Genomic DNA, 57,125 nt, shown 5'->3' with positions numbered 1-57,125 from the left:
ATTTTCCAGTTGCCGGGAAAGCGGAAACGGTGCGCGGGGCCGGTTTTGATCGGGAAGCCCGCGCCCTGCTTCATAAACAGGTCCATCCACTTTTTCGCCGCGCCGAGGAAATCGTCCAGCGGTTCGATATGCTCGTTAAAAGTGGCGAAAATCATGCCGGCATACTGTTCGGTACGCAGCGAAACCAGCCCTAGCGCGCCTTTTTCTAGCTGGTCGGCATAGCTTTCCGGATGCGGTACGCCGCGCAGGCTGCCATCGAGCGCGTAGCCCCAACCGTGGTAGGGGCAAACGAAGCTGTTCGTTTTACCGCTGCGATGCTCGCAGACGGTGGCCGCACGATGGCGGCAGCGGTTAAGCAACGTGTGCACGTTGCCTTTGCGGTCGCGAACCACGATCACCGGCTGCGTGCCGATTTCCGTGGTCTTAAAGCTGCCCGTCTCCGGGATTTCGCTGGCATGCGCGACCCAGACCCAGGTTTTGCTGAAAATGCGGTCCAACTCCAGGCCGAACAGCGTTTCCGAGTTATACAGCGAGGTATGCACGCGGTCATGCTGGACCAGCGCGGCAATCTGTTCACGGCTCGGCGCGATGGGCGCGGCGGCATCGATATTTTTTACCTTAATGAGGTGGTCACACTGCATGTCCATTCTCCTGCACGTCTGCGACGGTCTGATGTTGATCCGGCACGGGGAGTAAATCTTCGGCGTGCCAGTGCGTTACGGGGCGGCTAAACAGGTTGCGGGTGGTAAAATGACGCATCACCATCTCCCCCGCCTCGCGCCGAAAGGTGACGTTCAGCTCGGCGGCGTTAAGGTGCGCCCCGCCGGCGTTAAAGGCTGAGGTCTGCAGCATCAGCCAGCGGCCGTGCAAATCGCCGCTGGCCGTGATGCTGAGCGCCTCGGAGCACAGGAAATGTGCATTCATGGCGAAATGTGCTGGCTGACGGACATAGCCCGCCATCATGCCGACGATGGCTTCGCGCCCCTGATGACGCCCCAGGCGGGCGGCGTAAGGTTCGCCAACGCCTTCCCAGCAGGCGTCAACGCTGAACAGTGCGCCAATAGCGTGAACGGTGTCGGCATCATCCAGCCGATCGCAAAGATGCATATACTGGCTAATGCACACCCGCGCGGCCTGCTGATCTTCAAGCTGCTGTAGGCGCAGCGCATCCTGAGAAGTCATCACGCGCTCCGTTAACCCTGAATGATCAGTTCGCGCCCGACGCGGGCTTCAATTTTGCAGTACTTCCACAGCTTGCTGCCGCTGTCGCCCACCGGCGTCGTGCGGAACAAATTGCAGACCGCAGCGACGTTCTCCAGCGCCTGCGCATCGGCCAGCACATAGGTTGTCCACGGGGCGGTCGTTGACGGGCCAACCATCAGTTGGTCGTCATCCATATTGCCGATAACCGAAATTCCCGGCGTCTCTTCCATCCCTTTCATCATCACGCCGAAGGCGGCCCATACCTGCTTGGCTTCTGCCGCGCTGGCGTCAAAGAAGTTCTGGTTTACGCCGATACAAAACAGCACGCGTAATTTGTTGGATTGGCTCATTTGTTGCTCCTTAATTAACAATCACAGGTAACCCGGCAGCGGTTTACCGCCGAAAAAGACCGTGCCCGCATTGAGATACGAGAGGTCGCCCATAAAGGCATGTTGGGTAATCACCATCGTGTCGCGGACGTAGCGCTGTAGCGGGCTGGTCATGGCGACCCCGCCCATTCCGTTGAGCGCCAGCGCCTGGCGCGCCACGTCGGCCGCAACGCGCGTCACGTGGGTGGAAGAAAGCCGTAGCGCGTTGACCTGTTCGCAGCTGGGATCGTCCCCGGCGAGCAGGCGTTGCCAGACATCATCAATGGCGTCATAAAACCAGGCGCGAGCAGCGCGCAGATCGGCTTCACAGCGGGCAATCTGCATCTGCGCCTGCGGGCGGTCGGCCAGACGCGGCGCACCGGTCACCGACTGCTGGCGATGGGCGATGGCATAAATTTCATTAAGCGCGGCGCGGGCCACGCCGAGCGACACAACGGAGAGCACCTGCGTCGCCAGCGACAGCACCGGGTAGCGGTACAGCGGCCCTTCCAGATTCAGCGTGCCGCCGTGAATAAAGGTCCACGCGTCCGGAACAAACGCGTCGTCAACCAGCAGGTCGTGACTGCCGGTTCCGGCGAGGCCGACGGTATCCCACACCGGGTCTATCTGGACGCTGGCGCGCGGCAGCACCGCCATGCGCGGCAGAGGCTGTTCGCCGTCCGGCAGAATCCCCACTCCCAGCACCGACGCCCCCATACTGCCGCTGGCAAAACTCCAGCGTCCGCTGACCCGGTAACCGCCGTCGACCTGACGCGCTTTCTGCGTCGGAAAAATGCCGCCCGCGAAGACCACGTCCGGGCCATCGCGATAGAGTTCCTGCAACGTTTCCACCGGCAGTGCGCCAAGGTAGAACGGGCTCATACCGAAACTGGCTACCCAGCCCGCCGAGCCGTCGGCGGTGGCTATCTGTTCAATCAATTCACAAAACTGCGCGGGCGTGCATTCGTCGCCGCCGTAGATTTTCGGCACCAGCGCCCGGTAAACGCCCACCTGTTTGAAGCGGGCAATGATGTCGTCAGAAATATGACGTTGATGCTCAAAATCGGCGCTGCGGGAAGCAACTTCGCTCAGCAGCGGGGCCAGCGTTTCATGGACGTGGGCGGCAGACATAGCGTTCTCCGGATAGTAGTCGCGGCCGTTCGCAGGACGAACGCAGCCGCAATGAGTCGAACTCACTGAGTCATCAGGGATAGCAAAACAGGGTAGTGATTAGTGACGTCGTCGGGCCATCAGCCACTCGGCGGCCTGTACCAGCAGCCCCTCGTCGCCTTTACGAGCGACCAGCTGTAGGGCGATTGGACGGTCGCGCAACGCGCCCATAGGCAGCGTCAACGCCGGGTGACCGCTGAGATTAAACGGACGAACTAAGCGGGTAAGATTCACCACGCTCAGCGGATCGTGGGCTTCGGCAAGCGTGGGCGGCAGTTCTGGCAGCGTCGCCAGCGCCAGCAGCGGCGTTTCGGCCAACCGCGCATCCACTTCCGCGCGAAAGCGCTGGCGGACAGTTTCCGCATCCTGCAACGCCTGTGCGCTGACCGATTCCCCCGCGCGGATCCGGCTGGCAACATCGGCAGAAACCTGACCGCTTGCCAGCAGCGGGCCGAGCGCGCGCCAGTTCTCGTGGTTAATCAGGGTCAGCCCGGCGCGATGAGCATCGTCGAGCAGCGTCAGTTCGGCGCTGCGCGGGTGGACCGCCAGCCGGCAAAGACCGGCAAGCAGTTCGCCGTCAATATCCGGCTGCGCGGCGGCGATAAAGGCGATGTCGGGTAACGCGGTCAGCGGCGCGCCAACGGTGACGTTAAGACGATTCAGCGCCTGGCGCAGAACGTCCGCTTCACGGGCAAAAAGGCCCACGCAGTCCAGCGAGCTCTCGGCGGGCATCACCCCCTGACGGCTCAACACGCCGTAACCGGGCTTCAGCCCGAGCACCCCGCAGCAGGCGGCGGGCATCCGTACCGATCCGCCGGTGTCGGTACCGAGGGCAAAATCCACCTCACCGGCGGCGACAACCGCCGCCGAGCCGCTGGACGAACCGCCGGGAATCAGCGCGGGGAAATGGGGATTCAGCGGCGTACCGCCCCAGGGGTTAATGCCGGTCACGCCGAACGCCAGCTCGTGTAGCGCGGTTTTTCCATCTAACACGCAGCCGCTGCGCAACAGCATGTCCACCACTCTGGCGTGCTGCCGGGCGACGGGCGCGTGGGCCAACGCCGGGCAACCGGCCTGGGTGCGGTGCCCCGCAACGTCCAGCGTATCTTTCACGGCAAAGCGCAGATCGCCTTTACCGAGGGTAAAACGTTCGACAAAACCCTTGCTCTCACAAACTGGCTGCATCATTGACACCTTGACCAGAAAAAATGAATCATATTCAGGCACGCCGTCATTGCGGTTTTTTTATCCTGATAAGCGTGTTTTCACTATGGAACATTTAGATGAATATTCAAGTAATATTTCACGTTATTTTTACTATGAAATAACAATGCATTAACCTTTTAATAATAAGGGTTACTTATGCAGTTTGATGAAATATAAAGCAATATTGGGCATTAGGGCGGGCGCTGCCGTCACGAAGCGATCGCGACGGCAGTGTGTAAATATTGTTTATTTACAGTTGGTTATAGATATTTTCTACGCAAGTCACAGTTTTGCGATCGCGAGGAGGAAGGGTCAGAGTTCGTTAAGATTATCCAGCACTTTCGCCAGTGACTGGTTCATTTTCTCCACCTGTCCAGGGCTCATGCCCTTAAAACCTTTATCGAATATTTTACCCACCAGCGGCATAGCTTCCGCCACTTTCTGCTGACCGGCTTCGGTTAGCATCACCATCGTTACCCGCGCATCGCTGGGGCTGCTGGCGGTAACCACCAGGCCGTCATCGCGCAGGCGGCCGACAATTTTGGTCACCGTGGGCATTTTAGCCAGCGCGTATTCGGCGATTTGCGAGATGCTCGCCTGGCCGTACTGGTGCGTGATCATCAGCACACGAAAGCGCGAGACGTCCAGCGCAACCTTCTTCAGGGCCAGTTCCACGGTTTGGGTGTAACGGGCGTACACGTTAACAATCCAGTAGAACGGAAACTCTTCACGATGAAACGCGGCGCCCATCGCGCCCTCGCCCGCTGTTTTTTTTAGATTACTCATGCGTTTCCTTACCCCAACATGTCGCAGATTTTTCGATTATACCCTGTGTCTTTCCGCCCGTCCCAGCGCGGTTGCGCCGTGGGCCTCCCCTTGATGAATATTGACGCGACAGAGATCGCATTATGATTCACAAATGCCACACACATAACAATTAAGTATCATTTATCACACACAAAATTGACACTTCCGGCGCGCGTTCTCTATACGTTAGCCAGCCTGTACGACCCATAATCATAATCACAATGTGGAGCTTTTCATGAACGATAGCCCTTCTCTGGAACCGACACCGTCTTCTGCGTCATCGCCGTTCAACGCGCGGCAGCAGGCGGTTATCAATAAGTTGTTCCGCCGCCTGATCGTGTTTTTGTTCGTGCTGTTTGTCTTTTCCTATCTCGACCGTATTAACATCGGTTTTGCCGGGCTGACCATGGGCAAAGACCTGGGGTTAACCAGCACAATGTTCGGGCTAGCCACCACGCTGTTTTATGTGATGTACGTGGTATGCGGAATCCCGAGTAACGTCATGCTGACGATCGTCGGCGCGCGCCGCTGGATAGCCATCCTGATGATTATCTGGGGGATTGCCTCCACCGCCACGCTGTTCGCGACCGGGCCTAACAGCCTGTACGCTCTACGAATGCTGGTGGGGATCGCCGAAGCCGGGTTTTTGCCCGGCCTGCTGTATTACCTGACCTATTGGTTCCCTGCCCATTATCGTGCCCGCGCCAATGCGCTGTTTATGATTGCCATGCCGGTCACCATGGCACTCGGTTCGCTCGCGTCCGGGTACATTCTCAATATGGACGGCCTGCTCAATCTGAAAGGCTGGCAGTGGTTGTTCCTGCTTGAGGGCTTCCCGTCCGTTCTGCTTGGTCTGGTGGTCTGGTTCTGGCTTGACGACAGCCCGGCGAAGGCGAAATGGCTGACCGACGACGATAAGGCCTGCCTGCACGAGATGCTTGAAGCCGACCGGCTTAACGCTCTGCAAACCTAAAGCGCCATCCAGGCGGCCTCTGTCGGGCAAAAAAGTGTGCTGCGCGAGCTGCTAACGCCAACCATTATTCTCTACACGCTGGCCTACTTCTGCCTGACCAATACGCTCAGCGCCCTCAGCGTCTGGACGCCGCTGATTCTGCGCAGCTTTAACGCAGAGAGCAGCAACGTCACCATCGGCCTGCTGAGCGCCATTCCTCAGGTCTGCACCATTGTCGGCATGATCTGGTGGAGCAAACGTTCCGATCGCCGCAACGAACGGAAGCTGCATACGCTGCTGCCGTATCTGTTTGCTGCGGCCGGCTGGGTGCTTACCGCCACCAGCGTCCATCCGTACTGGCAGTTTACCGGGATCGTCATGGCCTCGATGGGAGCCTTTGCGGCAATGGTTATCTTCTGGACGACGCCGGACCGCGCGCTGTCGCTGCGCGCCAGGGCACTCGGCATCGCAGTGATTAACGGCACCGGCATGACCGGCGCTGCGCTGGGGCCGCTGCTGATGGGCATAATGAAAGACGTGACCGGCAGCTTTAATGCCGGAATCTACATGGTTGCCGCCTTCCTGGTACTGGGCGCCGTCATTGTCGCCTTTATCCCGATGAAGGCGGCCCCACGCCAGACGGCGGGCGTCGGCGTAACCGCAGCATAAAAAGTAGGCCGGATAAGGCGTTTACGCCGCCATCCGGCCTACAACACTCACGATCAGAAGGCGTAGCTTGCGCCCACCTGCACCGTACGATCGCGGCCAATCCAGCAGTTAGTGCTGTCATAGCAGGTCAGCGTTTCTTTGTTGGTGAGGTTCTGCGCGCTGGCTTTCAGCATCAGGCCTGCCAGGCTGCTGTCCACCGCAGACATATCGTAAGACAGCGACATATCGTACTGCGTTGTTCCGCCCAATTTACCGGCCTTGTTATCCGGAGAGATTTCCATCGGCCCGGTATAACGCGCCCCTGCGCCGATCGTCAGCCCACGAACCAGGCTCTGGTCGAAGGTATAGTCCCCCCACAGGTTGAAGGCATTTTCCGGCACCTGCGTCGGACGTTTTCCTGGGTAGGTCTCATCCTCGGTGTTGATGGCGTGGGTGTAAGCGTAGTTGGCGATCAGGTTAATATTGTCGGATGGACGACTGATAACCGACAGTTCGGCCCCTTTGGATTCAATTTCTCCGGTCTGGCGGTACACCCAGCTCGGGTCTGCGCTCAGTACATTTTTCTGCCGGATGTTAAACACCGACGCGGTAAAGGTTGTGGCATAGTCTGCCAGCAGGTATTTCACGCCGCCCTCCACCTGCTTGCTGGTGGTCGGTTTCACCTGTTCAGCCGTCAGACCGTTGGCCGGTGATACCGGTTTGAAGCCCTCTGAGTAGCTGATAAAGGGCGACAGCCCGTTGTCAAACGCATACAGCATCCCCAGACGCTTGGTGACCCGATCCTGGGAGATCCACGCTTTCCCATCGTTATTCAGATAGTCGGTAGTCGCAGACTGGTAGTCGTCATAGCGCAGGCTGGCGAGAATATTCAGACCGCCCCAGGCCATCTGATCCTGCAGGTAGTAGCCCTTTTGGTTGTACGAAAGGCGATTTTTCTGCGCGGTATAAAGCCCCAGCGCCGATTCATTCACCTGACCAAAATCCGGGGTACGCATATCGATACCCGGAGTGGTCGATGCATAGCGATAGTGATAATGCGAATTCAGCTTCTGATAATCAAATCCGGCCAGCAGGTGGTGCTGCCAGTCGCCAAGCGTCAGCGTCCGCGTCATCTGGTTATCGATATTGAAGCTGTGCAGATCTTCGTTCGTGGTATAGGCAAAGCGGTTCAGCTCATAAACCGGATTCCCGGTATTCCCGGTGGAATAGACGCTCTGCTGATGACTGTCGATATCAAAGTAACGCGCCTTCTGCGCGATTCCCCAGCCGCTATCAAACTGGTGTTCAAAGCTGTAGCCCACCATCCACTGGCGCTGTTTGAAGCCGTTCCAATCGTCGCCGGCAAAATCGCGTTTATTGGCGTAACTGGAGCGTAAATAGGACAGCGGCATCGGGTTAGATGGCGTCAGGCTCGGCGTATTTTGCGCCAGCGCATCCAGCGTCAGGCGGGTTTTATCGCTCGGTTGCCAGGTCACGCTGGGGGCCAGCAGATAATCTTCATAGCGAGTGGTGTGCGCCTGGTCGTCACCCTCGGTCGCTTTGCCCAGCAGGCGATAGCTCCAGTCGCTGTCAGCAAGACGGCCGGTCGAGTCCAGATAACCCTCTTTAAGGTTGCGAGTACCGGTATTGAAACCCACTTCCGTGCGCGGCGTGGTCTGCGGCTTTTTCCCCTGTATGTTCACTAGCCCGCCTGGCGAACCGCTGCCATAAAGCACAGAGGATGGCCCTTTAAGGATGTCGACGCTGTCAACCAGCAGCGGGTCAATCCGTGCTTTGGTATTCCCCGTGACGTTATAGGGCAACTGGAGTCCGTTATAGAATTCGTTATCGACGTTGAAGCCGCGAATCTTGTATTCGCTCATATAGGTCGTGCTGCCGCGTGACTCGGTCGCGACGCCGGGAGCATAACGCAAAATCTCATTCAGCGAAGTGGCGTGGCGCAGGCTGATTTCATGCTGGCTGAGGGTGTTGATCACCTGCGGCGTTTTACTTTCCGCAACCGCCGATTTGGTGGCGCTGTTGGTCCAGCCAGGCAGGTCGCTCCCCTCGCCGGAAGCGGTGACCACCATCGTGGTTTCATTTTTATCAGCATAGGCCTGCGGCGCAAGGGCGAGCGCGATCATTCCAGAAAGCGCGCAGAGACGAAAAACGGCGTGATTCATTATCGTTATGTCCAAACAAAACAAAGAACGATAATTATTATCATCCGCATTTGATATTCAACACTAAAATAAGAAGGGATTTAGAAATGTGATTTGGATTGGATTTTTACGCCAGCAAGAAACGGCCCCTTGCGGGGCCGTCGGGGACATTATTCGCGGCGAATCAGGCGGAATACCGCCAGCACAACGATGGCGCCAACCACGGCAACCAGGAAGCTGTGCAGGTTAAAGCCAGTCACGCTACCACCAATACCGAATGTGGTAGCCAACCAGCCGCCCACAACCGCACCAACGATCCCAAGGATACAGGTGAGGATAAAGCCACCCCCATCACGCCCCGGCATAATCAGTTTGGCAATAACACCGGCAATCAGACCAAAAATAATCCAGGTAATAATACCCATTTTCCCACCTCTCCTGTTTCCATTAACAGCCATAAAAGCGCCGACATTCTGCGCCGCTAATGTTTCAAGTATAGGTAATTGTTCTTAAAAAACCTGGCCGGGCGATGATATTTTATGCGCATGGATACGAAAATTGACGTAGGCACTGTCTTCAGCCCGCGGTATCGCGCAAATCTGTTGAGATGTTAAATATTTTCATTTAGAGGCTGAAGTTCTGTTTACCGCCGCCGATACCCCTTTAAGAGCCTGCCCTTCAGGAGCCATTTCAGGTGAGTGAGCATAACGCACAGTTTCTTAAACAAAATCCATTAGCCGTATTAAATATTCTGCGCGATCTTCAGCAAGCTAATGCCGCGCTGCGCGTGAGCTGGTCTTCGCGCCAGTTTATCAGCCGTATTCTTGATGCCAGCCAGAACCGGCTGGTGATTGATTTTGGCAGCAGTGAAGAAGACAACGATGCCGCCAGAACGGCAAGAAATCTCAGCATGGTGGCCGAAACCAACGGTGCGAAAATAGAATTCACCGTCGCGCAAATGCAGGTGGAAAACTATCAGGGGCTGCCGGCCTTCAGCATGCCGACACCGCCCGCGCTGTGGTTTATTCAGCGGCGCGAGTTTTTCCGCATCCCTGCGCCGCTGTATCCCGCCTACTACGGCGTCGCAAAGCTGCCGGACAAAAGTCCGCTGCGTTTTCGTTTGTTCGATTTATCGCTTGGTGGCATGGGCGCGCTGCTGGATGCACCGCCGCCGGAAAGCCTGATGCCCGGTATGACGCTGAAAGAAGTCGAGCTGGATATGGGACCCTGGGGACGTTTTCGCTGCGATGCGCAGCTGCTGGCGATCAGTGAACGCAAGCTGGTGGACAGTAAAAATGAAACCATCGTGACGCCGCGTCTGAGCTTCCGTTTTCTGCATATGAACCCGGTGCTCGAACGCTCGCTCCAGCGGATTATTTTCTCACTGGAGCGAGAGGCCCGCGAGCGGGCCAACAACGTCCGTTAACTACATGGCGTCCATCGCTTTCTGTACCTTCCAGATATAACGCGGTGCCTGCGGTGCCGGGTGGTTTTTCACGACGTGGTCAAAGAATTCATCCTTGTCCAGTTCGTTAATTTCGGCAATCGCCTTTTTCCTGTCCGATGAGAAGGTGCGCAGCAGCGCACCTGCGCCGTTGGCGTAAGACACCACCAGCGCATATTGCATCACTTCCGGGTCGTTAATTCCCGCCAGCGAACCGTGTTCCAGTATGCTCAAGTAGGCCGCGCCCATGGAAATATTGCGCTCCGGATTTTTCAGCTCGCTGGTCGACGGTTGGCCGCTCCAGCCCATATGACGATAAACATCCAGCCCGGAGGTGGACGCTTTAAGCTGCATCAGCCCTACCGCATTGGATTTACTGACCAACGTTGGGTTGCCGCCGGATTCCACGGCGATAATCGCGGTGATCAGACGCGGGCTGACGCCCCATGCCGCACCGGCTTTCTCGCTAATTGGCATCCACTGCATCGCTCGCTTCACCGGCACCTCAGGGTTCCAGGGTGGATTACGGTAATCCGATTTAGAGCTACATCCGGCGAGTAATACAATTAAAAAAGCAAACCATCTCAATTTCACGCATCTATCCTTTTAGCTGAACTTTGCTGCCGTTAATGACAACCATGGGCTCAGGCGGCATGATACTCGTTTCATACTCTGCAAGGAAATGCCATGTCTCAGTTTCATCTTATCGCCCCTTCCGGCTACTGTATTAACCAATCCGCCGCGCAGCGCGGGGTATCGCGATTAGAAGACGCTGGACATCAGGTGGTTCATCAGCAGGTCATCGCGCGGCGCGATCGTCGCTTCGCCGGTGATGAAAATGCGCGGCTGGCCGATATCAACAGCCTCGTTACGCTCGCGGGTAAAAACCGCATTGTGATGCCGGTACGCGGCGGCTACGGTGCCAGCCGTCTGCTGGACAACATCGACTGGCAGGGCTTAGCCAACCGCCAGAAACACGATCCGCTGCTGATCTGCGGGCACAGCGATTTTACGGCCATCCAGATGGGGCTGCTGGCCCACGGCAATGTGATCACCTTCAGCGGGCCGATGCTGGCAGGCAATTTCGGCGCAGAATCGCCAGAACCCTTCACCGAGACGCACTTCTGGCAGGCGTTAACCCGCCCGGAGTATTGCATCGAGTGGGCGGGCGATGGCCCGAACTGCGATACTCAGGGCACCCTGTGGGGCGGCAACCTGGCAATGATGACCTCACTTATCGGCACCCCGTGGCTGCCGGACATCCGTGACGGTATTCTGGTGCTGGAAGATATTAACGAACATCCGTTCCGCGTCGAGCGCATGCTGTTACAGCTACTCTATGCCGGGATCCTGCCGCGCCAGCGAGCGCTGGTGTTGGGCAGTTTTAGCGGCGCGACGCCGAATGATTACGATGCCGGCTACGATCTTAACGCGATGTACGACTATCTGCGTTCCAGGCTGTCGATCCCGGTCATTACCGGCCTCGATTTTGGCCACGAACCGTGCACGGTGACGCTGGCGCTGGGTGCCCATGCGCAGTTGACGCATTCACTCGGGCGTTCCACGCTCACCGTCAGCGGACACCCGGTATTAACTGAATAAAAAACAATAATCACCGCTTATTAATCCAATGTTTGCGCCCTAAATATGGTAACGTTTTGTGACTAGCAAGCACGTTTAGGGGAGTACGTGAACATTGGACGCCACGGCAGTTATTAGTCTCTTTATTTTGGGTTCTGTCTTAGTAACCTGCAGTATTCTCTTAAGCTCATTTTCTTCCCGCCTCGGCATCCCGATTCTGGTTATCTTTTTAGCCATCGGCATGCTTGCCGGCGTTGACGGTATTGGCGGTATCCCGTTCGATAACTACCCTTTCGCGTATATGGTCAGCAACCTGGCGCTGGCGGTGATCCTGCTGGACGGCGGGATGCGCACCCAGGCCAGCTCGTTTCGCGTGGCGCTGGGTCCGGCGCTGTCGCTGGCGACCGTAGGGGTGCTGATCACTTCAGGCCTGACCGGCATGATGGCGGCCTGGCTGTTTAATCTGGATTTGATGGAAGGGCTGCTGATTGGCGCCATCGTCGGTTCAACCGATGCAGCGGCTGTGTTCTCGCTACTCGGTGGCAAAGGATTGAACGAGCGCGTGGGTTCGACGCTGGAAATTGAGTCCGGCAGCAATGACCCGATGGCGGTATTCCTGACCATCACCCTGATTGCCATGATCCAACAGCATGAAAGCGGCCTGAGCTGGATGTTCCTTGTGCATATTATCCAGCAGTTCGGCCTGGGAATTGTGATTGGTCTGGGCGGCGGCTACCTGTTGCTGCAAATGATCAACCGTATTGCCCTGCCCGCCGGGCTGTATCCGCTGCTCGCACTCAGCGGCGGGATCATGATTTTTGCCGTCACCACCTCACTCGACGGCAGCGGTATTCTGGCGGTGTACCTGTGCGGCTTCCTGCTGGGCAACCGGCCGATTCGTAACCGCTTCGGCATTCTGCAAAACTTTGATGGTCTGGCATGGTTGGCGCAAATCGGCATGTTCCTGGTTCTGGGGCTGCTGGTGACGCCGTCGGACCTGCTGCCCATTGCCGTTCCGGCGCTGCTGTTGTCTATCTGGATGATTTTTGTTGCCCGCCCGCTGTCGGTGTTCGCCGGGCTGCTACCGTTTCGCGGTTTTAACCTGCGCGAACGCACGTTCATCAGTTGGGTTGGCCTGCGCGGCGCGGTACCGATTATTCTCGCCGTGTTTCCGATGATGGCCGGGCTGGAAAACGCGCGGCTGTTCTTTAACGTTGCCTTCTTCGTGGTGCTGGTCTCGCTGCTGCTGCAGGGCACATCGCTGTCGTGGGCGGCGAAAAAAGCCAAAGTGGTGGTCCCGCCGGTCGGCTGGCCTATTTCACGCGTTGGGCTGGATATTCATCCGGAAAATCCGTGGGAACAGTTTGTGTATCAACTCAGCGCCGAAAAATGGTGCGTCGGCGCGGCGTTGCGCGACCTGCATATGCCGCCAGAAACGCGCATTGCCGCCCTGTTTCGCGATAACGTCCTGCTGCATCCGACCGGCAGCACCCGGCTGCGGGAAAATGACATTCTCTGCGTAATTGGCCGCGAACGCGATCTGCCGTCGCTGGGTAAAATGTTCAGCCAGTCGCCGCCGGTCGCGCTCGATCAAAGCTTCTTTGGCGACTTTATTCTCGAAGCCCAGGCGAAATTTGCCGACGTGGCGCTGATTTATGGCCTCGACGGCGGCGAAGCGTTTCGCGACAACCAGCAGTCGCTGGGCGAAATTGTCGAGCATCTGCTGGGGGCTGCACCGGTCGTCGGTGACCAGGTTGAGTTTGCCGGAATGGTGTGGACCGTGGCAGAGAAGGAAGAAAATCAGGTGCTGAAGGTGGGCGTGCGGGTAGCCGAGGAAGAATCCGAGTAGTGTGTTGTGCCGGAGGGCGCTGCGCTTATCCGGCCTGTCGTAAATCTGTAGACCCGGTAAGCAAAGCGCCACCGGGCTACACGGCAAATAGTTACACTGTCACAACAGGTACACGCGGTGCCAGCGCGCACATGAGCTCGTAACCAACGGTGCCCGCGCTGGCGGCCACGTCATCAATCTTAATCTCCTGCCCCCACAGTTCTACCGCAGTACCAATTCCCGCCTGCGGGCACGGGGTTAAATCCACCGCCAGCATATCCATTGAAATCGCGCCAACTGTTCCCGTGCGAATACCGTCCACCAGCACCGGTGTGCCGTTCGCCGCGATACGCGGGTAGCCGTCGGCATAGCCGCAGGCAACAATCCCGATACGCTGCTCGCGGCTCGCCCGATAGCGGCTGCCGTAGCCCACCGCATCGCCCGCCCTCAGGTTCTGCACGCCGATAATCTGGCTGCTCAACGTCATCACTGGCTTCAGGCCGGTGTTGGCAATATCCTGCCACTGGCCGGAAGGTGATGCTCCGTACAGTACGATGCCCGGTCGCACCCAGTCGAAATGGGTTTCCGGGTGCCACATTGTCGCCGCAGAGTTGGCAAGCGAGCGCGGGCAGTCCAGCCCTTCTGCCGCCTGTTCAATGAGACGCATCGGTGCGGCGACGCCGTCGGTGTTCTCCGCTTGCGCAAAGTGCGACATCAGCGTTATCGCCCCGACGTTGCTCATGCCACGCAGCTGCTGCCAGAGGCTGTTCACCCGCTCAGGCGCGAAGCCAAGGCGATTCATCCCACTGTTGATCTTCAGATAAACATCAATCGGCGCGTGCAGGCGCGCGTTTTGCAACGCTTTAATTTGCCAGTTGCTGTGCACGCTGGTGGTCAGCCGGTATTTATCAAACAACGGCAGTTCGTCGGCGTGGAAAAATCCTTCCAGCAACAGAATCGGCCCTTTCCAGCCGCGCTCGCGCAGCAAAATGGCTTCTTCAAGGTTGAGCATGGCAAAGCCGTCGGTTTCCCGTAGGGCGTTCCACACCCGGTCCAGGCCGTGGCCGTAGGCGTTGGCCTTGACCACCGACCAGACGCGAGCGCCGGCAGCGGCACGACGGGCAATGGCTAAGTTCTCTTTCAGCGCCTGCAGATCGATGCTGGCGAGCACGGGACGTGACATGCGTTCTCCTTAATGGTGCGCACCATGCAAGTGCTGTGGGCGAGCGGGTGTAAAGCCCGGCGAGTAGCGCGCAACGCTGAGATCATCATAGGGTATCGCTGGCATTCTGCCAGACATCAAATCGCTCAGCAGCTGCCCCGAGCCACAGGACATGGTCCAGCCCAGCGTGCCGTGTCCGGTATTCAGCCACAGGTTTTTAAACGCCGTTTTGCCCACAATCGGCGTACCGTCCGGGGTCATCGGGCGCAGCCCGGTCCAGAAGATGGCGTCTTCCACGCGTCCGCCGCGCGGGAACAGGTCGCCGACCACCATCTCCAGCGTCTCGCGACGTGGTGCCAGGAGTTCGGTGTTAAAACCAACGATCTCCGCCATGCCGCCCACGCGGATGCGGTTATCAAAACGGGTAATGGCAATTTTGTAGGTTTCATCGAGGATGGTTGACACCGGCGCCCCGCGCTCTTCGACGATGGGAATAGTCAACGAGTAGCCTTTGAGCGGGTAAACCGGAATATCCACCAGCCCTTTCAGCATGGCGGTTGAATAAGAACCAAAGGCCATCACGTAGGCATCGGCTTTGACCAGTTCATCGCCGCACTTCACGCCGACAATACGCTCGCCGTCTTTAATCAGGCTATCAACCGGGGTATTAAAGCGGAAGGTCACGCCCGCCTGTTCAGCCATTTTTGCCAGCCGTTGTGTAAACAGCTGGCAGTCGCCGGTTTCATCGTTTGGCAGACGCAGGCCGCCGGTGAGTTTATGCGCCACGTCGGCCAGCGCCGGTTCGACCTCAGCCAGACGAGATGCTTCCAGCAGCTGATACGGGACGCCAGCCTCTTCCAGCACGGCGATATCGCGGGTGGCGTTCTCATACTGTTGGGCGGTGCGGAACAGCTGCAGGGTGCCGCCCTGGCGACCTTCATAGGCAATACCGGTGGTTTCACGCAGGGTCTTCAGGCAGTCGCGGCTGTATTCCGCCAGCCGCACCATGCGACCTTTGTTTTCCATGTAGTGGCGCGTGTCGCAGTTACGCAGCATTTGCCACATCCACTTTAACTGAAAACCGGTGCCGTCGAGGCGAATGGCCAGCGGCGCATGGCGCTGGAACATCCATTTAATCGCCTTTAGCGGTACGCCCGGCGCAGCCCACGGTGCCGCATAGCCCGGCGAGATCTGCCCGGCGTTTGCCGCGCTGGTTTCCAGCGCTGGACCCGCTTCGCGGTCAATCACCGTCACCTGATGCCCCGCCTGACTTAAATACCAGGCGCTGGTCACGCCCACCACGCCACTTCCCAGTATGACAATGTGCATAGCCACTCCAGTCCAGAATGAGTAAAAGAACAATCTTCTAATTACAAATTGATAACCCAGATGAAAATATTATTCAACATATGCTTTTTTTATGGTGACTTACCTCACAGAGCGCCCATACAGCGGGCCAGCGGAGAAATTGACATCTCATGCTGCCCGCTATTTTTTGTCAGCATAAAATCCTGCAAAGAGGCAAAATTATCGCCAGTAAAATGAATAAATCATGAAGTTTAGAAAGGACGGTTGTTACAGAATTTCTGCGGTGTTCTATTCTTGAAGTGAGGCTCTCCGCACAGAGAGAGTCGCCAACAATGAGGGCGCGCTAATGGCTACAATTGACTCGATGAATAAGGATACCACTCGTCTGAGCGATGGACCCGACTGGACGTTTTCGCTGCTGGAAACCTACCTGGCGGAAATTGACCGGGTGGCCAAACTATACCGGCTGGACACCTATCCGCATCAGATTGAAGTCATTACCTCTGAGCAGATGATGGACGCCTACTCGAGCGTCGGCATGCCGATTAACTACCCGCACTGGTCGTTTGGCAAAAAATTTATTGAAACCGAGCGCCAGTATAAGCACGGGCAGCAGGGGCTGGCCTACGAAATCGTCATTAACTCTAACCCGTGTATCGCCTATCTGATGGAAGAGAACACCATCACCATGCAGGCGTTGGTTATGGCGCATGCCTGCTATGGCCACAACTCCTTCTTCAAAAACAACTATCTGTTCCGCAGCTGGACCGACGCCAGTTCGATAGTTGACTACCTGCTGTTTGCGCGCAAATACATCACCGAGTGCGAAGAGCGCTACGGGGTGGACGAGGTTGAGCGGCTGCTCGACTCGTGCCACGCGCTGATGAACTACGGCGTTGACCGCTACAAACGACCGTCAAAAATTTCGTTGCAGGAAGAAAAAGCACGGCAGAAAAGCCGCGAAGAGTATCTGCAAAGCCAGGTGAACACCCTGTGGCGTACGCTGCCAAAACGCGATGAGGAAAAAGCCGTTGAGTCCGCGCGCCGCTACCCCTCGGAGCCGCAGGAAAACCTGCTGTACTTTATGGAGAAAAATGCCCCGCTGCTGGAGCCGTGGCAGCGCGAGATCCTGCGCATTGTGCGCAAGGTCAGCCAGTATTTTTACCCGCAGAAACAAACGCAGGTGATGAACGAAGGCTGGGCGACGTTCTGGCACTACACCATCCTTAACCACCTGTACGATGAAGGTAAGGTGACCGAGCGCTTTATGCTGGAGTTCCTGCACAGCCATACCAACGTAGTCTTCCAGCCGCCTTACAATAGCCCGTGGTACAGCGGCATTAACCCCTACGCGCTCGGCTTTGCGATGTTCCAGGACATCAAGCGCATTTGCCAGAACCCGACCGAAGAGGATAAATACTGGTTCCCGGATATCGCCGGTTCCGACTGGCTGACGACCCTGCACTTTGCGATGCGGGATTTCAAGGATGAGAGCTTTATCAGCCAATTCCTGTCACCGAAAATCATGCGCGACTTCCGCCTGTTTACCGTGCTGGATGACGATCGTAATAACTATCTGGAAATTTCGGCCATTCACAATGAGGAAGGGTATCGGGAAATTCGCAACCAGCTGTCCTCCCAGTACAACCTCAGCAACCTGGAGCCCAACATTCAGGTATGGAACGTCGACCTGCGCGGTGACCGTTCGCTGACGCTGCGCTACGTGCCGCACAACCGCGCGCCGCTCGATAAAGGCCGTAAAGAGGTGCTGAAGCACGTGCATCGTCTGTGGGGGTTTGATGTGCATCTGGAGCAGCAGAACGCGGATGGTAGCGTGGAGCTGCTGGAGCGTTGCCCGCCGCGGCCAAACGCATTGTAGCCTCTATCGTAGCCCGGACGAGGCGCGAAGCGCTGACTCCGGGAAGGCTTTCCCTTTCTGTTGTAAGCCGGATAAGCAAAGCGCCATCCGGCCTACAGGGAACAAAATCAGCGCACTGACTAGCGACTATGGATAGCTAAATCACCCGGCAGCGTTTTCTGCATGCGGTGCCAGATCTCGCCGCTCTCGTGCCCATAGCGGCGCACCGTTTCGTACACCTTCTCATGCTCGCCCTTCTCGCACAGCTCAATCAGCTTATGGTAGAAGCCCAGCCCCAGCGCGCGCGCTTCCGGGCTGGAGAAATAGTGGCGACCCAGACGGGTATACAGCCCTTTCATCCCGTTAAGGATAAGCCCATAAATAGGGTTGCCGGAGGCAAAAGCCAGGCCGCGGAACACGCTATAGTCGAGCTCGGCAAAGGCGTCGGCATAATCTTCCACTTCACGCGTTTTTGCCAGCACTTCCAGCGCCTTATCAGGATGCTGACGGAAAGCGGTACGAATGTAGATGGTTGCAATATTGGTGCGAACGGACAGCAGATTATCAATCAGCTGCGGCACGCTGTCATGATCGAGGCGCGCCAGCGTCTCCAGAATATTGAGCCCGGACGTTTCCCAGAAGTTATTCACCTTCGTGGGCTTACCGTGCTGAATTGTTAACCAACCGTCTCGCGCCAGGCGTTGCAACACTTCACGTAAGGTGGTGCGGGTTACCCCAATTAATTCAGAGAGTTCGCGTTCAGCCGGAAGAATTGATCCTGGAGGAAAACGGTTATTCCAGATACTTTCGACGATGTATTCTTCAGCGAAACCCGCCGGGCTTTGCGCCTTAATGACCATAGTAAAAATTCCATTACACAGCGTTGCAATTACACTCATCATACCAGAGCCAACATAGCGCAGATAGCGGGACAACCTAATTAAAAAGGGATCGCCGTTTCATTTTTCACATTTCTTTTTAAGGACGGAAACGGCCCTTCCAGGGGGAATTCTGGCAGTTGCGCGCATTTAGTGGTAAAAAATGTCATCTTTTCAGGAGGAAGACGATTGTCATGGACATCTCTTACGGTCGCGCCTTGTGGCGCAACTTTTTAGGCCAGTCGCCTGACTGGTACAAGCTATTACTGCTGATTTTCCTGGTCATTAACCCGCTGGTCTTTTTAATCAATCCGTTTGTCGCCGGATGGCTGCTGGTTGGTGAGTTTATTTTCACGCTGGCGATGGCGCTGAAGTGCTATCCGTTAATACCCGGCGGCCTGCTGGCCATTGAAGCGGTGTTTGTCGGCATGACCTCGGCCGAGCATGTGCGAAATGAAGTCGCGGCCAACCTGGAAGTACTGCTGCTGCTGATCTTTATGGTTGCCGGCATCTACTTTATGAAGCAGCTGCTGCTGTTTATCTTTACCCGCCTGCTGCTGAGCATCCGCAGCAAGCGGCTGCTGTCGCTCGCGTTCTGCATGGCGGCTGCATTTCTGTCGGCTTTCCTCGATGCGTTGACCGTTGTGGCGGTGATCATCAGCGTGGCGGTCGGTTTTTACAGTATCTACCATCGGGTCGCCTCTTCTCGCCCGGACGATGACGATCTGCTCGACGACAGCCATATCGATAAACACAACCGCGAAGTGCTGGAGCAGTTCCGCGCTTTCCTGCGCAGCCTGATGATGCATGCGGGTGTGGGTACTGCACTCGGCGGTGTCATGACCATGGTCGGCGAGCCGCAAAACCTGATTATTGCTAAGGTGGCCGGCTGGCACTTTGGCGAATTCTTCCTGCGCATGTCACCGGTCACCGTTCCGGTATTTATCTGCGGGCTGATTACCTGCGTGCTGCTGGAGAAATTTAAAGCCTTTGGCTACGGCGCGGAGCTGCCAGAGCCGGTACGGAAAATCCTCCATGATTTTGACGTGCGCAGCAGCCAGCAGCGCAGCCGTCAGGAAACCCTGCGCCTGGTCGTGCAGGGGATTATCGGCGTCTGGCTGGTGCTGGCGCTGGCGCTGCACCTGGCGGAAGTCGGCCTGATTGGTCTGTCGGTGATTATCTTTGCCACCTCGTTTACCGGCATTACCGACGAGCACGCCATCGGCAAAGCCTTCACCGAAGCGCTGCCGTTCACCGCGCTGTTGACGGTATTTTTCGCGGTCGTGGCGGTCATCATTGACCAGCATTTGTTTGCACCTATTATCGACTTTGTGCTGCAAGCCTCACCTCACGCTCAGCGGTCGCTGTTCTATCTGTTTAACGGCCTGCTATCGTCGATTTCGGATAACGTATTCGTGGGCACCGTTTATATTAATGAAGCCAAAACGGCACTGGATAACGGCGCAATCGACCTACGCCAGTTTGAGCTGCTGGCTGTGGCAATTAATACCGGGACAAACCTGCCATCGGTGGCGACGCCAAACGGCCAGGCCGCGTTCCTGTTCCTGTTGACGTCAGCGCTGGCGCCGCTCATTCGCCTGTCCTATGGTCGAATGGTGTGGATGGCGCTGCCTTATACGCTGGTCCTGACGCTCGTGGGCCTGCTGTGCGTCGAGTTTACTCTCCAGCCCGTTATCGACTGGATGATGAATAAAGGAATGTTGGTGCTTCCCGCAATAACCCACTAATATAGCTGCGCTTCTCAATGCCCACGGTTTTCCGTGGGCATTGAACTGCCATTTACGAATAATTGCGTATAGCCAGATGGCAGGGCTAACGTTTTCGTTTACACTGCTTTTTCAAAGCACGTTCCAGGGAAATGATTATGTTGCGATATTTAAACCAGAGCTCACGTGGCCGCAGTGCCTGGTTATTGCTGGCGTTAACCGCTTTTGCGCTTGAGTTGGTGGCATTATGGTTTCAGCATGTGATGCTATTAAAACCATGCGTACTGTGCATTTATGAGCGCTGTGCGCTGTTCGGCGTCATGGGCGCCGGTCTGGTAGGGGCGATTGCGCCGAAAAGCCCGCTGCGCTACGTCGCGCTGCTGATTTGGCTGTATAGCGCCTTCCGCGGTCTGCAGTTGGCCTGGGAACACACCATGATTCAGCTGCACCCGTCGCCGTTTATGACCTGCGATTTTATGGCCCGCTTCCCAAGCTGGCTGCCGCTGGATAAATGGCTACCGCAGGTGTTTGTGGCATCCGGCGACTGCGCCGTGCGCCAGTGGGAGTTCTTATCACTGGAGATGCCTCAGTGGCTGGTCGGTATTTTCGCCGCTTACCTGCTCGTGGCGCTGCTGGTGCTGATTGCCCAGCCGTTTAAACCCAAAAGACGCGATCTTTTCGGCCGTTAATCCTGAACGCTGCCAGCAGCATCGCCTTTGCGGTTGGCAGCGTGTTTACCACATCCCCGTCAGTGATCCAATCCCGTAGCCAGCCGCTAAAAGTAGCCCCCAACCACAGAGATTAATCATCACTGCCAGCATTAAAAGTTTTATGGAATTACGCATGATTATCCCTCTACCAATACCGATAAGTTATCTATCGGCACGGAGAAGGAATGACGTAGCGTTTTTATTAGCAGAATAATAAAACAGAGGATTCGCGAATAAATCCGGCTTTAGTCAGCCCATTCCGGCTTATTTAAAATATGATCCTGCCAGTCGCGTACTTCCGATTCTTTGACCGCAATATGGCGCACCGAAATACGCTCGCCGTGCATCGCTGCTTTTGAACCGGTCAGCAGCGGGTGCCACGCTGGCAGCCCCTTTCCTTCTGCCAGCAAACGATAGGCACAGGTCATCGGCAGCCATTCAAAGGTGGGCAGATTGTCACGCGTGAGCTTAATACAGTCAGGCTCATACTCGAAACGACGTTCGTAGTTACGGCACTGGCAGGTTTTGATATTCAGCTGTTTGCAGGCGACGTTGGTGAAATAGATTTCATCGGTGTCTTCATCCATCAGCTTGTGCAGGCAGCACTGCCCGCAGCCATCGCACAGCGACTCCCATTCGGCGTCGGTCATTTCATCAAGGGTTTTGCTCTGCCAGAAAGGTAATTCGCTCATCGGGATGTCCACATCAAAAATCAGGTTGCACCTTATAACCAGTCTGGCACAGGGATGCAAGTTTTGCCGCCTAAAACAGGCGGCAAGCAGCCGTTACAATACGCGGGTGGCCAGCGACAGGCCGTTAAACAGCACCTCGAGCTCATCGCCCGCGTGCAGCGGGCCAACGCCTTCCGGCGTACCGGTGAGCACCACATCGCCCGGTTTCAGGGTAAAGAAACGGCTCATATAGGCAATCAGCGGCACGATTTTGTGAATCATATCGGCCGTGCTGCCCTGCTGACGCACTTCGCCGTTAATCTTCAGGCCCAGCGATGTATTCTGCGGATCGCCGGCGAAGTCAGCGACAGGAATGAAACCCGAGATCGGGCACGCGTTATCAAACCCTTTGGCCTTTTCCCACGGCTGCCCCGCTTTTTTCATTTTACCCTGAAGATCACGCAGCGTAAGGTCCAGCGCGACGCCGTAGCCCGCAATGGCCTGCTGGACGTGCTCCGGCGTAGCCTGGCGTAAGGTTGCGCCAATCAGCACCGCGAGCTCAACCTCATGGTGTACCGACCCAAGGCCCTGCGGCAAAATCAGCGGCTGGCGCAAATCGCACAGCGATGTTTCCGGTTTAATAAAGAGAACCGGCTCTTCCGGCGTCGCGCTGCCCATTTCCTGAATGTGTTTGGCGTAGTTACTGCCCACGCAAACAACTTTGCTCACCGGGTAATCCAGCAGAGCACCCTGCCAGTTATGATGCTGATACATGCTTTTCCCTTACTTGTTCGTCAACCAAGGACACACATCGGCCGCAGGCGCAGATTATTCGCCCTTATTTTGTGACTCAGCCAGATGCTGCTTTAACAGATTTTCAGGCGGCGGCGGGATCTGTAAATAATACCCCTGCTCTTTTAACGCCTGTTTTACCTTTTCCAGATCGGCATTGATCAGTTTCTTACGCCCATCCAGCGGCAGCAGCATTGCCAGCTGCGGCTGGCCGAAGCCCTTCATCAGTTCTTCAGGCACGCGAGAGAAATCGTCTTTTTTTTCGACATACAAATAGGTTTGATCACGTTTAGAACTACGATAAATCACACAAAACATACTTTATACTCGGAATTAGGACTGTGGTTACTTGCTTGAATATATTAGTGACTATAACATGACTGATAGTCTTCGGAATATCGCTGCGCATGACGCGGCGGTAAATAGCAAATTGAGTAAGGCCAGGATGTCAAACACGCCCATCGAACTTAAAGGCAGTAGCTTCACCTTATCTGTGGTCCATTTGCATGATGCAAGACCCGAGGTTATTCGTCAGGCGTTAGAAGACAAAGTCGCCCAGGCTCCGGCTTTTTTCCGTCACGCCCCGGTCGTGGTCAACGTCAGCAACCTTGAAGAGTTTACCCAATGGCGCGCAATCCAACAGGCAATCATGTCCGTTGGCCTGCGCATCGTGGGCGTCAGCGGCTGCAAGAACCCGCAGTTTAAAGCGGCCATTGACCAATCGGGTCTCCCTTTATTGACTGAAGGTAAAGAAAAAATCGCCCGCGCGATGCCCGTGGAGCAGCCTAAACCGGCAGAACCCGAGCCAATTGTTAGTCCGATCACAAAAACGCGAATGATTGATACCCCGGTACGTTCCGGTCAGCGCATTTATGCACCAAACTGTGATTTGATTGTGACAAGCCACGTCAGCGCGGGCGCAGAGCTTATCGCCGACGGGAACATTCACGTATATGGCATGATGCGTGGACGCGTTCTGGCAGGCGCCGGCGGAGACCGGGAAGCACAAGTATTTTGTACCCACCTGGCAGCGGAGCTGGTCTCCATTGCCGGGGAATATTGGCTGAGCGATCAGATCCCAGCCGAATTTTATGGCAAAGCGGCGCGCATGCGCTTAGGCGACGGCGCTTTGACTATTCAACCGTTAAATTAATCCCTTTTTAACAAGGAATTTCTATGGCACGCATTATTGTTGTGACTTCAGGTAAAGGGGGCGTGGGTAAGACCACCTCCAGCGCGGCCATCGCGACTGGTTTGGCGCAGAAGGGAAAGAAAACGGTCGTTATCGATTTTGATATCGGTCTGCGTAACCTTGACCTGATTATGGGCTGCGAACGTCGCGTAGTTTATGATTTCGTTAACGTTATTCAGGGTGATGCCACGCTGAATCAGGCATTAATCAAAGATAAACGTACCGATAATCTTTATATCCTGCCGGCGTCCCAGACGCGCGATAAAGATGCGTTGACCCGCGAAGGCGTCGAGAAAGTGCTCGACGAGCTGAAAAAGATGGAGTTCGACTTCGTGGTCTGCGACTCCCCTGCCGGTATCGAAACCGGCGCGCTGATGGCGCTGTACTTCGCTGACGAAGCTATCATTACCACCAACCCGGAAGTGTCCTCGGTACGTGACTCCGACCGCATTCTGGGCATTCTGGCGTCGAAATCCCGCCGCGCCGAAAATGGTGAAGAACCGATTAAAGAACACCTGCTGCTGACGCGCTACAATCCAGGCCGCGTAAGCAAAGGCGATATGCTGAGCATGGAAGATGTGCTGGAAATTCTGCGCATCAAACTGGTTGGCGTCATTCCGGAAGATCAGTCCGTACTGCGTGCATCAAACCAGGGCGAACCGGTTATCCTGGATACCGTGTCTGATGCAGGCAAAGCCTACGCCGACACCGTGGATCGTCTGTTGGGAGAAGAACGTCCTTTCCGCTTCATTGAAGAAGAGAAGAAAGGTTTCCTCAAACGCCTGTTCGGAGGATAACTCATGGCATTACTCGACTTTTTTCTCTCACGGAAAAAGAATACCGCCAACATTGCTAAAGAACGTCTGCAAATCATTGTCGCGGAACGCCGCCGCAGCGATGCAGAACCGCACTATCTGCCGCAGTTAAGGAAGGATATTCTGGAAGTGATTTGCAGGTACGTGCAGATTGACCCAGAAATGGTCACGGTGCAGTTAGAGCAAAAAGACGGGGATATTTCGATTCTGGAACTCAACGTCACGCTACCGGAAGCAGAAGAGTCAAAATCCTGACTTTCGGCGGTGTAAAAAAAGGCGCTAGTGATAGCGCTTTTTTTGTGTCTGCCATTTGAGGATAAGGCGTCGTGGAGACCTGATAAGCGCAGCGCCATCAGGCATGCCCCGAGCAGGTTGCCGGATGGCGGTCGTTAGCGCGGGTATTCCGCCAGCAGTTTATCTAACGCGCCAGAAAGCAGCTCACCTCGCCAGCCGGAAATCATTTCCGGGGCGGTAGTGCGCGGCTTCAGCTGCCAATGCCAGTTAAGCAACTGGTTAATCTGCCGACGTGAGGCCAGCATCTCCGCGCTGACGTCGTTCGCCTGCCCGACTTCCTGCACCAGCGCTTTGATCTCTTTAAACGCTTTACGGTAGCCCGGCATATCCATCAGGTTGAGCAACGGCTCCGGCAGCGCATCATCAGGCAGCGCCTGTGCCTTAGCAACCATGCTAATCAGCGCCTTACCGTGGAAGCGAATTTCGCTCCCCGATAGCCCAAGGCTGTCGAGCTCGCCGAGGCTGCCCGGCATATAGCGCGCCACGCTCCACAAATGCTCTTCACGAACCACAAAGTTCACCGCCATGTCACGATCGCGAGCTTTGCGCAAACGCCATTCGGCCAGCAGCTGCAGGCAGGCAAGCTGGCGGGTACGCAGCTGCCAGGCGTTGGTGATATCACGCCATGCGTCGCACGGGTCGGTCACTTCCTGGCGGCGCTGTTGCATCAGTTGGCACTCATCAAGCGCCCAGGCCAGACGCCCCGCCTGTTCGGTTTCCGCCATCAGCTTATGGGCGATAGGCAGCAAATACCAGACGTCCGCCGCCGCGTAGTCACACTGACGCGACGTCAGCGGACGTGCCAGCCAGTCGGTGCGCGATTCGCTTTTATCGAGCTCAACGCCGGAGTACTCCGCCACCATTGCCGCAAAGCCCCAGGACATCGGGCGACCGCAGAACGCGGCAAGCACCTGGGTATCAATCAGCGGCTGCGGCATCGCACCGAAGACATTCATAAAGACTTCTAAATCTTCACTACCGGCATGCAGGAACTTAGTAATGTTGCGATCCTGCATAATCGCCTGCAGCGGCGACCAGTCGGTGATATTCAGAGGATCAATCAGCGCCGTGCGCTCACCGTCGAAAAGCTGAATCAGGCCCAGCTGCGGATAATAGGTGCGGGTGCGGACAAACTCGGTATCCAGCGCGACGGAGGAGGTCTGACGCACCGCATCGCACAGAGTGCGGAGCGCGTCGTTGGTGGTGATCATCTGATAGTTCAAATCTTACTCTCTTAGATTGCGCCAAAAAAAACGCCAGCGGAGCTGGCGTCTGGCATCGTAACGCGTAACTTATGCCTTATTGTCTACTTTGGCACGCGCTTCGTCACGTAATTCTCGTCGCAAAATTTTTCCGACGTTCGATTTTGGCAATTCCTCACGGAATTCCACCAGCTTCGGTACTTTGTAGCCGGTCAGCTGGCGGCGGCAGAAGGTGATCAGCGCTTCTTCGGTCAGACTCGGGTCCTTTTTCACCACGAAAATCTTCACCGCTTCCCCACTGTTGCCTGACGGCACGCCGACCGCAGCCACCTCCAGAACGCCGGAGTGCTGCATCACCACGTCCTCAATTTCATTCGGGTAGACGTTAAATCCCGACACCAGAATCATATCTTTTTTACGGTCAACGATACGCAGGAAGCCTTCGTCATCCATCACCGCAATATCACCGGTATGCAGCCAGCCGTCTTTGATGATTTCAGCGGTTGCATCAGGACGCTGCCAGTAGCCTTCCATCACCTGCGGCCCCTTCACGCACAGTTCCCCCGGCTGGCCGGCGGGCACTTCGTTATCGTCATCATCCACCAGCTTCACGTCGGTAGACGGCACCGGCAGACCGATGCTGCCGCTGTGGTAATCGATATCGTGCGGGTTAACGCTCACCAGCGGCGCGCATTCGGTCAGGCCGTAGCCTTCCAGCAGATACTGGCCGGTCAGCTTCACCCAACGCTCGGCGACCGCGTGGTTTACCGGCATTCCGCCGCCGGCGGACAGATGCAGCGTGGAGAAGTCAAGCTGCTGGAACTCTTTGTTATTCAGCAGCGCATTGAACAAGGTGTTAACCCCGGTCATCGCGGTAAACGGATATTTCGCCAGCTCTTTCACCAGCCCGGGAATGTCGCGCGGGTTGGTGATGAGGATATTCTTGCCACCCAGCTCGATAAACAGCAGGCAGTTCATGGTCAGCGCGAAGATGTGATACAGCGGCAGCGCGGTGATCACCACCTCTTTGCCTTCATGCAGCAGCGGCCCGTAAGTGGCCTTTACCTGCTCGAGGTTAGCCAGCATGTTACGGTGCGTCAGCATCGCGCCCTTCGCCACGCCGGTGGTGCCGCCGGTATATTGCAGGAAAGCAATATCATCGGCCGTCACTTCGGGCTTAACGTACTGCAGCCGGTAGCCCGCGTGCAGCGCGCGGCGAAACGAAATCGCGTCCGGCAGATGGTACTTCGGCACCAGGCGCTTAATGTACTTGACCACGAAGTTCACCAGCGTGCCCTTAGCGGTCGACAGCTGATCGCCCATTCGGGTCAGGATCACATGCTTCACCTGGGTATTCTCAACCACTTTTTCCAGCGTATGGGCAAAGTTGGAGACAATCACGATGGCCTGTGCGCCGCTGTCGTTCAGCTGATGCTCCAGCTCGCGCGGGGTATACAGCGGGTTAACGTTTACGACAATCATCCCGGCGCGCAGAATGCCAAACAGCGCCACCGGATATTGCAGCAGGTTCGGCATCATCAGCGCGACGCGATCGCCCTGTTTGAGGCCCAGCCCCTGCTGGAGGTAAGCGGCAAAGGCGCGGCTGCGCTCTTCGAGCTTACGGAAGGTCATGACTTCGCCCATATTCACGAAGCCAGGCTGGTCGGCGAAGCGCGTCGCCGAATGTTCAAACAGTTCCACCAGGGATTGATAACGGTCAGGATTGATCTCTGCCGGGACATCGGCAGGATAACGGTTGAGCCAAACCTTTTTCAAAGCATCACCTCTAAAATACGTATTCGTCGTCATCGCAACCCCAAATGGTAAACTTTCGTTAACATAATATTAACTCAGCGTACCAGTTTAAGAATTAATCGGAATTAAGGTTGCGAAGCGCGTCACTCTTTATTTTTTTTATATCCATTACAACGAAGAAACAGCGGACTAGCCGCTGTTTCTTTTTTGACGGTTTGACCGCAAAAATTATTCCGTTACGACGTTACGTACTTCAGCCGGGCCGGGGTTATACCAGCCCCAACCGCCGTAGCCGTAGTTCCAGGGGTGCGGGCCAAAGACCCACGGGTCGATAGGCTGCGGCGGCATCACCACCTGCTGGGTCACGCGCCAGCGTTTATAGCCGGTGACCTGAACGTGAAGGAAATTGTACTTCGTGGTGCCCACTTTGCCCTCAACGGTGCCGACAATCGGCCCGACGACCGTCACCAGCTGGCTGCGGAAATCCACCGGGTCGAGGAAACCGTTAACGTCGGCGTAAATACGCCCACGCGAGGCTTCGCCCAGAATAGGCCGCGCGCCGCTATCCAGCGGTACCGTGGCGATTTCCAGGCGGGTATGGCCCTGCTGATTTTCAATCCCCACCACCGTACCGCCAAAGCGGGACTCCTGCCCGACGTACAGCTGTGGTGCCGCCATCACCCGAACCAGATCCTGCTGCGGCGTAGGGCTGCTGCCCTGTATGGCATCCGGCACGCTGACGCAACCGCTTAACGCTACGGCGATAAGCCCGGCAATGGCGCCACGAACGATGAATTTTTTACCTGCCATGATGCTGCTCCCGATCTCAATATTCACTTACTAAGATTCATTCGCGGCCAGGAAGTTTCTTCCACGCAACTTCATTACGCAAATAAACGGGTTCCGCTTTGTCTACGGCGACCGTTTTGCCCTGAGCCAGTCGCTGACAGGCAATCGGCAGCATATCTTCGGCCTCAGGCAGGTTAACTCCGCCGTCGCGCAGCGTCACGCTTGTTCCCTGCGCCATCTCAGGCCATGCGGCCCAGCCGGTGCCAACGGTGGCCCATTCGCCGCTCAGGGCGCTCAGGCGCTGCTGTACCGCTTCCGGCTTAAGCACCGCTTCGCTTGCTTCGCCGTGCCATACGCCCTGCTCATCACGCTGGTACTCAGCCCAGTACACTTCGCCCATGCGCGCATCGATAGCGGCCAGTACGCGGGTTGCGCCCTGTTTGCGCCACGCCCCCTGCGCCATTGTCGCCAGCGTGGATACGCCGATCATCGGCAGCTCGGCGCCCAGCGCCAGCCCCTGCGCAATACCAATGCCAATACGCACGCCGGTAAAGCTACCCGGCCCGCGGCCGAATGCCAGCGCGTCGAGGTCGGTAAGGCTCACGCCGCCTTCAGTGAGAATATCCTGCACGATCGGCAGAATACGTTGAGTGTGTTCACGAGGACAAAGCTCGAAGTGAGCACAGGTTTTACCATCATCCCACAGGGCAGCCGAACAGGCTTCCGTGGCAGTATCGATAGCCAGAATTCGCATGGTTAGTCGCGCTCTCGCAGTTACGGATCAACAAAATGGCGCGCATCTTATCACACTTTGCCACGCATTACCGCGTCGATGACAGCGCCAGGAATCGCACCGCCCGGCGAATATCGCGGGTGCGCGGGGCCGGCGGCAGGCTGGCGAGGAACGTTGCCCCATAAGGGCGCATCACCAGACGGTTATCGCAAATCACCAGCACGCCGCGATCGTCAACGTCGCGGATCAAGCGGCCCACGCCCTGCTTGAGGGTAATGACCGCATCAGGGAGCTGCACCTCCTCAAACGGATCGCCGCCACGCAGGCGACAGTCTTCCATTCGCGCCTTCAGCAGCGGATCGTCCGGCGAGGTAAACGGCAGCTTGTCGATAATCACCAGAGAAAGCGTATCGCCGCGCACATCAACCCCTTCCCAGAAGCTGCTGGTGGCAACCAGCAGGGCGTTCCCGGCGCTGACAAATTGTTGCAGCAACTGGCCTTTACTGGTTTCACCTTGTAACAACACCGGCAGGGTCATGGTGGCGCGGAACTGCTCGGCGAGATCGCGCATCATGGCGTGCGAGGTGCACAGCATAAAGCAGCGCCCGTCGTTGGCCTCAATCAGCGGCTTAAGCATCGCGGCCAGATGGCGCGCGGCGCCGGGCTGATTGGGCAGCGGCAGATTGCGCGGCACGCAGAGCAGCGCCTGGCTGGCGTAGTCGAACGGGCTTGGCAACAGCAGCGAGTGCGCCGCTTCAATGCCCAGTCGTTCGGTAAAATGGTGCAGATCGTCGTTCACCGACAGGGTGGCAGAGGTGAAAATCCAGCTGCCCGGCTTGGCCGCCATCACTTCTTTGAATTTATCCGCGACGGTCAGCGGCGTCAGCGCGAGGGTGAAGTGGCGGGAATTACATTCATACCAGTAGCTATAGCCGGGTGTGTTGATCTCTTTTAACCGCTTAAGCCGCGCACGGTAGAGCGTGGCTCGCTCAAAGGCGGCGTCGAGCAGCGCGGAGCGGCCGAGCGACAGCTTTGCGACGTCGTAACACAGCTCAAGCGCATCGTCGAGCAGCAGCAGCGCGCGCTGCACGGCGCTGTCCGCCAGCAGATCGCGCAGGTTTCCGCGATAGCCCGGGTCGCCCACCTGCAGGCGGAAATCCTGCGTCGCCTGCGCCAGGCGGTCGGCACATTTCTGTAGCTGCTGGGTATCTTTGAGTTCAGTGCGGTAGGCAATAACCACGTCTTTCGCGAGATCCAGCAGCTGGCGGCTGGAAAGCGACTGGCCGAAATACTGGCTGGCGATATCCGGCAACTGGTGGGCTTCATCGAAGATCATCACATCGGCCTCGGGGATCAGTTCACCAAAGCCGCTCTCTTTGACCACCATGTCGGCAAGAAACAGGTGATGGTTAACCACCACCACGTCAGCGTCCATGGCTTTTTTACGCGCCTTCACGACAAAACAGTCCTGATACTGCGGGCAATCGCTGCCCAGGCAGTTGTCATTGGTACTGGTGACCAACGGCCAGGCCTGGGAGTCTTCAGGGACGCTCACGCAGGTGCTGATATCGCCATCAAGCGTCTGGTTAGCCCAGCTACGCAGCAGGATCACATCGCTCAAGGTGTTAACAGGCAGGTCGCCACCCGCCAGCGCCTGCTGCTCCAGACGTTCGAGACACAGGTAGTTTGAGCGCCCTTTCAGCAGCGCCAGCTTACCGGTGAACGTCAGCGCCTTCGCCACGGTGGGCAGATCCCGACTGTAGAGCTGATCCTGTAACGCCTTGGAGCCAGTAGAAATAATGACTTTTTTACCCGCACGTAGCGCGGGCGCCAGGTAGGCGTAGGTTTTACCGGTACCCGTACCGGCTTCCACTACCAGCGGCTGACCTTCGTCAATCGCCTGAGCGACGGCGTGCGCCATCTGACGCTGCGGTTCACGCGGTTTAAACCCGGTTATCGCCTGCGCAAGCTGGCCGTCTGCTGCAAAATCGTCCGTCACGTTACCCCCTGGAAAAATTTCCAGTGATTATGTCAGGCCAATCGGGCTTACGCCAGCCGAAGTCGTGACGCGGCGGCGACAATGTGGCAGTCTTAGCGCGATGACGTGATGTGAATAAGGAAATGGAAATGACAATTGTACGTATCGATGCCGAAGCGCGCTGGTCTGATGTTGTGATCCACAACCAGACCCTCTACTACACCGGCGTACCGACAAACCTGGACGCTGATGCGTTTGAGCAGACGGCAAATACGCTGGCGCAGATTGACGCGGTGCTGGAAAAACAGGGCAGCAATAAGTCGCGCATTCTCGACGCCACCCTCTTCCTGGCGGACGGCGATGATTTTGCCGCCATGAATAAAGCATGGGATGCGTGGGTGGTTGCCGGTCACGCACCGGTGCGTTGCACCGTGCAGGCGAAGCTGATGAACCCGAAATATAAGGTTGAGATTAAGATTATCGCCGCGGTGTAGATCAGTATGCCGTGCCTCCCCGAATCGGTGAGGCACGGTATCTGCACGCCGCCATCCGGCAACGTGCGCCAAATGCCTGATGGCGCTACGCTTATCAGGCCTACAATCCCGGACACCACATCAGCTGCTCTTTCAACTGTAGCGTCTCCTGAGGCAAGCACTTCAGCACGTCACGATAGCTCGCCGACTGCTTTGGATACCCGCGCACCGTCTGCAACAGGACACGCAGCGCGCTGTCCCAGACAATCCCCTGCAAATCGCTGTATGGCCAGAGATCCGGTTCGCGGATAAACGGTACCAGGTAGTCAATTCCCTGCTTCACCCCGCGCCCGTCACGAATGTGGTTCCAGCGATCGAACTCAACGTGCTCGGCATAGCGGTTGAGCAGCAGGTGCGCCTCAAGGTTAAACAGCGAGTAGTGGAATGGAATGGTGCGCTCCAGTTCCATCGTCTGCTTGCCGTCCTGGTCAATCTGCGCCGCCATACGCTGGGTGATCCCCTGCTCAATAATCCTCGCCACCAGCCCTTTGTCACCGTAGAACAACGCATTCACCGCGCGCTGGGCGTCGTACCAGGTGCCGTGGTTGTTGTGCCAGACGTATTCAGAATGGCCGATTTCGCTGTAGTACATCCAGTGGTTAAAGTCGCGGAACCACTGGTGCAAACCGATAATATCGTCGGTATCCAGTACGCTGGCGCCGTTAATCAGCCCGATGGTGTCCACCACCATCCACAGCAGGCGGGTATCGATAAGCCCGGTGCCGCGCCCGGAAACAATCCCCGGAATGGCCTGGCCATAGTTCAGATGCGGGTTCATACGCGTATCCGCGTCAAGGAACCAGCAGCGTATCTGCTGCGCCGCAGCCTGCGCGTACTGACGCTGACCGGTGAAATACCACGCTAAACCTAAAGTCAGGCAGCGTTCACACATGCGGATAATTCGCGACGTGTCGGTATCGTTATTTTCACACTGCGGGTTAATGTGCCCGTCGCGGCGAATATACGGCAGCCCGTTGGGCCGCCGGGGATTGGGCCACCAGTAGGTGCCCAGACTGTAATAATCATGCGCATCGCCGCTCGCCGGGCGCAGCTTCTTATGCACCACGCTTTCCGGCGGCTCGCGCCGAAGCTGGTCCGCCTCGGCCACCAGCTTGCTCAGCGCCAGCTGCAGCGGCGAAAACGGCTGTTTCAGCCCCGCGCGGGCGTTTTCAAGGCAATTTTCATCAAGGGTGTACAGCTTCATCGCCACCTTATTGTTCCTCCAGGCATGCTATGCGCTGGCCGCTTTGTGCGTCGAACAAATGCACGCCGGAGAGCTTCGGCTGCAGCCAGATATTATCGCCCTCTTTCACCGCCAGGCGCTGCTTAAAGACCGAAGTAAAAGCGCCGCCGCCGGTGTCGCAGAACAGCTGCATGTCTGAGCCGGTGTTTTCCACCGCCGTGACCTTTGCCGCCAGCGCATCATCGCGCGCCTCGTGCACCACGTTGACCTGTTCCGGGCGAATCGCATACACCACCTGCTGGCCATGTTTGACCTGCATCCCCGTCGGCAGCGCCAGCAGCGAACCATCCTTCAGACGCAGGCTGGTGACGCTGCCATTGAGCACCACTTCGCCCGGCAGCTGGTTGATTTCAGGCGATCCGATAAAACCAGCAACGAACAGATTGGCCGGCTGGTCATACAGCTCCAGCGGCGTCCCGGCCTGTTCGATACGACCATCGCGCAGCACCACAATCATCTGGCCCATAGTCATGGCTTCAATCTGATCATGGGTCACGTATACCGAGGTGGTTTTCAGGCGTCGGTGCAGGTCACGAATCTCGCCGCGCACCTGGGTACGCAGCTTGGCATCCAGGTTAGAGAGCGGTTCATCAAACAGGAACACCTGCGGTTTACGCACGATAGCGCGCCCCATCGCCACGCGCTGACGCTGGCCGCCGGAAAGGTCCTTTGGCAGACGCTCCAACAGCGGTCCCAGCCCCAGCAGCGACGCGGCTTCGTTCACTTTGTCGTTAATTTCGCCTTTCGGCAAACGCGCCATTTTCAGGGCAAAGCCCATGTTTTCACGCACCGTCATCTGCGGATAGAGCGCGTAGCTCTGAAATACCATCGCAATATTGCGCAGTTTTGGCTCCACGTCAGTGACGTTCCGCTCGTTAATATGCACTTCGCCGCCGGAAATCTCTTCCAGACCGGCAATCATCCGCAGCAGCGTTGACTTGCCGCAGCCGCTCGGGCCCACCAGAACGCAAAACTCGCCGTCAGGAATAGTCAACGACACATCTTTAATGACGTGTGCCTCGCCGTATGATTTACGCACGTTATTCAGTACAACGGATCCCATCGGTAGCTCCTTATCCTTTGACCGCGCCGGACATAATCCCGCGGTTGAAATGTTTTTGCAGGCCCAGGTAGACGATGATGCTCGGCAGCATCGCTAACAGCGTAATGGCGATAAAAATGTTTGGCGTGATGCTCTCATCGGTACGCAGCGTGCCGAGGATCACCGGAATGGTGTTCAGGCTGTCCTGGTTCACCACAATGAGCGGCAATAAATACTGGTCCCAAATCATGATGAAGCCGAAGGTGACCACCGTGCCCAGCGCTGGCTTCACCAGCGGCAGGATGACGTGGAAGAAAATCTGCCACTCGTTGGCACCGTCAATCCGCGCCGCCTCTTCCAGCTCTTTCGGAATCGCCGACATAAATTCGGTCAGCACGAAGATGGAGAACGCCCAGCCGACCACCGGCAAGATCATCCCGAGGTAGCTGTTGTACAGCGAGGCGTCAATAAACGGCAGCCGCCAGTTAATGATCATGTACAGCGGAATGGCGATGACCTCTTCCGGCAGCATCATGGTCGAGAGAATGACCAGGCTCACCAGCGCCACGCCGCGAAACTTTTTACGCGCCAGCGCATAGGCGGCCAGCGCGCTCACCGACACCTGCAGGATGGTGCCGAAGAACACCACCAGGATGGAGTTCAGCAGATACTGCCAGACGCCAATGTCCTGCCAGGCAAAGATAAAGTTTTCCAGCGAGAACTGGTTCGGCCACGCCAGCAGCTCCCCCGGCTTCACCGGCGCGCCGCTGAACGCGGTCGCGACGATGCCCCAGAATGGTCCAACAAAAACAATCAACAGCAGCGCATAGATGCACCAGCGTCCTGCGGTATCCCAACGTTTACTTAACATCGCGGCTCCTTAGTAACGTGCGATACGTTTTTTCAGCGTCAGATGGCAGATGGTTAACACCACCGTGAAGGCGAACAGCAGGAATGACACCGCCGAGGCGTAGCCGTAGTCGAACTGTTCAAAGCCCAGCTTGTAGATATGGGTCATGATCATCTCCGTGGCGTTAGACGGCCCGCCGCCGGTGGTGGCATACACTTCGGCAAACACGCGGAAGCCACGAATGAACGAAAGCATCAGCACTACCGACAGCGCGGGGATCATGCCGGGCAGCGTGACGTAGCGCAGGCGGTTCCACCAGTTTGCGCCGTCGACGTTGGCGGCGTCGTACAGATCGCGGCTAATGCCTGCCAGCCCGGCGATGAAAATCACCATGTTGTAGGGCACCGCTTTCCAGATATGCAGCAACATAATCACCCCAAGCGCCTGATCGGAGCTGGCCAGAAACCCCTGGTCGGCCACGCCAAACCAGCTGAGAATATGGTTTACCACCCCATTCGGCGTTGGGTTGAACAAAATACGCCACATTTCGGCGACAATCGCCGCACTGGTTACCGCAGGCAGGAAGATGGCGGTACGGATGAAACGCAAATGGCGCGCCGGGCCTTCCAGCAGCATCGCGAGGAAGAACGCGAGAATTGCGGCCGCAAACATCGTCACTAATACGTACAGCAACGTGTTGACGACCGCCGCGTGCAGCTCCACGTCGGCAAAGGCACGGGTAAAGTTCGCGAACCCCACCCATTCGTCCGGCTGGTTAAAGTTGACCTTATAAAAGCTCATCACCAGACCCTGGATCATCGGGATAAACTTAAACCAGCTGAAGATCACCAGCGCCGGGGCGAGAAACAGCCAGGGTATCAGCGCCCGTTTGCGCTTTGCCGTCAGCCAGCCGGTCGCGTCAGGCGAAGCGGCTTGCTTTAGCGGCGAGGACTTCGTCTCATGCAGCGTCATCACTTACTCCTTTATTTAGCCAGCACATTTTGTTTCGCCAGCTCGGCATTGACCTTCTCGTCCGTCTTTTTCAGCTCTGCGGTAATATCGCTGTTACAGTCAGCAAAGATACGGTTGAAACCGTCGGCAGCGACCTGACGCACCGGCGTCCAGTTAGGGATTTGCGGTACGTAACGGCCCTGCTCGTTATACAGGCGGGCAAAAGTCTCCCAGCGGTCGTCCTGATAGACGTCCTTCACGTTGACATTCTGGTTCACCGGCAGGCGCACCACCGGAATATGCTGGCTGCCCTTGCCCATCCCGATCTCCTGCCCTTCCGGCGAGATCATGAATTCAATAAATTTGCGCGCCGCCTCTTTCTGCTGGCTGCTTTTCATCATAAAGACGGTGGTTCCTTCGGCGAGGGTCGCTTCGCCTTTCGGCCCGACAACCGGCACCACTTCGAATTTCTCCTTACCCGGGTCTTTATCAAACAGCGCAATATGGTACGGGCCGCTGAAGAACATCCCGCTCTGCCCGGAACGGAACGACGGGATCACGTCGGCAGTCGTCGCGTTAATCGCCCCCGGCTGAGTCACCTTCTCGCACATCATGGTGCGCATAAAGGTCATCGCCTGCGCGACCTCCGGCGTAGCCAGCGAGGCGCTGAACGTCCCGTTATGTTCTTTGACGAAATCACCGCCCGCCTGCCAGATAAAGCTGCTCATAAACCAGCTGGCGTAGCCGCGCGTGGTGGAGCCCGGCATGATAAAGCCGTAGGTATCGTTTTTACCGTTGCCGTCCGGATCCTGGGTGGTAAACGCTTTGGCCAGCGTCTGAATATCCTCCCAGCTTTTCGGCTGCGGCAGACCCAGCTTTTCACGCCAGTCCTTGCGCACAAACAGCGCGAAGGTTTGCGCCGAGGTCGGTACACCGTAGTACTTGCCATCGATATAACGGGTGCTGTTCCAGGCGGTAGGATAAAGCTGGTCGCCGCCGCTGATGGTTTTCGGGTCGATCTCATCAGCAATACCGAGCTGTATAAACTGGCCCAAAGAAGCCGCATCGTTGAAGATCAAATCAGGTAGGGCGTTGCCCGCCGCCGCACGCGCCAGGCGCTGCTCGAAGTCGGTCGTGGCATTGAAGTATTCAATTTTTATCCCGGTCTTCTTCTCGAACGTCTCGGCCTCCTGCTTATAGATATTCTTCGAATCGTTGCTGGCGCGGATCCAGACGTTAAGCGTCGTGGCGGCGTAGCTTTGGCTCACACCAAGACCCAGGGCGGAAAGCAGTAATAATGAACGTAATTTATTCGCAGACATGGTGGCATATCCTTTATTGTAGGGCACAACGGTAAATAAATTCGCACCGGCTGTTTATCATTTCCTGATAAGCAGCCGACATTAATACAACGGACGTAAACGTTATTTTCGAATATTAAATAGAAATGTATTTTCCAATACAACCACGCCAAAAAGAAATCCCATTTCAAAAACGCAAAAGTTGAATCAGATCACATGAAAAAGTGACAATAAAAGTGACTTAATTATTAAATCATTAAAAATCATAAAGATATAATTTTACGCATTTCATTGAAGGAATCAAAAAATGTAGAAAATGGCCAAAATATGTGATCCGCACTACATTAAATGCGCCATTTTTTATTCACACCGCTAAATATGATGAAAGTCACAAAAAAAATCACTTTGTCTTTTACACTGCACGCAATCCTATTTCAGAAATTATTTTGTTAATTAAAAAGCCTGCCTTTTGCGTTTTATTAAATACGCAATGGGGTAATTCTCTTGTTATCTTTTCTCATATTTGCAGAAGGGTTATCACTATGAGTTCAATACCACGTCAAGGACTATTAGGCATTGCCTTACTCTGTTCCGGGCTGAGCGCGTCGCTGTACGCCGCCGAACCGTACACGCTGGATGCTAAAGATCTGGCCTTCAGCCGTCAGCAGATCGCCGCCAAAGACCCGCTGTTCGTGCAGGCCGAAGGCGCGCTGTTGAAAAAGGCGGATCTGGCGCTAAAGCACCCGCTGTTTTCAGTTATGGATAAGTCGCTGGTCGCCGCCAGCGGCAACAAGCACGATTACTACAGCTTCCCGCCTTACTGGTGGCCGAACCCCGACACCCAAGACGGCTTGCCGTACATTCGCAAAGATGGGCAAACCAACCCCGATGCCAACAGCGACGCCACCGACAAAAACCGGCTGGTGAAGATGAGCAACGATGTCTCGACCCTGGCACTGGCCTGGTATTTCTCACATGACGACCGCTACGCACAAAAAGCGGCCGCGCAGATAAAATCCTGGTTCCTCGATCCTAAAACCTACATGACGCCCAATCTCCAGCATGCCCAGGCCATTCCCGGTATTAATACCGGGCGTGGCATTGGGATCATCGACAGCCGGGCGCTGGTTGAGGTGGTTGACGCCATCGCCATTCTGCAGCCGTCCGGTGTGCTCAGCGACAAAGAGATCGGCGAGCTGAAGACGTGGTTCGGTGATTTTTATCACTGGATGACCACCAGCCAGAACGGTTTTGAAGAAGAAAACTGGCACAACAACCACGGGACCTATTTCGATATGCAGGCCGCGACATTTGCGCTGTTCAGCGGCAACGCCGACGAAGCCAAAAAACGGCTGTACATCACCCAGCTACGCCGCATCGCCGGGCAGTTTGACATAGAAGGCCGCCAGATGGCCGAGCTGGAGCGCACGCGTCCCTGGCACTACAGCAACTTTAACCTTGACGCGTATAACCGTCTTGGTCGCCTGGGCGAAAAAGCGGGCGTCGATATCTGGAACTTTACCCTCGACGATCACAGCCTGCGCAAGGGCTACCAATACATCGCCGGCTTTATCAACAGCGACGCCGCCTGGCCGTGGAAAGATCTCGATAAAATGGATGACAAAAAAGCGCTGCGTAACCTTGCAAGCGCCGCTCACGCCTGGCCGGATGACGCACAGTTCCGTGAAAAAGCCCGGTGGCTGCGGGCAAAATATCCTGACGATATCACCACGCTGATTGCCCCGCTGCCAGCGTCGACAGAGGCCAGGGAAAACCAATAATGAAACAATTTTCTGGGCTATGGCCCGAGATTGCCAGACGTGCAGCCGGCAATAGCGGCCTGATTGAACGGCTCATTAAGGATGCACAACCGGCGCTCCACGCTGCGGTCTGTATTCCGCAAAGCGGGATCGCCACCTGGAATCTCTACTATTTTTGTCCGCACCACGGGGTGCGGCTGACCTGGCAGGCGGACTCACCGCACCATCATCGCTGCCCGGTGGACGGCGAAGTCTTCAGCGGCGAGCCGTGGGACGGCGCATGGTGGCGAGAAATGAACGGGCGCAACGCCAGCGCCTGTCAGCAGTTGGGGCTACTGTGGCAATTGACTGGCGAAACCGCCTACCGCGACAAAGTACGCACCCTTCTGATGGGCTACGCTGACGTTTATCCGGCCTATGAAGTGCATGGCGATATTCCGCACAACGGCCCGGGGAAAATGAACGCGCAAACTCTGTGCGAAGCCAACTGTATTCTCGATATGGCGCTGGGCTATGACTTTATTTGCCAGAGCCTTAGCGTGGCCGAACGCGAGCATATCAGCCGCCACCTCCTGCGCTGTGCGGCGACCTTTTTACAGGCGCATCGCAGTCCGCAAATCCATAATCATGAGGTGAAAATCAACGCCGCCCTCGGTGTACTGGGTTTTGTGCTGGAAGATGACAGCCTGCTGGAGTTTGCCGTTAACGCTCCCTACGGCCTTCGCTGGCAGCTCGAGCACGGCCTGCTGGCGGAAGGTCTGTGGTTTGAAGGTTCGGTACACTACCACTACTACGCGCTACAGGGCTTTTTTGCCTTTGAAAAACTGGCGCGCGGCAGCCGCTGGAGCCTGATTGACGGCCCGTGGTACCGGCAGATGCTCAGCTTCCCGCTGTCGCTGCTGCTCCCCGACGGTACCTTCCCACGCCTGAACGACTGCATTGCCGGTCAGGAGAAGCTGCACCACCGGGATCTGTACGAATTCGCGTGGTTTATCTGGCGCGATCCGCAGTACGCGGCGGTGCTGCAGTTTACCGATGTGCAGACGGATGAAATGGAAACGCTGCTCTGGCGCGCCCAACCGCTGCCAGAGGTCGCGGCCTCCCCCATCCCCGAGCATTCCCTGTTTGCCCCTGGTGCCGGTTTAACCCTCTGGCGTCGGCCGCAGCAACGGCAGGCGGTGCTGATAAAACACAGCCCGTGGGGCGGCGAACATGACCACTACGATCGCCTGAGCCTGCTGCTGTGGCACCGGGACGGCTGGCTACTACCGGATCTGGGCACCACCGGCTACGGGGCCCGAATGCACTATGACTACTACAAAAACAGCGCTACTCACAATACGCTAACGGTTAACCAGACCAATCAGCCGCCTGCCAACCCAACGGTACTGGGCCAGCATCAGGGTGACGACTATTTGTGGCTGGATTGCGAGGTGGACTGGGGGCAACCGCCGCCGACGCTTAACAGCCACACCCGCGTCGAGTGGGACGCCGAAGCCTGGCGCGAGGTACGCTTCCGCCGTCGTCTGCTGTGGCTGGACGATGTGCTGATCGACCTTTCGACGGTCGATAATCCGCATCGCCAGCAGCTTGACTGGACGCTGCATCTGGCGGCGCAGGCGCTTGACCAAAGCGGCACACCGCAGCCGTTCTCACTAGGCGGTCCGCTGCGAAACATGTCGTCGTCGACCGTCACGCCGCTGTATGGCTGCCAGCCGCGCCACTTTGCTCGCGAAGGCGATACCTTCGCCCTGTGGCTGGCCGGTGACGGAGAGCTGTGGCAAGGGCTGGCGCCGGATAACCCGGCGGTGAGCGACCTGAGCTATCTGGTTATGCGTAACCATCTGCCGCAGGCACAGTTTGTCTGTCTGTGGGATTTGGCTACCCGCTCACCGCTCACTGAAGTCAGCGTACACACCGCACGAGGCGCTACGCAGCTCACCTTCTGGCGAGGCGAGCGAGCGGCGCACGTCACGCTGCACGACGACCCTCAGCTGTTGCCGGATATCCAGCTTTAACCCGCCGCCTTCCGGCAACGGAAGGCGTATCTACCGCTTCTCAACGGTAATCAGGGTGACGAAAGGATGATACTGCCAGGGGATCGAGCCCCCCTGCTGGTACATTTTAGAAATGGTGCCGTCCAGATAGAGCATCTGCCGGACGTTGAGACGAGATTTTGCATAGCAGGCAAAATCGTAGAAATTGGTTTCGCGTTCGCTCAGCATAAATACCACCTTTCCCTGAGCGGTGATGCCGACGCCGTTGCGCAACTTGCGCGAACTGGCCGACGGCTTGAGTCGCCAGTTGATGATGCCATTTTCAATCAGCATCGGGCCGGACTGAACCGCGTAGTCCATGCCCTTCGTCGACTTTAGCTTATCGAGGCTGACAATCCCCGCCTGCTGACCACGCAGATAGAATACGCCCCCGGGCTTAATGAAAAAGTTGCCGCCGCCGGAAGCCCGGTTGAGGGCCGCTTTGCGCTCGCCGTTTTCAATGTACAACCCCAGCGGCGCATAGGCTTTATCGTAGATTCCGCCGTTCATCGCCATGTGCACCCGACCGTCGTCGTTAATCACATTAAGCAACCCACGCAGCGAACCGTAGGCCTTACCGTCGGGCTTAAGCCAGTACATCGCAATACGCTCGCGAGCAGCATCAACGGTATAGCTTTGCAGCGTCAGTTGAGGATCGGTTAGCGAGCAAGATTCTGCGGCCGCTGCTGTCAGCGGCGCTATCGCCAGCAGCAGCGTTAAACGGGATGCCATCGCTTACTCGTCTTCGTCCTCAAAGCGGGCGACGATGCGCTCACCGGTGTGGTTCGCACGCAGTTCATCGGCTACCAGCGCAATAGCCTGGCCGCTCGCCATACCTTGCGCCATCAGTTCCTGAATACGCTCGACGGCTTTCTGCTGCTGCTCATGGCTCAGTGAAGGTAATCCTGCAAACATTATTGACTCCTGCTACATTGTGGGCGCTTATTATTTCATGCTGCCCGATTCTTCGCCAGAGGCAGCGCAGACCTGGCTGGACAGAATAACCATGTTACACCCTTCTACGATGACGCTGCCGTGGCGACAGGACGCCGCGGAATTCTATTTTGCCCCGCTCAGCGCCTCTCCGTGGGCGATGATGCTGCACTCCGGCTACGCCGATCACCCGCACAGCCGCTATGACATCGTGGTCGCCGAACCCTGTGCCACGCTGGTAACCCACGGCGAAATAACCGTGGTAAACCACGATGGCAGCAGCCATACCTCAACGGCTGACCCGCTACATCTGTTGCAGCAGACGCTGGACGCGCGCGGTTTTGCTCGCGAGCCGTTAAGCGATTTACCCTTTACCGGCGGTGCCGTTGGGCTTTTCGGCTATGATTTGGGGCGACGGTTCGAAACGCTGCCGCAGCACGCCGAACGCGATATCACGCTGGCAGATATGGCGGTTGGCCTCTACGACTGGGCGCTGATTGTCGACCACCAGCGCGAGGTCGTCACCCTGCTCAGCTACGGCGATATCGATGCGCGTCTGGCATGGCTCCAACAGCAGGCAATGCCTGAGACCGAGCCCTTTGCTCTGACGTCGGCCTGGCACTCAAACATGAGCCGCCAGCAGTATGGCGAGAAGTTCCGCCAGGTGCAGGCCTATCTGCACAGCGGCGACTGCTACCAGGTCAACCTGGCGCAGCGCTTTCAGGCCCGCTATCGCGGCGACGAGTGGGCAGCATTTGTCCGCCTGAATCACGCCAACCGCGCGCCGTTCAGCGCATTTTTACGTTTTGCCGACAGCGCTATTTTAAGCCTGTCGCCGGAGCGTTTTATCCATCTGGAACAAGGGCAGATCCAGACCCGCCCGATTAAAGGCACCCTGCCGCGCCTCGACGATCCGCAGGCCGACGCCGCGCAGGCGCAGAAGCTGGCCGCATCGCCGAAGGACCGGGCAGAAAATCTGATGATTGTCGACCTGATGCGCAACGACATTGGCCGCGTGGCCACACCCGGTAGCGTACGCGTGCCGGAACTGTTTGTCGTCGAACCCTTCCCGGCGGTACACCACCTGGTGAGCACCATCACCGCCGAACTGCCCGCCGCGCTGCACGCCAGCGATCTGCTGCGCGCCGCTTTCCCCGGCGGCTCCATTACCGGTGCGCCGAAGGTGCGGGCAATGGAGATTATTGACGAGCTGGAGCCGCATCGTCGTAACGCCTGGTGCGGCAGCATCGGCTATCTCAGCGCCTGCGGCAATATGGACACCAGCATTACTATCCGTACCGTCACCGCTACCGGCGGCACGCTTTACTGCTCCGCTGGCGGCGGTCTGGTCGCCGACAGTAATGAAGATGCGGAATATCAGGAAACATTTGATAAAGTGAATCGTATCTTACATCAACTGGAGTCCTGAACATGGAAGAGCGTTCGCTGAATCTGGACGACTTTCTCTCCCGCTTTCAGCTGCTTCGCCCGCAGCCCAGCCGCGCGGCCTTAAACGCCCGCCAGGCGGCGGTGCTCGTGCCCATTGTGCGCCGTCCCGAGCCGGGTCTGCTGCTCACGCAGCGCTCAGCGCGTTTGCGCAAACACCCCGGACAGGTAGCGTTCCCCGGCGGCGCGGTAGACAGCAGCGACGCCTCGCTGATTGCCGCTGCCCTGCGTGAAGCACAGGAAGAAGTCGCCATTCCGCCAGAAAGCGTGGAAATTATCGGCATGCTGCCGCCGGTCGACAGCGTCACCGGTTTTCAGGTGACGCCGGTGCTTGGCGTGATCCCGCCGAATTTGCACTATCACGCCAGCGAAGATGAAGTGGCCTCCGTGTTCGAAATGCCGCTGGCCGAAGCGCTGCGTCTGGGCCGTTACCATCCGCTCGACATCCACCGTCGCGGCAATTCGCACCGCGTCTGGCTCTCCTGGTATCAGCACTATTTTGTCTGGGGCATGACCGCCGGCATCATTCGTGAGCTGGCGCTACAAGTGGGCCTGAAGCCCTGACTATACTTATCATAACCGCCGGTTTTCAGTATTAGTAAAATCACAGAGATTCATTAGTTAAATTCATGTGAATAGTTAAGCTGAACGCCGGGTTCCCTCATACACTATGCGCAGTTATTACATCGTTGCCGCAACAACGCGGCAACCCTGTCAGGAGTGTTAAAGTGATTAGTATATTCGACATGTTTAAGGTGGGGATTGGTCCCTCATCTTCCCATACTGTAGGGCCGATGAAGGCTGGCAAACAGTTCGTCGATGACCTGGTCGAAAAGGGACTGATTGATGACGTGACGCGCGTTGCCGTCGACGTCTACGGTTCACTGTCCCTCACCGGTAAGGGCCACCATACCGATATCGCGATTATTATGGGGCTGGCGGGTAACCAGCCGGACACCGTCGATATCGATGCGATCCCGGCGTTTATTCGTGACGTAGAAACCCGCGGCCGCCTGCTGCTGGCCAACGGGCGCGTGGAAGTTGATTTCCCGGCCGATGACGGCATGCGTTTTCGCAGCGAAAACCTCTCGCTGCATGAAAACGCCATGCGTATTCACGCCTGGGCCGGAGAAACTCTGGTTTACAGCAAAACCTACTACTCTATCGGCGGTGGCTTTATCGTCGATGAAGAACATTTCGGCAAAGAAGCCAGCGACGCGGTCAGCGTACCCTACCCGTTTGCTTCCGCCACGGAAATGCTCGGCTACTGCAAAGAAACCGGGCTGTCGCTCTCCGGTATGGTGATGCAAAACGAGCTGGCACTGCACAGCAAAAAAGAGATTGAAGACTATTTTGCCAACGTCTGGCAGACCATGCGCGCCTGTATCGACCGTGGCATGAACACCGAAGGCATCCTGCCTGGGCCGCTGCGCGTCCCGCGCCGTGCCTCTGCGCTGCGCCGCATGCTGGTGTCCAGCGATAAGCTCTCCCACGACCCGATGAACGTGGTTGACTGGGTGAATATGTTTGCGCTGGCGGTCAACGAAGAGAACGCCGCCGGTGGCCGCGTGGTTACCGCACCGACAAACGGGGCCTGTGGGATCGTACCGGCGGTACTGGCCTACTACGATCACTTTATCGAGTCGGTAAGTCCGGATATCTACATCCGCTATTTCCTTGCGGCGGGCGCTATTGGGGCGCTGTACAAGATGAACGCGTCTATTTCCGGTGCCGAAGTCGGCTGCCAGGGGGAAGTGGGCGTGGCCTGCTCAATGGCGGCGGCCGGCCTCGCGGAACTGCTGGGCGCGAGCCCGGAGCAGGTATGTATCGCGGCGGAAATCGGCATGGAGCACAACCTGGGGCTGACCTGTGACCCGGTGGCCGGTCAGGTGCAGGTGCCGTGCATTGAACGTAATGCGATCGCCTCGGTGAAAGCGATCAACGCCGCGCGGATGGCGATGCGTCGTACCAGCGAGCCGCGCGTGTCGCTCGATAAAGTCATTGAAACCATGTACGAGACCGGCAAAGACATGAATGCCAAATACCGCGAAACGTCGCGCGGCGGTCTGGCCATCAAAGTACAGTGTGACTAATCAGCCTTTTCACCCACCCCCTAATACGGGTGGGTGATTTATCTCCTTATTTTCCTCACAATTTTCGCTTCCCACTACACTTGCTGTGTCGGCACTGGTATTTTCATTATCAATACATCCGCACTGAGCATCGGAAATGCAGACAGCACAATGGATTATCAGGCAGTACCTCCGTAAGCGAATCGCGGTATGTATGGTGATCGCGGTCTGCGCCTTCGCGCTCACCCTGGGGACACGATTTATTTCGCAGCGTGGCGAAAATCAGAAACAGCTAGACCAGCTCACCGCGCATTCCGTTGAGCGATTGAATAAAATATTACAGCCGCTGCAATCTCGGCGCAGCGACATGCTTGCGCTGGTGGGCCAGCCCTGTCAGGCCATCCATTTGCCGTTGCGCAAGCTGGCCGTTGCGCTGCAAACCGTGCGCTCTATTGCGCTGGTAAAAGCCGGTAAGCTGTACTGTTCCAGCGCGCTGGGCGCACGTGACGTTGCGCTACACAGCCTCCAGCCACAGTTGCCCAGCCGTCTGCCGCTGCTGGCGCTGACGCTCGATCACTCCCTGATCGTGGGAACACCAATTCTGATTCAGTGGTACCCGGCCTCCGACGACGGTCAGGACGGCGTCATGGTCTCGATTAATATTGATTTGATCAGCAATATCATTCTTGAACCCTCGCCGCCGTTAATTAACCGTATCAGCCTGAACGTGGGCGATCTGAATTATCAGCACGGTCCCGGCATTAATAACGCGCTGTCGCCGGGTGACGACAAAATCTATACCCGTACATCCACCGCCTTCCCCTTTAGCATCAGTGCCTTGAGTCCGGGCCCCGCGCGGCTTGCGCTACGCAATCTGATCACCGATCTGCCGCTGGCAATTATTATGAGCGTGCTGTTTACATGGATCGCCTGGCTGGCAACCGCTGGGCGGCTGAGCTTCTCACGCGAGATCAACATGGGCATCGCCGGTAAAGAGTTCAGCCTCTACTGTCAACCGCAGATGGACGCCCGTATGCAGCGCTGCATCGGCGTTGAGATCCTGCTCCGCTGGCACAATCCCCGAGTGGGCTGGGTTGAGCCGGACGTGTTTATCCCGATTGCGGAAACGCAAAACCTGATTATTCCCCTTACCCGCTATGTCATTAGCGAAACGGCGAAAAAACTGCATTTGTTTCCCAACGACCGCGCGTTTCAGATAGGTATTAACGTCGCGGCTGCGCACTTTAAACATGGTCGGCTGCTGAAGGATTTACAGCAGCACTGGTTTAGCTATCAGCCGGTACAGCAGTTGACCATCGAGTTAACGGAACGCGATGCTCCGCATGATGTGAGCTATCCGCTACGCAGTGAACTGGGAAATCATCAGGTTAAGCTGGCAATTGACGATTTCGGAACCGGCAATAGCTCCCTCTCCTGGCTGGAGATGCTGCATCCTGACGTGCTGAAGATTGATAAAGCATTCACCGCAGCAATTGGCACCGATGCGGTGAACTCCGCGGTGACGGACATTATCATCGCGCTGGGGCAGCGCCTGAATATTGAGCTGATTGCAGAAGGGGTTGAGACGCAGGAGCAGGCGCTTTACCTGCAGCGCCACGGCGTGCATTTACTGCAGGGATATTTGTTCTCACCGCCAATGCCGCTGGCAGATTTCCCCCACTGGCTGGCTGAGAATGAAGCAGAAAAAGTCTAGCCGCAGGAGCAGGCAAAACCCCGGCGTCGGCGCTGATACGCCTCGGCCGGGTGAACACGGATTACGCGTCTTCGTCGTGCGGTGAAGACAGCTTCAGCACCCGCACCTGATCGATACGGTAGCCGTTGGCCTCGGTCACGGTGATTTGCAGCGGCGGCAGTTCAACCGTTTCGCCCACTGCCGGAATCTGCCCGTTGACGGCAATCACCAGCCCCGCCACGGTGGCGTAGTCGTGATCTTCGTCCACGAGGTTATCCAGGCCTAGCGTCTGCTGTAGCGCGTGCAAATCGGTAGTACCTTTCACCCGCCAGCCTTCGCCATCGGCCACGATTTCCGGCGTTTCATCGGCATCCGGGAATTCACCGGCAATCGCTTCCAGCACGTCCAGCGGCGTGACCAGCCCCTGCACGACGCCAAACTCGTTGGTCACCATCACAAAGCTACCGCGCGCCCGGCGCAGCACGCCCAGCAGGTTAATCGGGTCCAGCGTGTCCGGGACGATAATCGCCGGGTTGGCGGCAGCCAGCGCTAACACATCTTCACCGGCTTCCAGCGCCACCAGCAGCTCTTTGGCGCGCACAATACCGACAATTTCATCCAGTTCGCCCCGGCACACCGGGAACAAGCTGTGCGGCGACGACAGCAGCTGCTGACGGATTTCATCAGCGTTCAGATCGGCATCGACCCAGCTGATTTCGCCACGCGGCGTCATGATGCTGCGCAACGAACGCGAGGCCAGCGTCAGCACGCCGTTAATCATGTAGCGTTCTTCTTCCACGAAGGCCCCTTCCGGCACCGGCACGGTCGTCGTGTGGCCTTCTTCCTGCGCGGCGCTGACCGGTTTGCGGTTGCCCATCAGGCGCAGGATGGCGTCTGCCGTGCGCGCACGCAGCGGCAGCGTTGACTGATGACGGATAAAGTTACGGCGCGCAATCTGGTTAAACAGTTCAATGATGATCGAGAAGCCAATTGCCGCGTACAGGTAGCCTTTCGGAATATGGAAGCCAAAGCCTTCAGCCACCAGGCTCAAACCGATCATCAGCAGGAAGCTCAGACAGAGCACCACGACCGTAGGATGTTCGTTCACGAATCGCGTCAGCGGTTTAGACGCCAGCAGCATCACGCCCATGGCAATCACCACGGCGGCCATCATGACCGGAAGATCGTTCACCATGCCGACGGCGGTAATCACCGCATCCAGCGAGAACACGGCATCCAGCACCACAATCTGCAGCACCACCACCCAGAAGCTGGAGTAGCCCTTACCGTGGCCTGAGTCGTGCTGGCGGTTTTCCAGCCGCTCATGCAGCTCGGTGGTCGCTTTAAACAGCAGGAACAGGCCGCCGACCAGCATAATCAGGTCGCGTCCGGAGAAACTCTGCCCCCATACGCTAAACAGCGGCGCGGTCAGCGTGACCAGCCAGGAAATAACGGAAAGCAGCCCCAGACGCATCACCAACGCCAGCGACAGACCAATAAGGCGGGCTTTATCACGCTGCTTTGGCGGCAGTTTATCGGCCAGGATGGCGATAAACACCAGGTTATCAATACCGAGAACAATTTCCAGAACGACAAGCGTCAACAATCCGGCCCAAATTGACGGGTCCATCAACAGTTCCATAAACCACTCCAACGAGAGACGTGACGAGTCATCGCTATGTCATGTTTAAGCGAGACGATACCGGGCGATAAAAAAAGGTGGCGCAGAAGGCCGGGAGGTGTGCCGCAACGGCGGTCAATGGCGAAAAGACGTCGGTGACGATCCATACTACGGGCTGATGCCCTATACTCCTGTGTAATTAAACGGAAATACAACATAGCAAAAACAATGAGCATTTTGGCAAAGATTTACGCGTCTTTGCAAAATGTAAGACAATTTTTTGCACCACAAAATAATTGCTGTCCTTTAACTAAATTACGGATCTTCATCACATTAATTATTCTTTCACTGTCTAAAATAATTCTCGGTAGTTATTGGATTTTCTCTCTAACCCTTGTCTGAATCGATTCGGTTATGGCATCGGTTCAAAATGTATCAGCCCTACTGATACACACGATAATAAAGGAGGTAGCAAGTGACGATTGCTATTGTTATAGGCACACATGGTTGGGCAGCAGAACAACTGCTGAAAACGGCAGAGATGCTGTTGGGTGAGCAGGAGAATGTTGGCTGGATCGATTTCGTGCCTGGCGAGAATGCAGAAACGTTAATCGAAAAATACAACGCGCAGCTGGCAAAGCTTGATACCAGCAAAGGCGTGTTGTTCCTTGTTGATACCTGGGGCGGTAGCCCATTCAACGCGGCTAGCCGCATTGTTGTCGACAAAGAAAACTATGAAGTGATCGCCGGCGTCAACGTTCCGATGCTGGTTGAAACCTTTATGGCGCGTGACGATAACCCAAGTTTTGATGAGCTGGTTGCGCTGGCTGTTGAAACCGGTAGCGAAGGCGTGAAAGCGCTGAAAGCGAAACCGGTAGAAAAAGCCGCGCCCGTTGCCGCACCTGCTGCACCGAAAGCCGCTGCTCCAGCGAAACCGATGGGCCCGAACGATTACATGATTATCGGTCTGGCTCGTATTGATGACCGTCTGATTCACGGTCAGGTCGCCACCCGCTGGACCAAAGAGACTAACGTGAGCCGCATTATTGTCGTCAGCGATGAAGTCGCTGCCGATACCGTGCGCAAAACGCTGCTGACTCAAGTTGCTCCTCCTGGCGTAACGGCACACGTTGTCGATGTCGCCAAAATGATCCGCGTTTACAACAACCCGAAATACGCGGGTGAACGTGTGATGCTGCTGTTCACTAACCCGACTGACGTAGAACGTATTGTGGAAGGCGGCGTGAAGGTGACCTCCGTAAACGTCGGTGGTATGGCGTTCCGCCAGGGCAAAACCCAGGTGAATAACGCGGTATCCGTTGACGAGAAAGATATCGAGGCGTTTAACAAACTGAACGCACGCGGTATCGAGCTGGAAGTCCGTAAGGTTTCAACCGATCAGCGACTGAAAATGATGGATCTGATTGCTAAAGTGCCGAAATAAGCACTCTGGCAACTTTTTAGCTTTCACACTTAAGTTTGAATTAGCAATAGGAGAAGTACAATGGAGATTACCACTCTTCAGATTGTGCTGGTGTTCATCGTCGCATGTATTGCGGGTATGGAATCGATACTCGATGAATTTCAGTTCCACCGTCCGCTGGTCGCCTGTACGCTGATCGGTATCGTTCTCGGGGATATGAAAACCGGTATTATCATCGGTGGTACCCTGGAAATGATCGCACTAGGTTGGATGAACATCGGTGCGGCGGTTGCGCCAGATGCCGCTCTGGCATCTATTATTTCCACCATTCTGGTTATCGCCGGGCATCAAAGTATTGGTGCAGGTATCGCACTGGCGATTCCGCTGGCGGCAGCGGGCCAGGTACTGACCATCATCGTCCGTACCATCACCGTGGCATTCCAGCACGCAGCAGATAAAGCCGCTGAAAACGGTAACCTTACGGCGCTGTCATGGATCCACGTCTCTTCCCTGTTCCTGCAGGCGATGCGTATTGCTATCCCGGCCGTTATCGTTGCTATTTCCGTCGGTACCAGCGAAGTTCAGAGCATGCTGAACGCCATTCCGGAAGTTGTGACCAGCGGTCTGAACATCGCCGGTGGCATGATCGTGGTCGTCGGTTATGCGATGGTCATCAACATGATGCGCGCAGGCTACCTGATGCCGTTCTTCTACCTCGGCTTCGTCACTGCGGCGTTCACTGACTTCAACCTGGTTGCTTTGGGTGTGATTGGCGCCGTTATGGCCGTTCTCTACATCCAGCTTAGCCCGAAATATAACCGCGTCGCCGGTGCGCCAGCTCAGGCTGCAGGCAACAACGATCTTGATAACGAACTGGACTAACAGGTGAGCGACATGGTTGATATGACTAAAACTACCACTGAGAAAAAACTCACACCGAGTGACATTCGTGGCGTGTTCATTCGTTCTAACCTGTTTCAGGGTTCATGGAACTTCGAACGTATGCAGGCGCTGGGTTTCTGCTTCTCCATGGTTCCGGCGATTAAACGCCTGTACCCAGAGAACAACGATGCGCGCAAACAAGCCATCAAACGTCACCTGGAATTCTTCAACACCCATCCGTATGTCGCGGCGCCAGTGCTGGGCGTAACCCTAGCAATGGAAGAGCAGCGTGCGAACGGCGCAGAGATTGACGATGCGGCCATCAACGGCATCAAAGTTGGTCTGATGGGGCCGCTGGCGGGTGTCGGTGACCCGATCTTCTGGGGTACCGTTCGTCCGGTCTTCGCGGCGCTGGGTGCCGGTATCGCGATGAGCGGTAGCCTGCTTGGGCCACTGCTGTTCTTCATCCTGTTCAACCTGGTCCGTCTGGCAACCCGTTATTACGGCGTGGCTTACGGTTACCGTAAAGGTATCGATATCGTTAGCGATATGGGCGGTGGCTTCCTGCAGAAACTGACAGAGGGGGCGTCTATCCTCGGCCTGTTTGTCATGGGGGCATTGGTTAACAAATGGACGCACGTGAACATTCCGCTGGTGGTTTCAACCATCACCGGTCAGGATGGTCAAACCCGTGTGACTACCGTGCAGACTATCCTGGACCAGCTGATGCCGGGTCTGGTACCGCTGCTGCTGACCTTCGCCTGTATGTGGCTGCTGCGTAAGAAAGTCAATGCCCTGTGGATCATCGTTGGCTTCTTCGTCATCGGTATCGTGGGCTACGCTATCGGCCTGCTGGGTCTGTAATATCTGCTGTTCGCCGGGGGCCCTGTGCCCCCGGTTTTTTTATCTGGAGGCTTAATGACCGTAACGGACCTGATACTGGTACTTTTCATTCTTGCGCTGCTGGCATTCGCCATTTACGACCAGTTCATCATGCCTCGCCGTCATGGCGCTACCCTACTCTCCGTCCCGCTACTGCGCCCAGGCCGCGTAGACAGCGTGATATTCGTCGTGCTGATTGTCATTCTGGTTTATAACAACGTCACCCACCACGGCGCAATAATGACCACCTGGTTATTATGCGCGCTGGCGCTGATGGGGTTTTATCTGTTCTGGATCCGCAGCCCCAAAATTATTTTCAAAACGGAAGGCTTTTTCTTCGCCAATGCGTGGATTAAATACAGCCGCATCCAGAAAATGAATTTATCCGAGGATGGCGTACTGGTGATGCAATTAGAGCAGCGCCGTCTTCTTGTGCGGGTCAAAAATATTGATGACCTGGAAAAGATCTACAACCTTCTCATTAACAATCAATGAGTTAAAATATAGCCATCGCTATAACTGTGTTATATTCAAACAGTCGTAATATAGCGTTGGCTATGTTTATTCCGCCAAATGACTTCCTATTTTTTAACTTCTTGATTACGCAATAAATCTAAATGAAAATCGTTATCATTAAACGATAAAATATGCAATAGCAAGAGTTGTTTTATATTCTAAAAATATGTTAAGGTTGCGCCCGTCGTTGGGGAGTAGCTGATTTCCACTTGCTGGGAATGTACGTGTCAACATACTCGTTGCAAAACGTGGTGCGTACGGATTACGTCAGTAGTCAAGCGAGACCATAGACGCATTTACTGCTGATTACTGGGGGCAGGAATGTGTCGTATGGAAACTTCCCGGTCTGGACACGCTCATGAATTTAACCGCCACTATCCTCCTTGCCTTAGGCATGTCAATGGATGCATTCGCAGCATCAATTGGTAAAGGCGCAACCCTGCATAAACCTAAATTCTCTGAAGCCCTGCGCACCGGTCTTATTTTTGGTGTGATTGAAATGCTGACGCCGCTTATTGGCTGGGGGCTGGGCATGCTGGCCAGCCGCTTCGTCATGGAATGGAGCCACTGGGTCGCGTTTGTGCTGTTGGTATTCCTCGGTGGACGTATGATCGTCGAGGGCGTCCGTGGCGATGACGACGAAGAAGAAAAAGAAGCGCCGCGCCGTCACGGCTTCTGGCTACTGGTCACCACGGCCATCGCCACCAGCCTCGATGCAATGGCCGTCGGCGTAGGCCTGGCATTCCTTCAGGTCAACATCCTGGCGACCGCTTTCGCTATCGGCTGCGCCACCTTCCTGATGTCGACGCTGGGTATGATGGTAGGCCGTTTCATCGGCCCGCTGCTGGGTAAACGAGCCGAAATTCTTGGCGGGATTGTGCTGATCGCGATTGGCGCGCAGATCCTCTACGCCCACTTTATGGGTTAATCCGCCTCTCGCTGCCAGGCGTGGATGGCAAAATCCGTCTGGCAGTCAAACTGGCTGCGCTGCTTAAGTGCATCCCACACGTCCGGCTTCGCCCGCCACGCAAACGGCGTCATCTGTAATAGCGTAACCGCTTCACTGCCGGTCAACGCCATCGGATAGGCCAGCGCTTCATGGCTGTGCAGCGTAAAACCCTCAATCACTTCCGAATGCGGCGCATGCAGCTGCACTTCGCTGTAGATTAATCCCTTCAGTTCGACCAGATGACGTGGGCCGGGCGTCACGGTAATGACCCACCCTCCAGGCTTCACCACGCGCTTCAGTTCCAGCGGATTACACGGGGCATAAATGCGGATCACCGCGTCCATGCAGCCGTCGGCAAACGGCAGACGCTGGCTGGAGGCGACGCAGAAATTCACCTGCGGATAACGCTTCGCGCCGTAGCGAACCGCCGTTTTCGACACATCGAGCCCCCACGTTTCCTGCGCTTCAGCGGCGAACGCGTGGGTGTAGTAGCCTTCACCACAGCCGATATCCAGTACCTGCCGCGGCGCAATCATGCGTAGCTTATCGCAAACGGCATCGCGCAGCGGCTGATAGTGCCCGGCATCGAGAAACGCGCGTCGCGCCTGCATCATCTCAGCGCTGTCGCCCGGATCGCGGGAGCGCTTATGCTGGACCGGCAGGAGGTTGACGTAGCCCTCTTTCGCCCGGTCAAACTGGTGGTGCTGCGGGCAAAGGTAACTATTGCCGCTGCGCGTGAGCGGCGCGTGGCAGAGCGGACAACTGTAGGACATAGCAACTCCGGCTTGATAACAAAGGGCGAAGTGTACCGCTATTCTGGCAGCGGCGGAAGGTAAAGCGAGGGGGAAATCGCAGGGGGTATAAATGATAAAGCCCCGCAATTGCGAGGCTTTATGTCTGATAATGTTGCGCTTGCGCGCCGCAAGATCAGTGGTCGTCGAATCAGATAGCGGTTACGTTAACAGCCGCTGGGCCTTTCTGGCCGTCCTGAATTTCGAACTCAACGTTCTGACCTTCAGCCAGAGTTTTGAAGCCGTTACCCTGGATTGCAGAGAAGTGTACGAATACATCTTTGCTGCCGTCAGCCGGAGTAATGAAACCAAAACCTTTAGACTCGTTGAACCACTTAACTTGACCTTTAATCTTTGCCATTTGCAAAATTCCTTAGAGTGTTTTCTGCGCCCGCAGGCGTTTTCATAGATAAAACTGAGACATGACTGCATGAGGCACTAATATAAGGTTCGGCAGAGAAGCGGTATCAACGTCAACGTGTTTACTCAGAACTTCTTTACTGATAATGCCATACATAAACAGAACTGTACCTCGTTTAACCCAAAACGTGTTATCACATACAACGTAAATAATGGCAAGCCATTTTTAAACGCGAGTCGATCGGCCGCACAAATCCCAACAAATCATTTGCTCACCGGCGCTTTTCCACCGACAAGAATGCGCTGCAGGTCTTTGCCAGACAGCCTGATACGTGACCTAGCCTACGGTAACGTAAGACTTTTTTAACATAGACCAACTTTTATCCTGCGTCCAGATTTTGCCTACCGCTTCATAAAAAATTTATATCGTTAGATTATTTTCGCTATAACTTTCATGCCCGCCGGTTTACCGGCTAGTTATAAGGCGTTCTTCTGTTGCCGCCCCTTCTCAGGACGTACTGCTTAATTGCGCTAACTATATTGCACCAAAATAATGATCGTTTCGTGACATTGCTTCATGATTAGGCAATAAAAACGTTTCGCTATTATGATTTGCATTATGCAAGCCGGGATTGCCTGGTTATTAAGCGACGCTACAACATTAATACCATCGATAATAATGTTGAGTTAAATAGAAAACATCAATGAATGATAAATAACAACAACATAAGGTTAGATCTTCAGCAGGAGGAATATCGGTGAAGCGCGCTCAACCACGTTTGCGCAAAATCATGCCAACGGCGCGCAAAGGTGACGAACAGTGATGGGGGGATGGAGTACGCACCGCTTTGGTGCAGCGCGTTGCGGTCCGGCAGCCCATTGCAGGCTGCGCGGTGTCATCACGCAAAGTGTTTATCGCTCGGCAACCAGGCGAATAAAATCATCTTTGTCGTCTTCTTCTACTTCTTCAGCTTTTGGCGCGTCTTCTTCTTTCTTCTCGGGCTCGTTTGCTTCGCACAGACGACGCAGCAGCGCATTCTGGCGCTTTTGCTGATCGAGCAGCGATTCAAGGAGTTCGATTTGCTCGTTAGCGCGGGAGCTGGCGCGGTTCACAAAGAACCACAGAACCAGGCCGACTAACAGCAGCAGGAAGGATAACGCCAGAGATGCCAGATTTAATGCCCCAGAACTTACAAGATCACTCATTTTACCACCTCAAAAGGAACGATCTATTCTACCACTCACATTACGGAAGGAAATGCTGCCGGCAAAAATGTTTTACCAGGGTATAAACCGGTTAATGCTGCAAATTCCGCTGAAAAACTGAACGTCCTGATCGCACATCACGTTGATCATCTGTGTCCAGAGCAGCAGGCAGGCGGCAATCACGAGTATCAGTAATACCCACCGAAACTTTTTCACTCCACTCTCCGCATGAATTCTTATTCAGATGCAACCAAATTAGCATGCTAACCTTAAACCGCGGCTAACTGTAATGGCATCTCGTGCTTTTAGGAATCATAGACTTGTATCAATGCGTTATCACGTTACGGTAGTATTGATGATAGATATAATAGAAGAGGAATGTTTATGCGCTTGTTAATCAGAACCATCGTTTGCCTGGTCATTATCGCGATTGGGGTTCTTTTGAGCGGCTACGGCGTGCTGGCGGGAAGCCAGAAGACCGCCGGAGGGTTAGGACTACAGTGTAAGTATCTGACCGCAGAGGGATTTAGCACCGCATTTTATCTGCACGGTGACAACGGCGTTGTCGGCCGTCCGAGCTGCCCGCTGCTGCGCAAAAGCGTTAGCGTCGTCGATCAAGGCTAACGCCAGACGTAAAAAAACCGGCTATTTGCCTGATACCTGTCAGTTAAGCTAAATTCGTAGGTCGGATAAGCAAAGCACCCTCCGGCACACTGCGCTGATTGCCGGATGACAGCGTAAACGCCTTATCCGGCCTACCGTTCCAGCTTCTGAATTCAACGCCTTAACTGACCAGCATTAGGCTATTTGCCGGTTTTTTTTCATTTCACCATCAGAATGGGTAATCGTTATAACCCATTTGTTCGGAAATTTTACGCGCCGCAGTATGCAACATCTCGACATACTCATGCAGACGTTCTTCAGAGAAACGTAGCGTCGGGAACGAGATACTCAGCCCGGCGATGACCACGCCAAAACGGTCGAATACCGGCACACCGATACAGCGCAGCCCTTCTTCCTGCTCTTCGTTATCTTCACCGTAGCCCTGCTTGCGCACCTGCTCGAGCACGGTAATCAGCTCGTCGGTATTCGCAATCGTACGCTCGGTACTGCACTTATACTCCACGCCTTCAAGAATCTGACGCACTTCAGCCGTATCGCGCCAGGCCAGCAGCACTTTCCCGATTGCCGTACTGTACAGCGGGTTACGACGACCGACGCGGGAATACATACGCAGGTTATACATGGAGTCGATTTTGTGAATGTAGACAATGCTGTCTTCATCCAGCGCGCCCAGGTGGATGGTCTCTTTCGTCAGACGAGAGAGTTCACGCATCTGGATGTCGGCACTGCGGATCAGGTCGACGTTTTGCAGCGCACGTGCGCCAAGCTCAAACAGCTT

55 protein-coding genes and 5 pseudogenes (2 of these 60 cut by a window edge) are annotated in these 57,125 nt (G+C 56.1%); 24 read left to right on the top strand and 36 right to left on the bottom strand.

The genetic code is table 11. From position 1 onward, the window contains the following. The 6 genes from V6942_RS17695 to V6942_RS17670 form a co-directional block, all read right to left on the bottom strand. On the bottom strand, positions 1-641 hold the 5' portion of the coding sequence (locus V6942_RS17695; RefSeq protein ID WP_333501573.1) for an aromatic ring-hydroxylating dioxygenase subunit alpha. It extends 670 nt beyond the left edge of the window; 641 of the gene's 1,311 nt are visible here — the first part of the coding sequence; its start codon is at positions 639-641; the stop codon falls past the left edge of the window. Next, on the bottom strand, positions 631-1,182 hold the full coding sequence (locus V6942_RS17690) for a nuclear transport factor 2 family protein (RefSeq protein ID WP_106930296.1): 552 nt from the start codon (positions 1,180-1,182) through the stop codon (positions 631-633). The genes V6942_RS17695 and V6942_RS17690 overlap by 11 nt, the downstream gene beginning before the upstream one ends. 11 nt (positions 1,183-1,193) lie before the next feature. Next, entirely contained in the window at positions 1,194-1,553 is a 360-nt protein-coding gene (locus tag V6942_RS17685; RefSeq protein ID WP_106930298.1) for an IacB protein, read from the bottom strand. Positions 1,554-1,574: 21 nt separating this feature from the next. Next, a complete protein-coding gene (locus V6942_RS17680) occupies positions 1,575-2,702 on the bottom strand; it encodes an acyl-CoA dehydrogenase family protein (protein ID WP_333501572.1) in 1,128 nt (375 codons plus the stop codon). Positions 2,703-2,801: 99 nt separating this feature from the next. Next, positions 2,802-3,926 carry an amidase gene (locus V6942_RS17675; RefSeq protein WP_333501589.1) on the bottom strand — a complete coding sequence of 375 codons (1,125 nt, stop codon included), beginning with the start codon at positions 3,924-3,926 and terminating at the stop codon, positions 2,802-2,804. 333 nt (positions 3,927-4,259) lie between these two features. After that, complete coding sequence (locus V6942_RS17670) at positions 4,260-4,733, bottom strand: MarR family winged helix-turn-helix transcriptional regulator (RefSeq protein ID WP_333501571.1); 474 nt, start codon at positions 4,731-4,733, stop codon at positions 4,260-4,262. A 313-nt stretch (positions 4,734-5,046) separates the two neighbouring features. Here V6942_RS17670 and hpaX point away from each other — a divergent pair. Continuing rightward, positions 5,047-6,375: pseudogene (hpaX, locus tag V6942_RS17665) on the top strand (4-hydroxyphenylacetate permease); the annotation flags it as partial. A 53-nt stretch (positions 6,376-6,428) separates the two neighbouring features. On the opposite strand, the gene V6942_RS17660 reads toward hpaX, so the two are convergent. Together V6942_RS17660 and V6942_RS17655 are read right to left on the bottom strand one after the other, a co-directional pair. Beyond that, complete coding sequence (locus V6942_RS17660) at positions 6,429-8,537, bottom strand: TonB-dependent siderophore receptor (protein ID WP_333501570.1); 2,109 nt, start codon at positions 8,535-8,537, stop codon at positions 6,429-6,431. Positions 8,538-8,686: 149 nt separating this feature from the next. Beyond that, complete coding sequence (locus V6942_RS17655; RefSeq protein ID WP_106927628.1) at positions 8,687-8,941, bottom strand: GlsB/YeaQ/YmgE family stress response membrane protein; 255 nt, start codon at positions 8,939-8,941, stop codon at positions 8,687-8,689. Between the two features lie 269 nt (positions 8,942-9,210). On the opposite strand from V6942_RS17655, the gene ycgR reads away from it, so the two are divergent. After that, positions 9,211-9,942: a flagellar brake protein YcgR gene (gene ycgR / locus V6942_RS17650; protein WP_106927630.1), complete on the top strand. Its 732-nt coding sequence runs from the start codon at positions 9,211-9,213 to the stop codon at positions 9,940-9,942. Here ycgR and emtA read toward each other — a convergent pair whose 3' ends face one another. Further along, complete coding sequence (gene emtA, locus V6942_RS17645; protein ID WP_106927632.1) at positions 9,943-10,554, bottom strand: membrane-bound lytic murein transglycosylase EmtA; 612 nt, start codon at positions 10,552-10,554, stop codon at positions 9,943-9,945. Between the two features lie 93 nt (positions 10,555-10,647). On the opposite strand from emtA, the gene ldcA reads away from it, so the two are divergent. Then, positions 10,648-11,562, top strand: a complete 915-nt coding sequence (gene ldcA / locus V6942_RS17640) for a muramoyltetrapeptide carboxypeptidase (protein ID WP_333501569.1) — start codon at positions 10,648-10,650, stop codon at positions 11,560-11,562. A 94-nt stretch (positions 11,563-11,656) separates the two neighbouring features. Continuing rightward, positions 11,657-13,390, top strand: coding sequence for a potassium/proton antiporter (locus V6942_RS17635; protein WP_106927636.1), 1,734 nt, complete (start codon positions 11,657-11,659; stop codon positions 13,388-13,390). Here the strand turns inward: V6942_RS17635 and V6942_RS23475 are convergent. The 3 genes and pseudogenes from V6942_RS23475 to V6942_RS17625 all read right to left on the bottom strand — a co-directional run. Then, positions 13,328-13,462: pseudogene (locus V6942_RS23475) on the bottom strand (hypothetical protein); the annotation flags it as partial. The gene V6942_RS17635 and the pseudogene V6942_RS23475 overlap by 63 nt on opposite strands. A 19-nt stretch (positions 13,463-13,481) precedes the next feature. Beyond that, positions 13,482-14,552, bottom strand: a complete 1,071-nt coding sequence (gene dadX, locus V6942_RS17630; RefSeq protein WP_106927638.1) for a catabolic alanine racemase DadX — start codon at positions 14,550-14,552, stop codon at positions 13,482-13,484. Positions 14,553-14,561: 9 nt separating this feature from the next. Then, complete coding sequence (locus tag V6942_RS17625) at positions 14,562-15,860, bottom strand: D-amino acid dehydrogenase (RefSeq protein ID WP_106927640.1); 1,299 nt, start codon at positions 15,858-15,860, stop codon at positions 14,562-14,564. A 325-nt stretch (positions 15,861-16,185) separates the two neighbouring features. Here V6942_RS17625 and V6942_RS17620 point away from each other — a divergent pair, with 325 nt between their 5' ends. Further along, a complete protein-coding gene (locus V6942_RS17620; protein ID WP_106927642.1) occupies positions 16,186-17,718 on the top strand; it encodes a SpoVR family protein in 1,533 nt (510 codons plus the stop codon). Between the two features lie 119 nt (positions 17,719-17,837). Here V6942_RS17620 and fadR read toward each other — a convergent pair whose 3' ends face one another. Continuing rightward, entirely contained in the window at positions 17,838-18,557 is a 720-nt protein-coding gene (gene fadR, locus V6942_RS17615) for a fatty acid metabolism transcriptional regulator FadR (RefSeq protein ID WP_106927644.1), read from the bottom strand. 212 nt (positions 18,558-18,769) lie between these two features. Between fadR and nhaB the strand changes: the two genes are divergently transcribed. Further along, entirely contained in the window at positions 18,770-20,323 is a 1,554-nt protein-coding gene (nhaB, locus tag V6942_RS17610) for a Na(+)/H(+) antiporter NhaB (protein WP_333501568.1), read from the top strand. A 137-nt stretch (positions 20,324-20,460) separates the two neighbouring features. Further along, positions 20,461-20,991: a disulfide bond formation protein DsbB gene (dsbB, locus tag V6942_RS17605; RefSeq protein WP_333501567.1), complete on the top strand. Its 531-nt coding sequence runs from the start codon at positions 20,461-20,463 to the stop codon at positions 20,989-20,991. Between the two features lie 266 nt (positions 20,992-21,257). Here the strand turns inward: dsbB and V6942_RS17600 are convergent, their stop codons facing one another. The 3 genes from V6942_RS17600 to V6942_RS17590 all read right to left on the bottom strand — a co-directional run bounded on the left by V6942_RS17600 (position 21,258) and on the right by V6942_RS17590 (position 22,793). Then, positions 21,258-21,704 (bottom strand): YcgN family cysteine cluster protein, encoded by a 447-nt coding sequence (locus V6942_RS17600; RefSeq protein WP_106927658.1) that lies wholly within the window; start codon positions 21,702-21,704, stop codon positions 21,258-21,260. A gap of 93 nt (positions 21,705-21,797) precedes the next feature. After that, the gene (locus tag V6942_RS17595; RefSeq protein WP_182928654.1) at positions 21,798-22,457 is read right to left on the bottom strand and encodes a fumarylacetoacetate hydrolase family protein; all 660 of its coding nucleotides are present in this window, start codon (positions 22,455-22,457) and stop codon (positions 21,798-21,800) included. A gap of 54 nt (positions 22,458-22,511) precedes the next feature. Next, positions 22,512-22,793 (bottom strand): YcgL domain-containing protein, encoded by a 282-nt coding sequence (locus V6942_RS17590; RefSeq protein WP_333501566.1) that lies wholly within the window; start codon positions 22,791-22,793, stop codon positions 22,512-22,514. Positions 22,794-22,920: 127 nt separating this feature from the next. On the opposite strand from V6942_RS17590, the gene minC reads away from it, so the two are divergent. Genes minC through minE form a run of 3 tightly spaced genes read left to right on the top strand, consistent with a single transcriptional unit; the run spans position 22,921 to position 24,737 of the window. After that, a complete protein-coding gene (minC, locus tag V6942_RS17585; RefSeq protein ID WP_106927664.1) occupies positions 22,921-23,628 on the top strand; it encodes a septum site-determining protein MinC in 708 nt (235 codons plus the stop codon). A 23-nt stretch (positions 23,629-23,651) separates the two neighbouring features. After that, a complete protein-coding gene (minD, locus tag V6942_RS17580; protein ID WP_106927666.1) occupies positions 23,652-24,464 on the top strand; it encodes a septum site-determining protein MinD in 813 nt (270 codons plus the stop codon). A gap of 3 nt (positions 24,465-24,467) precedes the next feature. After that, entirely contained in the window at positions 24,468-24,737 is a 270-nt protein-coding gene (gene minE, locus V6942_RS17575) for a cell division topological specificity factor MinE (RefSeq protein WP_035894584.1), read from the top strand. A 134-nt stretch (positions 24,738-24,871) separates the two neighbouring features. On the opposite strand, the gene rnd is transcribed toward minE, so the two are convergent. The 5 genes from rnd to V6942_RS17550 form a co-directional block, all read right to left on the bottom strand. After that, positions 24,872-25,987 (bottom strand): ribonuclease D, encoded by a 1,116-nt coding sequence (rnd, locus tag V6942_RS17570; RefSeq protein WP_182930616.1) that lies wholly within the window; start codon positions 25,985-25,987, stop codon positions 24,872-24,874. A gap of 81 nt (positions 25,988-26,068) precedes the next feature. Further along, positions 26,069-27,754 carry a long-chain-fatty-acid--CoA ligase FadD gene (gene fadD / locus V6942_RS17565; protein ID WP_182965385.1) on the bottom strand — a complete coding sequence of 562 codons (1,686 nt, stop codon included), beginning with the start codon at positions 27,752-27,754 and terminating at the stop codon, positions 26,069-26,071. Positions 27,755-27,961: 207 nt separating this feature from the next. Then, positions 27,962-28,543, bottom strand: a complete 582-nt coding sequence (locus tag V6942_RS17560; RefSeq protein ID WP_106927905.1) for a Slp family lipoprotein — start codon at positions 28,541-28,543, stop codon at positions 27,962-27,964. 37 nt (positions 28,544-28,580) lie between these two features. Beyond that, positions 28,581-29,276: a tRNA (adenosine(37)-N6)-threonylcarbamoyltransferase complex dimerization subunit type 1 TsaB gene (tsaB, locus tag V6942_RS17555; protein ID WP_333501565.1), complete on the bottom strand. Its 696-nt coding sequence runs from the start codon at positions 29,274-29,276 to the stop codon at positions 28,581-28,583. Positions 29,277-29,343: 67 nt separating this feature from the next. After that, entirely contained in the window at positions 29,344-31,254 is a 1,911-nt protein-coding gene (locus V6942_RS17550) for an ATP-dependent DNA helicase (RefSeq protein WP_106927672.1), read from the bottom strand. 128 nt (positions 31,255-31,382) lie between these two features. Here V6942_RS17550 and V6942_RS17545 point away from each other — a divergent pair, with 128 nt between their 5' ends. After that, positions 31,383-31,727, top strand: a complete 345-nt coding sequence (locus V6942_RS17545; protein ID WP_106927673.1) for a RidA family protein — start codon at positions 31,383-31,385, stop codon at positions 31,725-31,727. A 100-nt stretch (positions 31,728-31,827) separates the two neighbouring features. Here the strand turns inward: V6942_RS17545 and V6942_RS17540 are convergent, their stop codons facing one another. The 5 genes from V6942_RS17540 to V6942_RS17520 are packed head-to-tail and all read right to left on the bottom strand — an operon-like array spanning position 31,828 to position 37,174. Further along, positions 31,828-32,970 carry an alginate lyase family protein gene (locus V6942_RS17540; protein WP_106927907.1) on the bottom strand — a complete coding sequence of 381 codons (1,143 nt, stop codon included), beginning with the start codon at positions 32,968-32,970 and terminating at the stop codon, positions 31,828-31,830. Positions 32,971-32,977: 7 nt separating this feature from the next. After that, positions 32,978-34,072, bottom strand: a complete 1,095-nt coding sequence (locus V6942_RS17535; RefSeq protein ID WP_333501564.1) for a sn-glycerol-3-phosphate ABC transporter ATP-binding protein UgpC — start codon at positions 34,070-34,072, stop codon at positions 32,978-32,980. A 10-nt stretch (positions 34,073-34,082) separates the two neighbouring features. Continuing rightward, a complete protein-coding gene (locus V6942_RS17530) occupies positions 34,083-34,922 on the bottom strand; it encodes a carbohydrate ABC transporter permease (RefSeq protein ID WP_064544808.1) in 840 nt (279 codons plus the stop codon). 9 nt (positions 34,923-34,931) lie between these two features. After that, positions 34,932-35,873 (bottom strand): carbohydrate ABC transporter permease, encoded by a 942-nt coding sequence (locus V6942_RS17525; RefSeq protein ID WP_223878943.1) that lies wholly within the window; start codon positions 35,871-35,873, stop codon positions 34,932-34,934. An 11-nt stretch (positions 35,874-35,884) separates the two neighbouring features. Further along, positions 35,885-37,174, bottom strand: a complete 1,290-nt coding sequence (locus V6942_RS17520; protein ID WP_106927677.1) for an ABC transporter substrate-binding protein — start codon at positions 37,172-37,174, stop codon at positions 35,885-35,887. Positions 37,175-37,695: 521 nt separating this feature from the next. On the opposite strand from V6942_RS17520, the gene V6942_RS17515 reads away from it, so the two are divergent. After that, entirely contained in the window at positions 37,696-38,934 is a 1,239-nt protein-coding gene (locus V6942_RS17515; RefSeq protein WP_106927679.1) for an alginate lyase family protein, read from the top strand. Then, positions 38,934-40,931 (top strand): heparinase II/III domain-containing protein, encoded by a 1,998-nt coding sequence (locus V6942_RS17510; RefSeq protein ID WP_182930433.1) that lies wholly within the window; start codon positions 38,934-38,936, stop codon positions 40,929-40,931. Before V6942_RS17515 ends, V6942_RS17510 begins: the two co-directional genes overlap by 1 nt. 30 nt (positions 40,932-40,961) lie before the next feature. Here the strand turns inward: V6942_RS17510 and V6942_RS17505 are convergent, their stop codons facing one another. Together V6942_RS17505 and V6942_RS17500 are read right to left on the bottom strand one after the other, a co-directional pair. Then, entirely contained in the window at positions 40,962-41,681 is a 720-nt protein-coding gene (locus V6942_RS17505; protein ID WP_106927683.1) for a phosphodiester glycosidase family protein, read from the bottom strand. A gap of 3 nt (positions 41,682-41,684) precedes the next feature. Further along, a complete protein-coding gene (locus tag V6942_RS17500) occupies positions 41,685-41,864 on the bottom strand; it encodes a YoaH family protein (RefSeq protein WP_106927685.1) in 180 nt (59 codons plus the stop codon). 91 nt (positions 41,865-41,955) lie between these two features. Here V6942_RS17500 and pabB point away from each other — a divergent pair, with 91 nt between their 5' ends. From pabB to V6942_RS17480, 4 genes are all read left to right on the top strand, one after another. Continuing rightward, on the top strand, positions 41,956-43,311 hold the full coding sequence (gene pabB, locus V6942_RS17495) for an aminodeoxychorismate synthase component 1 (RefSeq protein ID WP_106927909.1): 1,356 nt from the start codon (positions 41,956-41,958) through the stop codon (positions 43,309-43,311). A gap of 2 nt (positions 43,312-43,313) precedes the next feature. Continuing rightward, positions 43,314-43,892 carry a CoA pyrophosphatase gene (locus V6942_RS17490; RefSeq protein WP_106927687.1) on the top strand — a complete coding sequence of 193 codons (579 nt, stop codon included), beginning with the start codon at positions 43,314-43,316 and terminating at the stop codon, positions 43,890-43,892. Between the two features lie 164 nt (positions 43,893-44,056). Continuing rightward, a complete protein-coding gene (gene sdaA, locus V6942_RS17485; protein WP_182930431.1) occupies positions 44,057-45,421 on the top strand; it encodes an L-serine ammonia-lyase in 1,365 nt (454 codons plus the stop codon). A gap of 136 nt (positions 45,422-45,557) precedes the next feature. After that, on the top strand, positions 45,558-47,114 hold the full coding sequence (locus V6942_RS17480) for an EAL domain-containing protein (protein WP_333501563.1): 1,557 nt from the start codon (positions 45,558-45,560) through the stop codon (positions 47,112-47,114). Between the two features lie 61 nt (positions 47,115-47,175). On the opposite strand, the gene V6942_RS23470 is transcribed toward V6942_RS17480, so the two are convergent. Then, positions 47,176-47,547, bottom strand: coding sequence for a transporter associated domain-containing protein (locus V6942_RS23470; RefSeq protein ID WP_413816319.1), 372 nt, complete (start codon positions 47,545-47,547; stop codon positions 47,176-47,178). A 437-nt stretch (positions 47,548-47,984) separates the two neighbouring features. Between V6942_RS23470 and V6942_RS23465 the strand changes: the two are divergent. Continuing rightward, a pseudogene (locus V6942_RS23465) lies at positions 47,985-48,032 on the top strand (hypothetical protein); the annotation flags it as partial. Positions 48,033-48,138: 106 nt separating this feature from the next. On the opposite strand, the pseudogene yoaE reads toward V6942_RS23465, so the two are convergent. After that, positions 48,139-48,723, bottom strand: a pseudogene (gene yoaE / locus V6942_RS23460) (CNNM family cation transport protein YoaE); the annotation flags it as partial. A 466-nt stretch (positions 48,724-49,189) separates the two neighbouring features. On the opposite strand from yoaE, the gene manX reads away from it, so the two are divergent. The 5 genes from manX (at position 49,190) to mntP (ending at position 53,345) form a co-directional block, all read left to right on the top strand. Next, positions 49,190-50,158: a PTS mannose transporter subunit IIAB gene (gene manX, locus V6942_RS17470; protein ID WP_106927695.1), complete on the top strand. Its 969-nt coding sequence runs from the start codon at positions 49,190-49,192 to the stop codon at positions 50,156-50,158. 60 nt (positions 50,159-50,218) lie between these two features. Further along, complete coding sequence (gene manY, locus V6942_RS17465) at positions 50,219-51,019, top strand: PTS mannose transporter subunit IIC (RefSeq protein ID WP_106927697.1); 801 nt, start codon at positions 50,219-50,221, stop codon at positions 51,017-51,019. 12 nt (positions 51,020-51,031) lie between these two features. Continuing rightward, the gene (locus V6942_RS17460) at positions 51,032-51,883 is read left to right on the top strand and encodes a PTS mannose transporter subunit IID (protein ID WP_181358014.1); all 852 of its coding nucleotides are present in this window, start codon (positions 51,032-51,034) and stop codon (positions 51,881-51,883) included. 54 nt (positions 51,884-51,937) lie between these two features. Beyond that, positions 51,938-52,396, top strand: a complete 459-nt coding sequence (locus tag V6942_RS17455) for a DUF986 family protein (protein ID WP_106927701.1) — start codon at positions 51,938-51,940, stop codon at positions 52,394-52,396. 379 nt (positions 52,397-52,775) lie between these two features. Further along, positions 52,776-53,345 (top strand): manganese efflux pump MntP, encoded by a 570-nt coding sequence (gene mntP, locus V6942_RS17450; RefSeq protein ID WP_106927703.1) that lies wholly within the window; start codon positions 52,776-52,778, stop codon positions 53,343-53,345. Here mntP and rlmA read toward each other — a convergent pair. From rlmA to mgrB, 5 genes and pseudogenes are all read right to left on the bottom strand, one after another. After that, a complete protein-coding gene (gene rlmA, locus V6942_RS17445; protein ID WP_182930430.1) occupies positions 53,342-54,139 on the bottom strand; it encodes a 23S rRNA (guanine(745)-N(1))-methyltransferase in 798 nt (265 codons plus the stop codon). The two genes, mntP and rlmA, sit on opposite strands and share 4 nt — an antisense overlap. A 169-nt stretch (positions 54,140-54,308) precedes the next feature. After that, a complete protein-coding gene (cspE, locus tag V6942_RS17440) occupies positions 54,309-54,518 on the bottom strand; it encodes a transcription antiterminator/RNA stability regulator CspE (protein ID WP_001062678.1) in 210 nt (69 codons plus the stop codon). 12 nt (positions 54,519-54,530) lie between these two features. Beyond that, a pseudogene (locus tag V6942_RS17435) lies at positions 54,531-54,674 on the bottom strand (DUF2627 domain-containing protein). Between the two features lie 755 nt (positions 54,675-55,429). Next, positions 55,430-55,723 (bottom strand): YebO family protein, encoded by a 294-nt coding sequence (locus tag V6942_RS17430; protein ID WP_106927709.1) that lies wholly within the window; start codon positions 55,721-55,723, stop codon positions 55,430-55,432. A gap of 72 nt (positions 55,724-55,795) precedes the next feature. Continuing rightward, positions 55,796-55,939, bottom strand: a complete 144-nt coding sequence (gene mgrB / locus V6942_RS17425) for a PhoP/PhoQ regulator MgrB (RefSeq protein WP_035891646.1) — start codon at positions 55,937-55,939, stop codon at positions 55,796-55,798. 168 nt (positions 55,940-56,107) lie between these two features. On the opposite strand from mgrB, the gene V6942_RS17420 reads away from it, so the two are divergent. Then, on the top strand, positions 56,108-56,347 hold the full coding sequence (locus V6942_RS17420) for a YobH family protein (RefSeq protein ID WP_106927711.1): 240 nt from the start codon (positions 56,108-56,110) through the stop codon (positions 56,345-56,347). Positions 56,348-56,555: 208 nt separating this feature from the next. On the opposite strand, the gene kdgR is transcribed toward V6942_RS17420, so the two are convergent. Continuing rightward, on the bottom strand, positions 56,556-57,125 hold the 3' portion of the coding sequence (gene kdgR, locus V6942_RS17415) for a DNA-binding transcriptional regulator KdgR (protein WP_064544768.1). Its footprint extends 222 nt past the window's final position; only the last 570 of its 792 coding nucleotides appear in the window; its start codon lies beyond the right edge, outside the window; its stop codon occupies positions 56,556-56,558.

Source organism: Kluyvera genomosp. 2 (assembly GCF_036759865.1).
Taxonomy (GTDB): Bacteria; Pseudomonadota; Gammaproteobacteria; order Enterobacterales; family Enterobacteriaceae; genus Kluyvera; species Kluyvera ascorbata_B.
Note: the sequence above shows the minus strand (reverse complement) of the source record. Positions and strands in the feature narration are given on the sequence as shown.

Excerpts from the sequence above, each read along its gene's own strand:
- V6942_RS17690 (WP_106930296.1), bottom strand. The coding sequence starts at position 1,182 with ATGACTTCTCAGGATGCGCTGCGCCTACAGCAGCTTGAAGATCAGCAG.
- V6942_RS17685 (WP_106930298.1), bottom strand. The coding sequence starts at position 1,553 with ATGAGCCAATCCAACAAATTACGCGTGCTGTTTTGTATCGGCGTAAAC.
- V6942_RS17680 (WP_333501572.1), bottom strand. The coding sequence starts at position 2,702 with ATGTCTGCCGCCCACGTCCATGAAACGCTGGCCCCGCTGCTGAGCGAA.
- V6942_RS17675 (WP_333501589.1), bottom strand. The coding sequence starts at position 3,926 with ATGCAGCCAGTTTGTGAGAGCAAGGGTTTTGTCGAACGTTTTACCCTC.
- V6942_RS17670 (WP_333501571.1), bottom strand. The coding sequence starts at position 4,733 with ATGAGTAATCTAAAAAAAACAGCGGGCGAGGGCGCGATGGGCGCCGCG.
- V6942_RS17660 (WP_333501570.1), bottom strand. The coding sequence starts at position 8,537 with ATGAATCACGCCGTTTTTCGTCTCTGCGCGCTTTCTGGAATGATCGCG.
- V6942_RS17655 (WP_106927628.1), bottom strand. The coding sequence starts at position 8,941 with ATGGGTATTATTACCTGGATTATTTTTGGTCTGATTGCCGGTGTTATT.
- ldcA (WP_333501569.1), top strand. The coding sequence starts at position 10,648 with ATGTCTCAGTTTCATCTTATCGCCCCTTCCGGCTACTGTATTAACCAA.
- dadX (WP_106927638.1), bottom strand. The coding sequence starts at position 14,552 with ATGTCACGTCCCGTGCTCGCCAGCATCGATCTGCAGGCGCTGAAAGAG.
- V6942_RS17625 (WP_106927640.1), bottom strand. The coding sequence starts at position 15,860 with ATGCACATTGTCATACTGGGAAGTGGCGTGGTGGGCGTGACCAGCGCC.
- V6942_RS17620 (WP_106927642.1), top strand. The coding sequence starts at position 16,186 with ATGGCTACAATTGACTCGATGAATAAGGATACCACTCGTCTGAGCGAT.
- fadR (WP_106927644.1), bottom strand. The coding sequence starts at position 18,557 with ATGGTCATTAAGGCGCAAAGCCCGGCGGGTTTCGCTGAAGAATACATC.
- nhaB (WP_333501568.1), top strand. The coding sequence starts at position 18,770 with ATGGACATCTCTTACGGTCGCGCCTTGTGGCGCAACTTTTTAGGCCAG.
- dsbB (WP_333501567.1), top strand. The coding sequence starts at position 20,461 with ATGTTGCGATATTTAAACCAGAGCTCACGTGGCCGCAGTGCCTGGTTA.
- V6942_RS17600 (WP_106927658.1), bottom strand. The coding sequence starts at position 21,704 with ATGAGCGAATTACCTTTCTGGCAGAGCAAAACCCTTGATGAAATGACC.
- V6942_RS17595 (WP_182928654.1), bottom strand. The coding sequence starts at position 22,457 with ATGTATCAGCATCATAACTGGCAGGGTGCTCTGCTGGATTACCCGGTG.
- V6942_RS17590 (WP_333501566.1), bottom strand. The coding sequence starts at position 22,793 with ATGTTTTGTGTGATTTATCGTAGTTCTAAACGTGATCAAACCTATTTG.
- minC (WP_106927664.1), top strand. The coding sequence starts at position 22,921 with ATGTCAAACACGCCCATCGAACTTAAAGGCAGTAGCTTCACCTTATCT.
- minD (WP_106927666.1), top strand. The coding sequence starts at position 23,652 with ATGGCACGCATTATTGTTGTGACTTCAGGTAAAGGGGGCGTGGGTAAG.
- minE (WP_035894584.1), top strand. The coding sequence starts at position 24,468 with ATGGCATTACTCGACTTTTTTCTCTCACGGAAAAAGAATACCGCCAAC.
- rnd (WP_182930616.1), bottom strand. The coding sequence starts at position 25,987 with ATGATCACCACCAACGACGCGCTCCGCACTCTGTGCGATGCGGTGCGT.
- V6942_RS17560 (WP_106927905.1), bottom strand. The coding sequence starts at position 28,543 with ATGGCAGGTAAAAAATTCATCGTTCGTGGCGCCATTGCCGGGCTTATC.
- tsaB (WP_333501565.1), bottom strand. The coding sequence starts at position 29,276 with ATGCGAATTCTGGCTATCGATACTGCCACGGAAGCCTGTTCGGCTGCC.
- V6942_RS17545 (WP_106927673.1), top strand. The coding sequence starts at position 31,383 with ATGACAATTGTACGTATCGATGCCGAAGCGCGCTGGTCTGATGTTGTG.
- V6942_RS17540 (WP_106927907.1), bottom strand. The coding sequence starts at position 32,970 with ATGAAGCTGTACACCCTTGATGAAAATTGCCTTGAAAACGCCCGCGCG.
- V6942_RS17535 (WP_333501564.1), bottom strand. The coding sequence starts at position 34,072 with ATGGGATCCGTTGTACTGAATAACGTGCGTAAATCATACGGCGAGGCA.
- V6942_RS17530 (WP_064544808.1), bottom strand. The coding sequence starts at position 34,922 with ATGTTAAGTAAACGTTGGGATACCGCAGGACGCTGGTGCATCTATGCG.
- V6942_RS17525 (WP_223878943.1), bottom strand. The coding sequence starts at position 35,873 with ATGACGCTGCATGAGACGAAGTCCTCGCCGCTAAAGCAAGCCGCTTCG.
- V6942_RS17520 (WP_106927677.1), bottom strand. The coding sequence starts at position 37,174 with ATGTCTGCGAATAAATTACGTTCATTATTACTGCTTTCCGCCCTGGGT.
- V6942_RS17515 (WP_106927679.1), top strand. The coding sequence starts at position 37,696 with ATGAGTTCAATACCACGTCAAGGACTATTAGGCATTGCCTTACTCTGT.
- V6942_RS17510 (WP_182930433.1), top strand. The coding sequence starts at position 38,934 with ATGAAACAATTTTCTGGGCTATGGCCCGAGATTGCCAGACGTGCAGCC.
- V6942_RS17505 (WP_106927683.1), bottom strand. The coding sequence starts at position 41,681 with ATGGCATCCCGTTTAACGCTGCTGCTGGCGATAGCGCCGCTGACAGCA.
- V6942_RS17500 (WP_106927685.1), bottom strand. The coding sequence starts at position 41,864 with ATGTTTGCAGGATTACCTTCACTGAGCCATGAGCAGCAGCAGAAAGCC.
- pabB (WP_106927909.1), top strand. The coding sequence starts at position 41,956 with ATGTTACACCCTTCTACGATGACGCTGCCGTGGCGACAGGACGCCGCG.
- V6942_RS17490 (WP_106927687.1), top strand. The coding sequence starts at position 43,314 with ATGGAAGAGCGTTCGCTGAATCTGGACGACTTTCTCTCCCGCTTTCAG.
- V6942_RS17480 (WP_333501563.1), top strand. The coding sequence starts at position 45,558 with ATGCAGACAGCACAATGGATTATCAGGCAGTACCTCCGTAAGCGAATC.
- V6942_RS23470 (WP_413816319.1), bottom strand. The coding sequence starts at position 47,547 with ATGGTGACCAACGAGTTTGGCGTCGTGCAGGGGCTGGTCACGCCGCTG.
- manY (WP_106927697.1), top strand. The coding sequence starts at position 50,219 with ATGGAGATTACCACTCTTCAGATTGTGCTGGTGTTCATCGTCGCATGT.
- V6942_RS17460 (WP_181358014.1), top strand. The coding sequence starts at position 51,032 with ATGGTTGATATGACTAAAACTACCACTGAGAAAAAACTCACACCGAGT.
- V6942_RS17455 (WP_106927701.1), top strand. The coding sequence starts at position 51,938 with ATGACCGTAACGGACCTGATACTGGTACTTTTCATTCTTGCGCTGCTG.
- mntP (WP_106927703.1), top strand. The coding sequence starts at position 52,776 with ATGAATTTAACCGCCACTATCCTCCTTGCCTTAGGCATGTCAATGGAT.
- rlmA (WP_182930430.1), bottom strand. The coding sequence starts at position 54,139 with ATGTCCTACAGTTGTCCGCTCTGCCACGCGCCGCTCACGCGCAGCGGC.
- cspE (WP_001062678.1), bottom strand. The coding sequence starts at position 54,518 with ATGGCAAAGATTAAAGGTCAAGTTAAGTGGTTCAACGAGTCTAAAGGT.
- V6942_RS17430 (WP_106927709.1), bottom strand. The coding sequence starts at position 55,723 with ATGAGTGATCTTGTAAGTTCTGGGGCATTAAATCTGGCATCTCTGGCG.
- V6942_RS17420 (WP_106927711.1), top strand. The coding sequence starts at position 56,108 with ATGCGCTTGTTAATCAGAACCATCGTTTGCCTGGTCATTATCGCGATT.